The organism is Geodermatophilus sp. SYSU D01045 (assembly GCF_054050295.1).
The window spans coordinates 171,516-222,056 of sequence record NZ_JBJGZB010000004.1 but is presented as its reverse complement, the minus strand read 5'-3'; the positions used below and the strand labels follow the sequence as shown (position 1 = coordinate 222,056).

At 75.1% G+C, this 50,541-nt stretch carries 51 protein-coding genes and 1 tRNA gene (1 of these 52 cut by a window edge); 26 read left to right on the top strand and 26 right to left on the bottom strand.

The window, feature by feature from the left end; all coding sequences use genetic code 11:
* Window positions 1-95: 95 nt before the first annotated feature.
* A complete protein-coding gene (locus ACI798_RS05425) occupies window positions 96-344 on the bottom strand; it encodes a WhiB family transcriptional regulator (protein WP_387990201.1) in 249 nt (82 codons plus the stop codon).
* A 359-nt stretch (window positions 345-703) separates the two neighbouring features.
* Window positions 704-1,726: a diacylglycerol/lipid kinase family protein gene (locus tag ACI798_RS05420; protein WP_456940319.1), complete on the bottom strand. Its 1,023-nt coding sequence runs from the start codon at window positions 1,724-1,726 to the stop codon at window positions 704-706.
* An 81-nt stretch (window positions 1,727-1,807) separates the two neighbouring features.
* Here ACI798_RS05420 and ACI798_RS05415 point away from each other — a divergent pair, with 81 nt between their 5' ends.
* Window positions 1,808-2,281, top strand: a complete 474-nt coding sequence (locus tag ACI798_RS05415) for a hypothetical protein (protein ID WP_456940318.1) — start codon at window positions 1,808-1,810, stop codon at window positions 2,279-2,281.
* A 56-nt stretch (window positions 2,282-2,337) separates the two neighbouring features.
* Here the strand turns inward: ACI798_RS05415 and ACI798_RS05410 are convergent, their stop codons facing one another.
* From ACI798_RS05410 to sodN, 6 genes are all read right to left on the bottom strand, one after another.
* On the bottom strand, window positions 2,338-3,123 hold the full coding sequence (locus ACI798_RS05410; RefSeq protein ID WP_456929289.1) for an HAD-IIA family hydrolase: 786 nt from the start codon (window positions 3,121-3,123) through the stop codon (window positions 2,338-2,340).
* 4 nt (window positions 3,124-3,127) lie between these two features.
* Window positions 3,128-3,619, bottom strand: a complete 492-nt coding sequence (locus tag ACI798_RS05405; protein WP_456940317.1) for an N-acetyltransferase family protein — start codon at window positions 3,617-3,619, stop codon at window positions 3,128-3,130.
* The gene (gene pssA, locus ACI798_RS05400) at window positions 3,616-4,446 is read right to left on the bottom strand and encodes a CDP-diacylglycerol--serine O-phosphatidyltransferase (protein ID WP_456940316.1); all 831 of its coding nucleotides are present in this window, start codon (window positions 4,444-4,446) and stop codon (window positions 3,616-3,618) included. Before pssA ends, ACI798_RS05405 begins: the two co-directional genes overlap by 4 nt.
* Window positions 4,447-4,456: 10 nt before the next feature.
* Entirely contained in the window at window positions 4,457-5,134 is a 678-nt protein-coding gene (locus ACI798_RS05395) for a phosphatidylserine decarboxylase (RefSeq protein ID WP_456940315.1), read from the bottom strand.
* A gap of 74 nt (window positions 5,135-5,208) precedes the next feature.
* Entirely contained in the window at window positions 5,209-5,622 is a 414-nt protein-coding gene (locus ACI798_RS05390) for a VOC family protein (RefSeq protein ID WP_457047413.1), read from the bottom strand.
* A gap of 124 nt (window positions 5,623-5,746) precedes the next feature.
* Complete coding sequence (sodN, locus tag ACI798_RS05385; RefSeq protein WP_456940313.1) at window positions 5,747-6,151, bottom strand: superoxide dismutase, Ni; 405 nt, start codon at window positions 6,149-6,151, stop codon at window positions 5,747-5,749.
* 51 nt (window positions 6,152-6,202) lie between these two features.
* On the opposite strand from sodN, the gene ACI798_RS05380 reads away from it, so the two are divergent.
* Window positions 6,203-6,568 (top strand): S24/S26 family peptidase, encoded by a 366-nt coding sequence (locus ACI798_RS05380; protein WP_456940312.1) that lies wholly within the window; start codon window positions 6,203-6,205, stop codon window positions 6,566-6,568.
* Here ACI798_RS05380 and ACI798_RS05375 read toward each other — a convergent pair.
* Window positions 6,565-7,170: a dTDP-4-dehydrorhamnose 3,5-epimerase family protein gene (locus ACI798_RS05375; protein WP_456940311.1), complete on the bottom strand. Its 606-nt coding sequence runs from the start codon at window positions 7,168-7,170 to the stop codon at window positions 6,565-6,567. The two genes, ACI798_RS05380 and ACI798_RS05375, sit on opposite strands and share 4 nt — an antisense overlap.
* Before the next feature lie 83 nt (window positions 7,171-7,253).
* On the opposite strand from ACI798_RS05375, the gene ACI798_RS05370 reads away from it, so the two are divergent.
* Window positions 7,254-8,447, top strand: a complete 1,194-nt coding sequence (locus ACI798_RS05370; RefSeq protein ID WP_457047412.1) for an NAD(P)-dependent malic enzyme — start codon at window positions 7,254-7,256, stop codon at window positions 8,445-8,447.
* On the opposite strand, the gene ACI798_RS05365 is transcribed toward ACI798_RS05370, so the two are convergent.
* Together ACI798_RS05365 and ACI798_RS05360 are read right to left on the bottom strand one after the other, a co-directional pair.
* Window positions 8,437-9,891, bottom strand: a complete 1,455-nt coding sequence (locus ACI798_RS05365) for a pyridoxal phosphate-dependent decarboxylase family protein (protein ID WP_457047411.1) — start codon at window positions 9,889-9,891, stop codon at window positions 8,437-8,439. The genes ACI798_RS05370 and ACI798_RS05365 overlap by 11 nt on opposite strands.
* Window positions 9,888-11,228: an MFS transporter gene (locus ACI798_RS05360; protein ID WP_457047410.1), complete on the bottom strand. Its 1,341-nt coding sequence runs from the start codon at window positions 11,226-11,228 to the stop codon at window positions 9,888-9,890. Before ACI798_RS05360 ends, ACI798_RS05365 begins: the two co-directional genes overlap by 4 nt.
* Window positions 11,229-11,368: 140 nt before the next feature.
* Between ACI798_RS05360 and ACI798_RS05355 the strand changes: the two genes are divergently transcribed.
* The gene (locus tag ACI798_RS05355; RefSeq protein WP_456940307.1) at window positions 11,369-11,803 is read left to right on the top strand and encodes a hypothetical protein; all 435 of its coding nucleotides are present in this window, start codon (window positions 11,369-11,371) and stop codon (window positions 11,801-11,803) included.
* Window positions 11,804-11,805: 2 nt separating this feature from the next.
* Here the strand turns inward: ACI798_RS05355 and ACI798_RS05350 are convergent, their stop codons facing one another.
* From ACI798_RS05350 to ACI798_RS05320, 7 genes are all read right to left on the bottom strand, one after another.
* Entirely contained in the window at window positions 11,806-12,183 is a 378-nt protein-coding gene (locus tag ACI798_RS05350) for a hypothetical protein (protein ID WP_457047409.1), read from the bottom strand.
* Between the two features lie 36 nt (window positions 12,184-12,219).
* Window positions 12,220-12,936 (bottom strand): metal-dependent hydrolase, encoded by a 717-nt coding sequence (locus ACI798_RS05345; RefSeq protein ID WP_457047408.1) that lies wholly within the window; start codon window positions 12,934-12,936, stop codon window positions 12,220-12,222.
* A 130-nt stretch (window positions 12,937-13,066) separates the two neighbouring features.
* Window positions 13,067-13,255, bottom strand: coding sequence for a DUF6104 family protein (locus tag ACI798_RS05340; RefSeq protein WP_456937677.1), 189 nt, complete (start codon window positions 13,253-13,255; stop codon window positions 13,067-13,069).
* Window positions 13,256-13,257: 2 nt separating this feature from the next.
* A complete protein-coding gene (locus ACI798_RS05335; protein ID WP_457047407.1) occupies window positions 13,258-17,112 on the bottom strand; it encodes a multifunctional oxoglutarate decarboxylase/oxoglutarate dehydrogenase thiamine pyrophosphate-binding subunit/dihydrolipoyllysine-residue succinyltransferase subunit in 3,855 nt (1,284 codons plus the stop codon).
* A 127-nt stretch (window positions 17,113-17,239) separates the two neighbouring features.
* Window positions 17,240-18,046, bottom strand: coding sequence for an ankyrin repeat domain-containing protein (locus ACI798_RS05330; protein ID WP_456940303.1), 807 nt, complete (start codon window positions 18,044-18,046; stop codon window positions 17,240-17,242).
* Window positions 18,047-18,090: 44 nt separating this feature from the next.
* Window positions 18,091-18,855: an ABC transporter permease gene (locus tag ACI798_RS05325; protein WP_456940302.1), complete on the bottom strand. Its 765-nt coding sequence runs from the start codon at window positions 18,853-18,855 to the stop codon at window positions 18,091-18,093.
* Complete coding sequence (locus ACI798_RS05320; protein WP_456940301.1) at window positions 18,852-19,823, bottom strand: ABC transporter ATP-binding protein; 972 nt, start codon at window positions 19,821-19,823, stop codon at window positions 18,852-18,854. Before ACI798_RS05320 ends, ACI798_RS05325 begins: the two co-directional genes overlap by 4 nt.
* A gap of 201 nt (window positions 19,824-20,024) precedes the next feature.
* Between ACI798_RS05320 and ACI798_RS05315 the strand changes: the two genes are divergently transcribed.
* The 3 genes from ACI798_RS05315 (at window position 20,025) to ACI798_RS05305 (ending at window position 23,391) form a co-directional block, all read left to right on the top strand.
* Complete coding sequence (locus ACI798_RS05315) at window positions 20,025-20,483, top strand: universal stress protein (protein WP_456940300.1); 459 nt, start codon at window positions 20,025-20,027, stop codon at window positions 20,481-20,483.
* Window positions 20,484-20,496: 13 nt separating this feature from the next.
* Complete coding sequence (locus ACI798_RS05310; protein WP_456940299.1) at window positions 20,497-21,672, top strand: adenylate/guanylate cyclase domain-containing protein; 1,176 nt, start codon at window positions 20,497-20,499, stop codon at window positions 21,670-21,672.
* Between the two features lie 84 nt (window positions 21,673-21,756).
* Window positions 21,757-23,391, top strand: coding sequence for an ABC-F family ATP-binding cassette domain-containing protein (locus ACI798_RS05305; RefSeq protein WP_456940298.1), 1,635 nt, complete (start codon window positions 21,757-21,759; stop codon window positions 23,389-23,391).
* A gap of 87 nt (window positions 23,392-23,478) precedes the next feature.
* Here ACI798_RS05305 and ACI798_RS05300 read toward each other — a convergent pair whose 3' ends face one another.
* The 3 genes from ACI798_RS05300 to ACI798_RS05290 are packed head-to-tail and all read right to left on the bottom strand — an operon-like array spanning window position 23,479 to window position 25,458.
* The gene (locus ACI798_RS05300) at window positions 23,479-24,021 is read right to left on the bottom strand and encodes an N-acetyltransferase family protein (protein WP_456940297.1); all 543 of its coding nucleotides are present in this window, start codon (window positions 24,019-24,021) and stop codon (window positions 23,479-23,481) included.
* 2 nt (window positions 24,022-24,023) lie between these two features.
* Window positions 24,024-25,112 carry an alpha/beta fold hydrolase gene (locus tag ACI798_RS05295; protein ID WP_456940296.1) on the bottom strand — a complete coding sequence of 363 codons (1,089 nt, stop codon included), beginning with the start codon at window positions 25,110-25,112 and terminating at the stop codon, window positions 24,024-24,026.
* Complete coding sequence (locus ACI798_RS05290; protein ID WP_456940295.1) at window positions 25,033-25,458, bottom strand: hypothetical protein; 426 nt, start codon at window positions 25,456-25,458, stop codon at window positions 25,033-25,035. Before ACI798_RS05290 ends, ACI798_RS05295 begins: the two co-directional genes overlap by 80 nt.
* Window positions 25,459-25,576: 118 nt before the next feature.
* On the opposite strand from ACI798_RS05290, the gene ACI798_RS05285 reads away from it, so the two are divergent.
* Entirely contained in the window at window positions 25,577-26,347 is a 771-nt protein-coding gene (locus ACI798_RS05285; RefSeq protein ID WP_457047406.1) for an SDR family NAD(P)-dependent oxidoreductase, read from the top strand.
* A gap of 45 nt (window positions 26,348-26,392) precedes the next feature.
* Here the strand turns inward: ACI798_RS05285 and ACI798_RS05280 are convergent, their stop codons facing one another.
* Both ACI798_RS05280 and ACI798_RS05275 read right to left on the bottom strand, forming a co-directional pair.
* Window positions 26,393-27,286, bottom strand: coding sequence for an alpha/beta fold hydrolase (locus ACI798_RS05280; RefSeq protein ID WP_456940293.1), 894 nt, complete (start codon window positions 27,284-27,286; stop codon window positions 26,393-26,395).
* 80 nt (window positions 27,287-27,366) lie between these two features.
* Complete coding sequence (locus tag ACI798_RS05275) at window positions 27,367-28,518, bottom strand: endo-1,4-beta-xylanase (protein WP_457047405.1); 1,152 nt, start codon at window positions 28,516-28,518, stop codon at window positions 27,367-27,369.
* A gap of 168 nt (window positions 28,519-28,686) precedes the next feature.
* Between ACI798_RS05275 and ACI798_RS05270 the strand changes: the two genes are divergently transcribed.
* The 4 genes from ACI798_RS05270 to ACI798_RS05255 all read left to right on the top strand — a co-directional run bounded on the left by ACI798_RS05270 (window position 28,687) and on the right by ACI798_RS05255 (window position 33,519).
* Window positions 28,687-29,700 (top strand): LacI family DNA-binding transcriptional regulator, encoded by a 1,014-nt coding sequence (locus ACI798_RS05270; protein ID WP_456940291.1) that lies wholly within the window; start codon window positions 28,687-28,689, stop codon window positions 29,698-29,700.
* A 155-nt stretch (window positions 29,701-29,855) separates the two neighbouring features.
* A complete protein-coding gene (locus ACI798_RS05265) occupies window positions 29,856-30,551 on the top strand; it encodes a polysaccharide deacetylase family protein (protein WP_457047404.1) in 696 nt (231 codons plus the stop codon).
* 89 nt (window positions 30,552-30,640) lie between these two features.
* Window positions 30,641-32,113 (top strand): AAA family ATPase, encoded by a 1,473-nt coding sequence (locus ACI798_RS05260; RefSeq protein ID WP_457047403.1) that lies wholly within the window; start codon window positions 30,641-30,643, stop codon window positions 32,111-32,113.
* Between the two features lie 326 nt (window positions 32,114-32,439).
* Window positions 32,440-33,519 carry a hypothetical protein gene (locus ACI798_RS05255; protein ID WP_457047402.1) on the top strand — a complete coding sequence of 360 codons (1,080 nt, stop codon included), beginning with the start codon at window positions 32,440-32,442 and terminating at the stop codon, window positions 33,517-33,519.
* Window positions 33,520-33,606: 87 nt separating this feature from the next.
* On the opposite strand, the gene ACI798_RS05250 is transcribed toward ACI798_RS05255, so the two are convergent.
* From ACI798_RS05250 to ACI798_RS05240, 3 genes are all read right to left on the bottom strand, one after another.
* Window positions 33,607-33,678: transfer RNA gene (locus ACI798_RS05250), tRNA-Arg, on the bottom strand.
* Window positions 33,679-33,728: 50 nt separating this feature from the next.
* Window positions 33,729-34,430, bottom strand: coding sequence for a DUF305 domain-containing protein (locus ACI798_RS05245; protein WP_456940287.1), 702 nt, complete (start codon window positions 34,428-34,430; stop codon window positions 33,729-33,731).
* Window positions 34,431-34,437: 7 nt separating this feature from the next.
* Complete coding sequence (locus ACI798_RS05240) at window positions 34,438-35,130, bottom strand: DUF3105 domain-containing protein (RefSeq protein ID WP_457047401.1); 693 nt, start codon at window positions 35,128-35,130, stop codon at window positions 34,438-34,440.
* 347 nt (window positions 35,131-35,477) lie between these two features.
* On the opposite strand from ACI798_RS05240, the gene argS reads away from it, so the two are divergent.
* The 14 genes from argS to atpB all read left to right on the top strand — a co-directional run.
* Entirely contained in the window at window positions 35,478-37,139 is a 1,662-nt protein-coding gene (argS, locus tag ACI798_RS05235; protein ID WP_457047400.1) for an arginine--tRNA ligase, read from the top strand.
* Window positions 37,136-38,623: a diaminopimelate decarboxylase gene (gene lysA / locus ACI798_RS05230; protein ID WP_456940284.1), complete on the top strand. Its 1,488-nt coding sequence runs from the start codon at window positions 37,136-37,138 to the stop codon at window positions 38,621-38,623. The genes argS and lysA overlap by 4 nt, the downstream gene beginning before the upstream one ends.
* Complete coding sequence (locus tag ACI798_RS05225; protein WP_457047399.1) at window positions 38,620-39,918, top strand: homoserine dehydrogenase; 1,299 nt, start codon at window positions 38,620-38,622, stop codon at window positions 39,916-39,918. Before lysA ends, ACI798_RS05225 begins: the two co-directional genes overlap by 4 nt.
* The gene (thrC, locus tag ACI798_RS05220) at window positions 39,915-40,994 is read left to right on the top strand and encodes a threonine synthase (protein WP_456940282.1); all 1,080 of its coding nucleotides are present in this window, start codon (window positions 39,915-39,917) and stop codon (window positions 40,992-40,994) included. Before ACI798_RS05225 ends, thrC begins: the two co-directional genes overlap by 4 nt.
* A gap of 30 nt (window positions 40,995-41,024) precedes the next feature.
* A complete protein-coding gene (gene thrB / locus ACI798_RS05215; protein WP_456940281.1) occupies window positions 41,025-41,939 on the top strand; it encodes a homoserine kinase in 915 nt (304 codons plus the stop codon).
* 242 nt (window positions 41,940-42,181) lie between these two features.
* Window positions 42,182-44,425 (top strand): transcription termination factor Rho, encoded by a 2,244-nt coding sequence (rho, locus tag ACI798_RS05210; RefSeq protein ID WP_456940280.1) that lies wholly within the window; start codon window positions 42,182-42,184, stop codon window positions 44,423-44,425.
* 188 nt (window positions 44,426-44,613) lie between these two features.
* Window positions 44,614-44,838 carry a 50S ribosomal protein L31 gene (gene rpmE / locus ACI798_RS05205; protein ID WP_387992433.1) on the top strand — a complete coding sequence of 75 codons (225 nt, stop codon included), beginning with the start codon at window positions 44,614-44,616 and terminating at the stop codon, window positions 44,836-44,838.
* A 114-nt stretch (window positions 44,839-44,952) separates the two neighbouring features.
* A complete protein-coding gene (gene prfA / locus ACI798_RS05200; RefSeq protein ID WP_457047398.1) occupies window positions 44,953-46,032 on the top strand; it encodes a peptide chain release factor 1 in 1,080 nt (359 codons plus the stop codon).
* Window positions 46,029-46,892, top strand: a complete 864-nt coding sequence (prmC, locus tag ACI798_RS05195; protein ID WP_456940320.1) for a peptide chain release factor N(5)-glutamine methyltransferase — start codon at window positions 46,029-46,031, stop codon at window positions 46,890-46,892. The genes prfA and prmC overlap by 4 nt, the downstream gene beginning before the upstream one ends.
* 6 nt (window positions 46,893-46,898) lie before the next feature.
* On the top strand, window positions 46,899-47,540 hold the full coding sequence (locus ACI798_RS05190) for an L-threonylcarbamoyladenylate synthase (protein WP_457047397.1): 642 nt from the start codon (window positions 46,899-46,901) through the stop codon (window positions 47,538-47,540).
* A 176-nt stretch (window positions 47,541-47,716) separates the two neighbouring features.
* Complete coding sequence (locus tag ACI798_RS05185; RefSeq protein ID WP_456940277.1) at window positions 47,717-49,021, top strand: glycosyltransferase family 4 protein; 1,305 nt, start codon at window positions 47,717-47,719, stop codon at window positions 49,019-49,021.
* Window positions 49,018-49,494 carry a hypothetical protein gene (locus ACI798_RS05180; protein WP_456940276.1) on the top strand — a complete coding sequence of 159 codons (477 nt, stop codon included), beginning with the start codon at window positions 49,018-49,020 and terminating at the stop codon, window positions 49,492-49,494. The genes ACI798_RS05185 and ACI798_RS05180 overlap by 4 nt, the downstream gene beginning before the upstream one ends.
* Window positions 49,495-49,507: 13 nt before the next feature.
* Window positions 49,508-49,834, top strand: a complete 327-nt coding sequence (locus ACI798_RS05175) for an AtpZ/AtpI family protein (RefSeq protein ID WP_456940275.1) — start codon at window positions 49,508-49,510, stop codon at window positions 49,832-49,834.
* Window positions 49,831-50,541, top strand: the 5' portion of a protein-coding gene (gene atpB / locus ACI798_RS05170; RefSeq protein WP_456940274.1) for a F0F1 ATP synthase subunit A. The gene runs 120 nt beyond the window's last position; only the first 711 of its 831 coding nucleotides appear in the window; its start codon is at window positions 49,831-49,833; its stop codon lies off the right edge, out of view. Before ACI798_RS05175 ends, atpB begins: the two co-directional genes overlap by 4 nt.

Below are 50,541 nucleotides of genomic sequence, written 5' to 3'. Positions count from 1 at the left end.
GGCGCGGTGGCCTCCGGCCGCGGCGGGGGCGCTGGGGTGGGGGGCCACCCCCCCCCCCCCCGTTGCTCAGCCGGCGGGAGCCGGCAGCCGCTGCGTCAGGCGCGGACGCGGGTGCGGGACTGACGGCGCTTGAGAGCACGCCGCTCGTCCTCGGACAGCCCGCCCCACACGCCGGAGTCCTGACCCGAGCGCAGAGCCCAGTCGAGGCAGGACTCGACGACCGAGCAGCGGCGGCAGACCGCCTTCGCCTGCTCGATCTGCACGAGGGCGGGGCCGGTCGTCCCGATGGGGAAGAACAGCTCCGGGTCCTCGTCCCGGCAGAGCGCGCGGTGGCGCCAGTCCATGTCTGTGCACTCCTCGGTGTCGACTACATTGCTTGCGAATCGCTGACATCGGGCCGCTCGCGCGGGCGCGACACCGGTTGCCCAGCGCCTCGTTCCAGCGACCGCCCACCGCTTGTTACCGGCAGGTTGCGTTCCTCTCGCGATGTTTTCACCTGAGGAACTCGTGTCAAGCGCACCGGGGCCCTGGGTCGACCCCTCGTGAGCAAGCTCACCACGGGCGTGCTAGGGCCGCCACTCGGCGGCGTAGTGGTGCTTGACACGGGCCCCCGGGCGTGTCCTCGGGCCCGACGATCCGGCCTCGGCCCCGCTGCAGGGGCGCGCCCCGAGCGTGCGAGGGGTGGGGGCAGTGGGGTCCTGACCTAGGCGATGACGGACAGCGCCGACGGCACCGACCGCACGCGCAGCCCGGTCGCCGTCCCGAGGTGGTCGCCGTCGAGCTGCCAGCCCTGCGGGCGGGACGCCCGCAGCTCGAACCCGGCGAGGTCGTGCAGGCGGTGCACGCCGCGGCCGCGCGCGTCGGGGCGGCGGGCCAGCACCTGCCGGGTGGTGTGCAGCATCCGCAGCACGCCCATCCGGCCGAGCGCGAACACGTCGAGGCCGGCCTCGAAGGAGGCCTCCGGGCTCGGGTTGACCGGCCGGGAGCCCAGGTAGGTCCACGGGCTGACGTTGGAGACCAGGCAGAGGAAGAGCCCGTCGAGGTCCGGGGAGCCCGGGACGCACAGCGTCACGGCGGGCCGGCGGCGCTCGCGGCCGAGGACGAACGCCCGGGTGGCCTCCCGGACGTAGAGCGCGCCGGTGGAGCGACGGCCGCGCGCCCGCTGGGCCTCCACCCGCGCGATGACGTCGGCGTCGAAGCCCAGGCCGGCGGCGAAGACGAACCAGCGCGGGTCGGTCCAGCCTCGGTCGGCCGCGGCGTCGACCTCGGCGACGGTGGTCGCGGCGGCCGGGTCCACCCCCTCCGCGGGCGCGGTGCTGGTGCCGGTGGCGCTGGCGGTGCCGAGCGAGACGCGGCGGGTGCGCCCGGCGCGCAGCGCGTCGAGGATCTCGCCGGTGGCCTCGACCGGGTCGCGGGAGCGGCCCAGGGCCCGGGAGAACACGTTGGTCGAGCCGCCGGGGACGACCGCCAGCGTCGGCACGTGCTCGCCGGGCCCGTCGGCCAGCAGGCCGTTGACCACCTCGTTGACGGTGCCGTCCCCGCCGAGTGCGACGACGACGTCGAACCCGTCGGCCAGCGCGTGCCGGCCCAGCTCGCGGGCGTGGCCGCGGTGGGTGGTCTCGGCGAGGTCCACCTTGAGCTCGCTGGCCAGCGCGCCGACGAGCACGTCCCGGACCCGGCCGGTGGTCGTCGTCGCCGCGGGGTTGGCCACCACGAGCGCACGCATGCGGCCAGGCTAGCCAGCACCCGGGCGTCCGACGGGCACGGACGGGACCTGGCGTGACCGGTGACGCGTAGCCTCGCTCCTGTGACGGACGAGGACGCGACCCGCCGCCCCAGCCGGGCCGAGCGGCTCCTCGGCGGCGCCGCGCAGCCCTCCGCCCGCCCGCCGCGGCCAGCGCGGCCCGAGGCCCCGCCGGCGGTCGTCCGGGCGGCGCTGGTGGCCGCGATCGAGGCGGCCCTGCTGATCGGCGGGGCGCTGGTCCTCCTGTGGCTGACCCTCACCAGCGACCCCGACAGCGTGGCCCGCGCGCTGGCCGAGGTGGTCTACGTCGGCATCTTCGGCGCCGTCCTGGCCGCCGCCGCCGTCGGCCTGCGGCGGGTGTCGGGGTGGGCGCGGGGGCCGGTCGTCGTCCTGCAGATCCTGCTGGGGCTGTTCGGCTACAGCACCGCGTTCCCCGGCGGCCAGCCGCTGCTGGGCATCCCGCTGATCGTGCTGGCGGTCGCGGAGCTGTACCTGCTGTTCACGCCCGAGGCGCGGCTGGCCTTCCTGGACCGCTAGACGACCGGTCGCTGGACGACCAGCCGCTGGACGACCGGCCGCTAGACGACCGGCCGCTAGACGACGAGGTCGACGACGTCGGCGATCGAGTCCAGGACCCGGCTGGGCCGGAACGGGAAGCGGCCGACGTCGGCGGCGGTGGTCGAGCCGGTGAGCACGAGGATCGTCTCCAGGCCCGCCTCGATGCCGGCGACGACGTCGGTGTCCATCCGGTCGCCGATCATCACCGTGCTCTCCGAGTGCGCGTCGATCCGGTTCATCGCGCTGCGGAACATCATCGGGTTGGGCTTGCCGACGAAGTAGGGCTTGGCGCCGGTGGCCTCGGTGATCATCGCGGCGACCGACCCGGTGGCCGGCAGCGGTCCCTCCGGCGAGGGCCCGGTGACGTCGGGGTTGGTGGCGATGAACCGCGCGCCGGTGCCGATCAGCCGGATCGCCCGGGTGATCGCCTCGAACGAGTAGGTGCGGGTCTCGCCGAGGACGACGAAGTCCGGGTCGGTGTCGGTCAGGGTGTATCCGGCCTCGTACAGCGCCGTGGTCAGCCCCGCCTCGCCGATGACGTAGGCCGAGCCGCCGGGCAGCTGGGTGGACAGGAAGTCCGCCGTCGCCAGGGCCGAGGTCCAGATCGAGGTCTCGGGCACCTGCAGGCCCGAGCGGGACAGCCGGGCGGACAGGTCGCGCGGGGTGAAGATCGAGTTGTTGGTCAGGACGAGGAACCGGCGGTCCTTGTCGACCAGGCGCGCGAGGAACTCGGCGGCGCCCGGGAGGGCCTGCCCCTCGTGCACGAGGACGCCGTCCATGTCGGTCAGCCAGCACTCCGCGGTGCCCCGCTCGATGGTCACCGCGTCAGCCTGCCGCATCGCGCCGGCCGGCCGCGAAACCGGCCAGAGCCCGATCGGTGAGCCGGAACACCGTCCACTCGTCCATCGGGACCGCGCCGGCGGCCCGGTAGAACGCGATCGACGGCTCGTTCCAGTCGAGCACCGACCACTCCAGCCGGTCGTAGCCGCGCTCGACGCAGGTGGCGGCCAGCGTGCGCAGCAGCTCCCGGCCCAGGCCACCGCCGCGGTGCTGCGGCTGGACGTAGAGGTCCTCGAGGTAGATGCCGTGGGTGCCGCGCCAGGTGGAGAAGTTGAGGAACCACAGCGCCGTGCCGACGACGGCGCCGTCGCGCTCGGCGACGTGCCCGAACAGCGCGGGGGAGTCGCCGAACAGGGCGGTGTGCAGCTGCTCCTCGGTCAGCCGCACCTCGTGCGCGGCCTTCTCGTACTCGGCGAGCTCGCGGACCAGGCCGACCACGGCCGGGACGTCGTCGGGACGGATCGGGCGGACGCTCACGTCAGCACCTCACGGAGGCGGGCCGGCACCAGCCGGGCGAGGGGGGACAGCAGGGGGACCAGGACCGGCGCCAGCAGGTAGCCGTAGGCGAGCACGCAGCCGGTGACGACGGGGACGGTGGCGAAGCCGATCACCAGCGCGACCGCCGCGGCGACCAGGCCGTAGGGCCGGCCGCTCTTCGGGCTGACCAGCGAGCGGAACGAGCGGAACCGGATGGTGCTGACCATGAGCAGCGCCGGGACGGCCACGATGAGCAGCACCCACAGCCGGTCGCGGCCCTGCATCTGGTCACCGAACGCGAACACCGAGGCCAGCACGACGCCGGCCGCGCCGGGGCTGGGCATGCCGGTGAAGTACCGCTTGTCCGCCGTCGGGTCGATGGTGGTGTTGAAGCGGGCCAGCCGGATCGCGGCGCACGCCACCCAGAGGAAGCACACGACCCAGCCCAGCGGGTCCCACTCGTCGCGGCCCTCGGAGAACAGCGTGAACGCCAGCAGCGCGGGGGCCAGCCCGAAGGACACCAGGTCGGCGAGCGAGTCGAACTGCAGGCCGAAGGCGCTCACCGCGCCGACCAGCCGGGCGACGGCGCCGTCGGTGATGTCGAACAGCACCGACAGGCCGATGAGCACCGCGGCGAGCGTGTACTGGCCGCGGATCGACACGAGGATGGCGGCGAAGCCGCACATCATGTTGCCGAGGGTGAACAGGCTGGGCAGGGTCGCCAGCGCGCGCCGGCGGCTGCCGCGCACCGACCCGCGGACGAACTCGACCGTGGCCGTGCGCCGCGTGGGGGCCGGCCGCCCCTCTCCCGAGGCGGTACTGGGCACCGCGGGCCCCTCAGCCCGCGGCGGGCCAGCGGGCGATGACGGTCTCCCCGCCGCGCACCCGCTGCCCCTTCTGCACGGTGAGCGTGCACCCGGCCGGGACGAAGACGTCCATCCGCGAGCCGAACTTCATCAGACCGAAGCGCTCGCCGGTGGCCAGCCGCCGGCCGACGCCGGTGCGCGTGACGATGCGGCGGGCCAGCACCCCGACCAGCTGCCGGAAGACGACGGTGCGCTCGCCGTCGCGCAGCCACAGCTCGCTGCGCTCGTTCCGGTGCGCCGACTCCGCGCGGTAGGCCGCCAGGAAGCTGCCCTTGCGGTAGGAGCTCTGCACCACCTCGCCGCGGTAGGGCGATCGGTTGACGTGCACGTCGACCACGGAGAGGAAGACGCTGACCTGCTGCCAGCCGCCCTCGGGCGCGGGCTCGGGGGCGACCCCCTGCTGCGGCTCGCCGGCGACCATCACCATGCCGTCGGCGGGGGAGAGGACGACGTCGGCCGGCGGCTCCTCGCGGTCGCAGGCGCGCTCGGGGTCGCGGAAGAACAGGACCATGTAGGCCGACAGGGCGAGGAACGGCCACGCGGCGAGCCGCGCCCAGCGGCGCCCGCGGGCCACGCCGGCGGCGGCCAGCAGGGCGGCCGGGGCCAGGGGTCCGGTGATGAAGGGCCACCCGGCCCGGTCGATGCGCATCAGGGTCCGACGGTACCGGGGGCGGCCGCGCGCCCCGCCCACCCGCCGGGGAGGCCGGGGGGCGGGTCGCGGCGTCAGCTCGCGGGGGTCGCGACGTTCACCAGCCAGCGGATCCCGAACCGGTCGGTGACCTGGCCGAAGGTGTCGCCCCACACCTGCTTCTCGAGCGGGACGTCGACCTGGCCGCCCTCGGCGAGCTGCTCGAACCAGCGGGTCATGGTCTCCGCCTCGTCCCCGGACAGCGAGACCGACACCTTGTCCGGCCCGCCGGCGTCGGGGTCGTGGCCGTCGGAGGCCATGAGCTCCAGGCCGTGGTCGGTGCGCAGGAAGGCGTGCATGACGCCGTCGTCGGGGAACCGGTCACCGCCCCCGCCGACGTCGCCGAAGGTCATGACCTCGAGGTGCCCGCCGAAGACGGACCGGTAGAGCTCCATCGCCTCGCGGGCGTTGCCGGAGAAGTGCAGGTAGGGGTTGAGCCGGACGGCCATCGGGTCTCCTCGAGGCTGGGGGTGGCGGGGTGCAGACCGGCCGGGGCGGCGGGACTCATCGGTCCCGGGGACGCCGACGGCCGGTGGGCGAGGTGCCCACCGGCCGTCTGGACGTCGTCCGCGCTCAGGCCGCGGCCTTGGTCTCCCAGAAGATCTTGTCGATCTCGGCGATGTAGTCGAGGAGCTTCTGGCCCTCGGCCGGGTCCATGCTGCCCTTGCCGCCGGCGGCGCCGGCCTGCTTGGTGGCCTTGTTGAACAGCTCGTGCAGCTGCGGGTACTTCTCGAAGTGCGGCGGCTTGAAGTAGTCGGTCCACAGCACCCACAGGTGGTGCTTGACCAGGTCCGAGCGCTGCTCCTTGATGAGCACGCAGCGCTGCTTGAAGACCTCGTCGTCGCTGCCCTGGTACTTCTCCTGGATGGCCTTGACCGACTCCGCCTCGATGCGGGCCTGGGCCGGGTCGTACACGCCGCACGGGAGGTCGCAGTGCGCGGTGGCCTCGACGGCGGAGAACACGCGGCTGAACAGCATGCTTGCTCCTTCGTGTGTCGATCGATCGGGTCGTCTGCGACCCTACTCGCGGTGATCAGCCCCCGTCCCGCCGAGCGACCGTTCCCACCGCTGCCCTCGGGGTGGGTCCTGGCCCGGGTGACGGGCCCGTCGATGTCGCCCACGGTCCGCCACGGCGACCGGCTGCTGGTGCGGCGGGTGCGTCCGGGCGGGGTGGCGGTCGGCGACGTCGTCCTGGCCCGCTTCCCGGCCCGCCCGGACCTGCTGGTGGTCAAGCGGGTGCACCGGCTGCTCGGCGACGGCGCGGTCGACGTCCGCGGGGACAACCCGCTGGTCACCGACGACAGCCGGGCCTACGGGCCCGCGGTCGCCGTGGGCCGGGTGGTGCTCCGGCTGCAGCCGCGCCCCGGCCGGCTGCCCGCGGCCCCCGCCCTCTAGGCCCCGGCGCGCTGCTGCGCGTACCAGGCGCGGCACTCCGCCATCGTCGGCAGGACGCCCTGCTCGCGGGCCTGCGCCAGGGTGGGGGCGGCCCGGTCCTTGTCCGAGAGCCGGACCTCGACGTCGCCCGGCCACGGCAGGTCGAGCTCGGGGTCCAGCGGCGAGACGCCGAACTCGCGGCCGGGGGAGTAGCCCGTGGAGACCAGGTAGGTGACCGACGAGCCGTCCTCGAGGGAGAGGAAGGCGTGGCCGAGGCCCTCGGCCAGGAAGACCGCGCGCGGCCGCTCCGCCTCGAGCAGCACGGCGTCGGAGACGCCGAAGGTGGGCGAGCCGACCCGCACGTCGACGACGACGTCGAGCACCCGCCCCGCCGGGCAGTAGACGTACTTGGCCTGCCCGGGCGGCACGAGCGCGAAGTGCACGCCGCGCAGCACGCCGCGCGCCGAGACGCTGTGGTTGGCCTGGGCCAGCGGCAGCGCCCGCCCGGTGGCCCCGGCGAGCACGTCGGCGCGGTACCACTCGGTGAACCGGCCACGGTCGTCCCCGTGCGGCACCAGGTCGAGGACGTAGCTGTCCGGGACGGCGAGTTCTCGGATCTCCACGGCCGCACGGTAACGAGGCGGGTGCCACGGGTGCGGGGTCGGCGGCCCGGCGACGGAGGTCACAGCACTACCCTGTCGAGGCCATGAGCGCAGCGACGGGCTCCGCCGGGGACAGTGCCGACCGCTTCAGCGGGGACGCGGCGTTCGCCGTGCACGAGGGCGGCAAGCTGGTGGTCCGGCCGACCCGGCCGATCGAGTCCCGCGAGGACCTCGCGCTCACCTACACCCCGGGCGTGGCGCGCGTCTCCAGTGCGATCGCCGCGGAGCCCGCGCTCGCCCGCCGGTTCACCTGGGCCCCGCGGGTCGTCGCGGTCGTCTCCGACGGGACCGCCGTCCTGGGCCTGGGCGACATCGGCCCCGCCGCGGCGCTGCCGGTGATGGAGGGCAAGGCCTGCCTGTTCAGCGAGTTCGCCGGGCTGTCGTCGGTGCCGATCGTGCTGTCGACCACCGACGTCGACGAGATCGTCGAGGCGGTCGTCGCGATCGCGCCGTCCTTCGGCGGGATCAACCTCGAGGACATCAGCGCCCCGCGCTGCTTCGAGGTCGAGGAGCGGCTGCGCGCGCGGCTGGACGTCCCGGTCATGCACGACGACCAGCACGGGACGGCGATCGTCGTCCTCGCGGCGCTGCGCAACGCGGCGCGGGTGACCGGGCGCGCGCTCGGCGACCTGCGGGTGGTCGTCTCCGGCGCCGGGGCGGCGGGGGTCGCCTGCACGAAGATCCTGCTGGGGGCCGGCGTCGGGGACATCGCCGTCGCGGACTCCCGCGGGGTGCTGCACACCGGGCGCGAGGACCTGACGCCGGTCAAGCGGTGGGTCGCCGAGAACACGAACCGGGCCGGCCACGCGGGCACGATGACCGGCGCGCTCGAGGGCGCCGACGTGTACCTGGGCCTGTCCGGCGGCTCGGTGCCGGAGGCGGCGATCGCGTCGATGGCGGCGGACTGCATCGTGTTCTCGCTGGCCAACCCGACGCCCGAGGTGGACCCGGAGATGGCGGCGCGGTACGCGGCCGTCGTCGCCACCGGGCGCAGCGACCTGCCCAACCAGATCAACAACGTGCTGGCGTTCCCCGGGGTGTTCCGCGGCGCCATCGACGCCGGCGCCACGGCGATCACCGAGGAGATGAAGCTCGCGGCGGCCGAGGCGATCGCGGGCGTCGTCGGCGGGGACCTCGCGCCGGGGTACGTCGTGCCGAGCCCGCTGGACCGGCGGGTGGCCACCGCGGTCGCCGAGGCCGTGGCCGCCTGCGCCCGCGAGCAGGGCGTCACGAGGTAGCCGCCGCCTCCCGGCGCGGCCGGTAGACCAGGTCGAGGACGCCGGCGAGCAGCCGCTCGGCCACCGGGCGGGGGAGCGCGGCCACCAGGGCGTGCACCGGCGCCATCCGCTCGGGCAGCCGGCCGCCGCCGACGCCGGCGACCTCCAGCAGCGCGTCGACCTCGGCCACGGTGAGCGCCGCGGGGTCGATCGTCGCGGCCGCCGCGACCAGGTCCGGGTCGGCCACCGGCGGGGGCAGCGCGGCGGCCGCGCGGGCGGCGTCGGCGAGGTCGGCGAGCAGGACGTCCACCCGGCCGGCCGTGGCGCCGGTGACGGTGAGGTGCAGCGTGGCGGGCAGGTCGGCGCCGCCGGGCTGGGCGAACGGCGGCTGGGGCTGCAGCAGCCAGCCGCGGGCGGTGGCCTCGTCGGCGAGGTTGAGCACGTCGACGCCGGCCGGGCCGTCCTGCGCCAGCGCGACCAGGGTGGCGACCGGCGTCCCGACCACCCGCAGGCCGGGGATCGCCGCCGCGCCCTCGGCGAGGGCGACCGTGGCCGCCCGCGTGGCCCGCGCCAGCTCGGCGTAGCCGTCCCGGCCCAGCCACCGGTGCACGGCCCAGGCGGCGGCCATCGGCCCGGCCGGGCGGGTGCCGGCCAGCGTCGGGTTGACCACCGGGTAGCCAGGCCAGCCGGCGGTGCTGAACCAGTGCCCCTGCCGCAGCTCCGGCTCCGCGGTGAGCAGCACGGAGACGCCCTTGGGCGCGTAGCCGTACTTGTGCAGGTCCACCGACAGCGAGGTCACGCCGGGCACCGACAGGTCGAAGGGCTCGGGGACGTCGTCGAGGAAGGGCAGCACCCAGCCGCCGATGCAGGCGTCGACGTGGCAGGGGACGCCCGCGGCGGCGGCCAGCGCGGCCACCTCGCCGACCGGGTCGAGGACGCCGTGCGGGTAGGACGGCGCGCTGACCACCACCAGCGCGGCACGGGCGTCCAGCGTGGCCGCCACCGACGAGGGCAGCGCCCGGCAGGTGTCCGGGTCGACGGCGACGTCGGCGACCTCGAGGTCGAACAGGTGCGCGGCCTTGCGGAACGCGGCGTGCGCGGTGACCGGCAGCAGCAGCCGCGCCCGCCCGGTGCCGCCGCGTGCCCGCCAGCGCTCGCGGGCGGCCAGCACCGCCAGCAGGCAGCTCTCGGTGCCGCCGCTGGTCACCGTGCCGACCGTCGCCGGCCCGCCGCCGAGCAGGTCGGCCGCCGCGCCCACCAGGTCGTCCTCGATGCGGGCGACGCTGGGGAAGGCGGTCGGGTCCAGCGCGTTGGTCCACTGGAACGCGGCCTGCGCGGCGGCGGCGAGGTCCTCGACGCCGGCGAGCCCGGAGTCGTAGACGTAGGCCATCGTCGAGCCCCCGTGGGTGGGCACGTCGCCGGCCTGCAGCGCGGTGAGCTCGGCCAGCACCTCCTGCGGCGTCACGCGGGGACCTCCTGGGGCCGGGCGGGGACGGGGTGGAGCCGGTAGCGGGCCAGCACCGGCAGGCTGGCCAGCACGAGCAGCGCCGGGACGACGGTGAAGCCCAGCCGGACGGCGAGCACCGCGCCGCCGGACTGGACGGCGTCGCCGCCGGCGGAGGAGACGTAGCCGGCCGCGGCGAGCAGCAGCCCGAGCAGGCCCGGCCCCACGGCGAGGCCGAGCGTCTCGGCGGCCGTCCAGACGCCGGTGAAGACGCCGGCCCGCCGCCGCCCGGAGGCGGCCTCGTCGGCGGCGACGACGTCGGGCAGCATCGCCAGCGGGAACATCTGCATGCCCGCGTAACCGACGCCGACCAGCACCACGAGCGCGACGGCCGCCCCCGTGCCGCCGGTGCCGACCAGCGCCAGCGCCCCGGTGCCCACCGCGAACAGCGCCGAGGACGCCAGCAGCCCGGTCCGCTTGCCCAGCCGCCGGCTCACCCGCAGCCACAGCGGCATGACGAGGATCGCCGGGCCGACCAGCGCGGCGAACAGCAGCGAGCCGGCCGCGGCGTCGCCGAGCACGTGCTCGGAGAAGTAGGGCACGCCGGCGAGCATCACGCCGATCCCCAGCGCCTGGACGACGAACCCGGTGAGCAGCACCCGGAACGGCCGGGACCGCCAGGCGACGACGAGCGTCGCGCCCAGCCGGCCCTCGCTCGTCACCCGGGTGAGCGTGGGCGCCCGCCGCGTGCCGGCCACCGCGCCGAGCATCCCGGCGGCCAGCAGCACGGCCACGAACACCGCCATGGCCAGGTGCCCGGCGCGCCCGCCGCCGAACGCGTCGACCACCGCCGGCGCGCCGGCGCCGGCCAGCAGGATGCCCACCGCCAGCGCCGCCACCCGCCACGACACGAGCGTGGCCCGCTCGCCGGGGTCGTCGGTGATCTCGGCCGGCTGGGCGACGTAGGGCACCTGGAAGCAGCCGTAGGCGGTCGCCGCGAGCAGGAAGGCCACCGCCACCCACGCTGCGGCCGCCGCCGGCGGGGCGCCCGGCCCGGTGAACACGAGGACGAACAGCGGCGGCAGGGCGAGCCCGCCGGCCAGCATCCACGGCCGGCGCGGCCCCCAGCGGCCCGTCGTCCGGTCCGAGCGGCTGCCGATCCACGGGTTGAGCAGCACGTCCCAGGCCTTGGGAGCGAACACCACCAGCCCGGCCAGCCCGGCGGCGACGCCCAGCTCGTCGGTCAGGTAGTGGAGCAGCAGCAGGCCGGGCACCGTGCCGAACGCCGCCGTCCCGATCGAGCCGAGGGCGTAGCCGAGGTGGGTCCCCCGGGACAGGCGCGGTGCGACGGCGGTCACAGCGGGGGACCGTAGCCGCCGTCGGCGCGGCACGGTCCCGGAGACCTCCGCGGGGTCCACCGATGAGGGAGGCGCCGCCGGGCGGTCTCCCCGGTGTGGCCCCGCGACGGCGCCGGGCCCCGCCCGCCCAGGAGGCGACCATGGACCCCGACCCGAGCACCCCGGCCGCTCCCGAGGCCCGCGCGGCGGCGCTGCGCACCCTCGACCGGCTCGTCGGCACCTGGACCGTCTCGGGCCCCGGCGGCCCGCGCGGCCAGGTCCGCTACGAGTGGATGGACGGCGGCAACTGGCTGGTCCAGCACGTGGACCTGCGCGGCGACGACGCCACCCGCGGGGTGGAGTACATCGGCTGGGACGAGGCCGCCGGCGAGCTGCGGTCGCACTACTTCGGCGCCGGTGGGGAGCTGCTCGAGTACACCTACCGGGTCGAGGACGACGTCCTCCGGATCTGGTTCGGCGGCACCGACTCCCCGGCCCGCTACGAGGGGCGCTTCAGCCCCGACGGCACGGTCAACGAGGGCGCGTGGCGGTGGCCCGGCGGCGGCTACGAGTCCACGATGACCCGGGCCGGCTGACCTCAGCCCAGCACGGTCTCCGCGCAGTCCCCGAGGTCCTCGGGGGAGGTCGCCGCGGGGCAGTCCAGCCGCAGCCAGTCACCGGTGCCGAACCGGTCGCGGCTGCCGTCGACGAACACCTCCAGGCCGGGGAGGCCGGGCCGGGCGCGGTACCAGCTCGTCACGGGGTCGCCCTCGGTGGTCGGGCGGGTGACCTCCAGCTCGGCCTCGCCGGCGGCCAGGCACGCCAGGGCGTCCGCCGCGACCCGCTCGCCCTGGCCGAGGTCCTGGGCGGGGCAGGCGGGCAGCGCATCGCGGTCGGTGAACGCGGCCGGGGCGCCGGCCGACGGGGCGCACGCGGCACACGCCAGGGCGGTGAGCAGCACGACGGCACGGGTCACGCGGCGAGCATGGCGCGCCCGGGTCTCGGCGCGGTCTCAGCCGCCGAGGGTGACCAGGTCGGCCAGGTAGGGGTCCACGGCCTCGCGGACACCGGTGTTGGCGTAGACGAACCAGACCGCGACCCCGAGGAACAGGGGGGCCAGCACCGCCTTCTCCAGCGTCGTCCCGGTGCGCATCGGGGTGAGCGCGAGCCGCCGCCGCTTGGCCAGCCACAGCACCGGCAGGGGCACGCCCTGCTTGGTGATCAGGTCGCCCGCGATGTGCGTGAGGACGCCCAGCCCGACCGCGAGAGGCAGCCACGTCGGCTGCGGGATGTGCGCCAGCAGCAGCCAGGCGCCGCCGAAGGAGAGCACCAGGTTGCCGACGACGGTGTTCTCCGCGCGGCCGGGGATGACGAAGTGCAGCGCCCGCAGCGCCAGCCCGATCCCCAGCGCCATGACCACGAGGCTGGACCAGAACAGGTTGGCCGCGGCGAGCGCGAGCGCGCCGAAGGCCAGCGGCGCCAGGACGGCGTCGTGGGTGCCCCAGCGGTGCCCGCCGGCCAGCCGGCCGATCGCGCCGGAGGGCACGTCGGTGACCGGCCCCCACATGTCCGAGACCGTGGAGCCGGTGTGGTCGAGGTCGGGCAGCATGGCGAACCCGCCGACCGCGGCCACCCACGCGACCTGGGCGACGGGGCCCTCGACGGGCGCCCAGGGCAGGGTCGCCGCGCCGGCCGCGAGTCCGGACAGGGCGTGCGAGTGACCGAGCACGGACACAGCGTGCCGTCGTGCGCGGCCCGGCCGGTGCAGGCGCGCTCCACGGACGACGAGATCGGCGATCTCGCGCACTCCGGGTGGCCGGAGCCGGCGGGATCACCGATCTCGTCGTCGTGTGGTCGGGCTAGTCGAGGTCCTCGACGTCGTCGGTGCCGCCGCGCGCCAGCCACGTGGCCAGCCGCTCGATCGGCACCTCGAAGTCGGGGTGCTGGTCGACGAAGGCCTGCAGCTGGTCGGCCAGCCAGGCGAGGGTCACCTGCTCCTCGCCCCGCCGGTCGGCCAGCTCCTCCAGGCCCCGGTCGGTGAAGTACACGCTCAGTCGGCGAAGGCGCTCGCGACGAGCTCCTTCTGCTCCACCTCGTGGACCTTCGCCGAGCCGACCGCGGGGCTGGCCGAGGCCTTCCGGCTGACCCGCCGCAGCGTCCGGCCGCCGAGGTGCTCGGGGAGGTTGAGCGCCATGAACGACCAGGCGCCCATGTTCGCCGGCTCCTCCTGCACCCAGACGAGGTCCTGCGCGTTCGGGTAGCGGCCGACCGCCTCGGCGATCTGCTCGGCCGGCAGCGGGTAGAGCTGCTCGACCCGCAGGATCGCGGTGTCCGTGCGGCCCTCGTTCTCCCGCTGCGCGACCAGGTCGTAGGCGACCTTGCCGCTGCACAGCAGCACCCGGCGCACCGCGGCGTCGTCGAGCGGCTCGCCGCCGACACCGGGGTCGCCGAGCACCGGGCGGAAGCCCTCGTCGGTGAAGTCCGCGACCGGGCTGACCGCCGCCTTGGCCCGCAGCAGCGACTTCGGCGTGAACACGACCAGCGGCCGGTGCACGTCGGAGAGCGCCTGCCGGCGCAGCAGGTGGAAGTAGTTGCCCGGGGTCGAGCAGTTGGCGACGGTCATGTTGTTCTCGGCGCACAGCTGCAGGAACCGCTCGATGCGGCCGCTGGAGTGGTCCGGGCCCTGACCCTCGAGACCGTGCGGCAGCAGCATGGTCACGCCGGAACGCTGGCCCCACTTGGCCTCGCCCGAGGAGATGAACTCGTCGATGACCATCTGCGCGCCGTCGACGAAGTCGCCGAACTGGGCCTCCCAGAGGACCAGCGCCCTGGGGTTGGCCACCGAGTAGCCGTACTCGAACCCGAGGGCGGCGTACTCGGACAGCAGCGAGTCGTAGACGAAGAACTTCGCCTGGTCCTCGGCCAGGTGCGCCAGCGGCGTGTACTCGGCGGCGGTCTCCCGGTCGATGAGCACCGAGTGGCGCTGCACGAACGTGCCGCGGCGGGAGTCCTGACCGGCCAGCCGCACCGGGATGCCCTGCATGAGCAGCGACCCGAAGGCCAGCAGCTCGCCCATCGCCCAGTCGATGCCGCCCTCACTGATCATCGCCGCGCGCCGCTCGAGCAGCCGCTTGAGCTTCGGGTGCGGGGTGAAGTCCGGCGGCAGCGAGACGTGCGCGTCGCCGATCGCCTTCATCACCTCGGGGGTGATGGCGGTGGCGACGGGGGAGACCTGCTGGGCCGGCTGGTCCATGACCGGCTGCGGCTTGGGGGTCTCGGTGACGTCGTGGGTCTCGGCGAAGGCCCGCTCCAGCTGGTCGCGGTAGTCCTTCAGCGCCTCCTCGGCCTCGGCCAGCGTGATGTCGCCGCGGCCGACCAGCGCCTCGGTGTACAGCTTCCGGACCGAGCGCTTGCGGTCGATGATGTCGTACATCAGCGGCTGGGTCATCGACGGGTCGTCGCCCTCGTTGTGCCCGCGGCGGCGGTAGCAGACCAGGTCGATGACGACGTCCTTCTTGAACGCCTGCCGGTACTCGACGGCCAGCCGGGCCACGCGGACGCACGCCTCGGGGTCGTCGCCGTTGACGTGGAAGACCGGCGCGTTGACCATCCGCGCGACGTCGGTCGAGTAGAGGCTCGAGCGCGCCGCGGCCGGGCTGGTGGTGAAGCCGACCTGGTTGTTGATGACCACGTGCACGGTGCCGCCGGTGCGGTAGCCGCGCAGCTGGGACAGGTTCAGCGTCTCCTGGACGACGCCCTGGCCGGCGAACGCGGAGTCGCCGTGCAGCAGGACCGGCAGGACGGTGAAGCCCTGCTCGCCCTTGTCGATCATGTCCTGCTTGGCGCGGGTGATGCCCTCGAGGACGGGGTTGACCGTCTCCAGGTGCGAGGGGTTGCTCGCCAGCGAGACGGCGATCTCGGCACCCGGCTTGAACGGGTTCTCGAAGGTGCCCTCGGCGCCGAGGTGGTACTTCACGTCGCCCGAACCCTGGACCGTGCCGGGGTCGATGTTGCCCTCGAACTCGCCGAAGATCTTCGAGTAGCTCTTGCCGAGGACGTTGGCCAGCACGTTGAGCCGGCCACGGTGGGCCATGCCGATCGCGACCTCGTCCAGGCCGTGGTCGGTGCCCGCGATGAGGACCTCGTCGAGGATCGGGATGACCGACTCGCCGCCCTCGAGGCTGAACCGCTTCTGGCCGACGTACTTGGTCTGCAGGAAGGTCTCGAACGCCTCAGCGGCGTTGAGCCGGCCGAGGATGTGCTTCTGCTTCTCCCGGTCGGGCTGCTCGGCCTTGAGCTCGATGCGCTTCTGCAGCCACTCGCGCTCCTCGGGGTCGGTGATGTGCATGTACTCCACGCCGACGGTGCGGCAGTAGGAGTTGCGCAGCACGCCGAGGATGTCGCGCAGCGGCATGACCTTCTCGCCGACGAACCCGCCGACGGGGAAGGGCCGGTCGAGGTCCCACAGCGTGAGGCCGTGCTGGAGGATGTCCAGGTCGGGGTGGCTGCGGACCTTGAACTCGAGCGGGTCGGTGTCGGCCATGAGGTGGCCGTTGCGCCGGTAGGACTCGATGACCTCGATGACCCGGGCTTCCTTGTCGATCTGCCCCTCGCGGCTGACCCGCACGTCCGGCATCCAGCGCACCGGCTCGTAGGGGAGGCGCAGCGACCGGAAGACCTCGTCGTAGAAGCCGTCCTCGCCGAGCAGCAGCTGGTGCAGCCGGCGCAGGAAGTCGCCGGACTCGGCGCCCTGGATGATCCGGTGGTCGTAGGTCGAGGTCAGCGTGATGATCTTCGAGACGCCGAGCTCGGTCAGCGCCTCGGGGCTCATCCCCTGGAACTCGGCCGGGTACTCCATCGCGCCGACGCCGATGATCGCGCCCTGGCCGGCGGTCAGCCGCGGCACCGAGTGGACGGTGCCGATCGTGCCCGGGTTGGTCAGGCTGATCGTCGTCCCGGAGAAGTCCTCGAGGGTCAGCTTGCCGGCGCGGGCGCGGCGGATGACGTCCTCGTAGGCGCCCCAGAACTGGGCGAAGTCCATCTGCTCGGCGGCCTTGATCGAGGCGACGACGAGCGAGCGGGAGCCGTCGGCCTTGGGCAGGTCGATGGCCAGGCCGAAGTTGACGTGCTCGGGCTGCACCAGGGTCGGCTTGCCGTCGACCTCGGCGAAGGCCGCGTTCATGTTCGGGAAGTCGTCCAGCGCCCGGACCAGCGCGTAGCCGATCAGGTGCGTGAAGGAGACCTTCCCGCCGCGCGAGCGCTTCAGGTGGTTGTTGATGACGATGCGGTTGTCGGCCAGCAGCTTGGCCGGCACCGCGCGCACGCTCGTCGCCGTCGGCACGGTGAGCGAGGCGTTCATGTTCTTGACGACGCTGGCGGCGGCGCCTCGCAGCGGCGTCCGCTTCGGGCCGTCGGCGGCGGGGGCGGGCTTCGCGGCGGCCGGGGCGGGCTTGGCCGGCGCGGTCTTCGCCGGCGCGGCCTTCTCCGTCCGGTCGGCGCGGTCGGCGGCCTGGTCGACCACGGTGGCCTCCGTGCGCTCGGGGACCGGGGTGGAGCGCGCCGGGGCCGGGGACGGCGCCACGGGGGCGGCGGCCGCGGGAGCCGAGGCGGCGGCGTCGGCGGCGGCCGGGCGCTCGGGGGAGGGCGCGGCGGCCGCGGGCGCCGGCTGGGCGGCGGCACCGTTGCCGGCCGCGGGGGCCGGCGCCTGCTCGCGGTCGTCGCTGGCGGCGACCGGGCTGCCCGGCCGGTAGTCGGCGAAGAACTCGTGCCAGGCCTGGTCCACGCTGGACGGGTCGGCGAGGTACTGCTGGTACATCTCCTCGACCAGCCACTCGTTGGTGCCGAAGCCCGCCACCGCGGAGGAGGACGAGGTGGCGGACGGCCGGGATGAGTTGTCGCGTGACACGGGGCGAGTGCCTTCTTCGTCGTCGGTGGACGTCGCTGGACCGGGGTTGGAGTCTACGCCCGTCCGGTTCTCCGGAACCGCCCGGAGCAGGCCGTCCGCGTCGCGGGAGCCGCTGGTCGGGGGCCGGTCAGTCGGCGGCGCCGGAGGCGACGAGCAGGTCGACGAGCGCGTCCCGGGCGCCCGCCTGACCTGCGTCGCGCCGGTGGCGGGCCGCCGCGATGCGGCTGATGTCGAGCGCGCTGGCGCCGTCGCTGGTGGTGGCGTTGACGTCCGCCCCGGCGGCCAGCAGCAGCCGCACGACCTCGGGCGCGTCGTCGCCCCGGCCGGCCTCGACGGCCTCGTGCAGCGCGGTGCGGCCGGTGTCGGGGTCCCGGCGGCCGACGGTGGCGCCGGCGTCGAGCAGGACGCGGACCAGGTCCGCCCGGCCGACGGCGGCCGCGGCGGCCAGCGCGCCGCCGTCGGGGTCGGCACCGCGGTCGAGCAGCAGGCGCAGCGTGCCCGGGGCGCCGCCGGCGGCGGCGAGCGTGAGCAGGTCCCAGCCGCCGGCGACGTCGGTCAGGGGCGCGCCGGCGTCGAGCTCGGCGGCGAGCCGGCCGGAGTCGTCGAGGTAGGCCGCGGCCGCGGCGTCGACGGCGGCGCCGAGCCCGGTGAGCACGGGGACCAGCTGCGGGGCGTGCTCGACGGCGACGTGCAGCGGCGTGCGGCCGGACTCGGTGCGCGCCCCCAGGTCGGCGCCGGCGTCGACCAGCACGCGCACGACGTCCTCCCGGCCCTGCGCGACGGCCAGGTGCAGCGGCGTCCAGCCGCCGTCGCCGGCGCGCTCGACCGTGCCGGTGAGCAGCCGCGGCGCCTCGGTGACGGCGCTGCGGACGGCCTCGGCGTCGCCGTCGGCCACGAGCCGGCCCAGGCGCTGCAGGGTCATGCGGGTGGTCATGCGAGGGGGACCTCTCGGTGCGGGTGCGGGGAGGCCGGCGCGGGCTAGCCGACGTCGCGGCGGACGGCCAGGAAGGTGCCGAGCAGGGCCGCCAGCAGACCGTATCCGAGCAGCAGCAGGCCGCCCTGCCACGGCTCCAGGAGGTCCGGGGCCTGGAAGTCGGAGGTGACCGCCTGCACCGCGCCGCCGGGCAGCCACTTGTACGCGCCCTGGATCGCGCCGATCGAGGAGATGATCGGCTCGGCCACGTACAGGTAGACCAGCGCGCCGACGATCGCGCCGACCTGGTTGCGCAGCAGCGCGCCGACGCCGACGCCGATGACCGCGAAGACGACGAGCACCAGCCCGGCCGCGCCCAGCGTCCGCAGGTTGTCCGCGTCCAGCGCCGGCGCCGCTCCGCGGGCACCGGCGTAGACCAGGACGACGACGGTGACGACGGCCAGCACGAGCAGCGCGAACGGGACCGCCGCGGCGGCGAAGGCGAGCAGCTTGCCGGCGACCACCCGCCCGCGGCGCGGGGTGGTGAGGAAGGTCGGCGTCGCGGTGCGGTGCCGGTACTCGGCGGTCATCCCGATGATGCCGAGGATCAGGAAGAACACGCTGGCGTTGGCCGCGACGGAGAAGACGACCTCCTCGTACTCCGGCGTCCCCACCGCGGGCAGCCCCGGCTGGCCGTCCTGCTCGACGCCGGCCAGGCCGGTGAACAGCGCGGCGAAGCCGCCGGCCATGAGGCAGGCGCCGGCCAGCAGGCCGATCCACACGCGCGTGGTGAACAACTTGGTCCACTCGGCGCGCACCAACGCGGTCATCGGGCGGCTCCCTCGGCGGTCACGGCGGCCGGGTCGGCGGCGAACTGCTCCTGGCCGGCGGTGAGCCGGAAGTACAGGTCCTCGAGGCCGGTGGTCTCGGCGCGCAGCTCGTGCAGCTCCACCCCGGCGGCGAAGGCGCGGGCGCCGACGTCGGCCGGCGTCGTCCCGCGCACGGTGACCAGGCCGTCCTCGCCGCGGGTGGCGACGACGCCCGCCTCGGTGAGGACGGCGGCCAGCCGGTCGGCCTCGGGGCTGCGGGCCAGCACGCCGCCCCCGGACGCCCCGGCGCGCAGCTCGGCGATCGAGCCCTGCCGCACCAGCCGGCCGGCGCCGACGATGACCACGCGGTCGGCGGTCTGCTCGACCTCGGCGAGCAGGTGGCTGGAGACGAGGATCGTGCGCCCCTCGTCGTGGGCGAGGTGCCGCAGGAACCCGCGCAGCCAGAGGATGCCCTCGGGGTCCAGGCCGTTGGCCGGCTCGTCGAGCACGAGCACCGGCGGGTCGCCGAGCAGGGCGGTGGCCAGTGCCAGCCGCTGCCGCATGCCGAGGGAGTAGCCGCCGGCGCGGCGGCGCCCGGCGGCGGTCAGCCCGACCCGCTCGAGCACCTCGTCGGCGCGGGAGACGGGCAGACCGGCGGCGCGGCAGTACACGCGCAGGTGGTCGCGGCCGGAGCGGGCGGGGTGGAACGCGGTCTCCAGGACGGCACCGACGGTGCGCACCGGCTCCCGCAGGGCCGCGTAGGGCACGCCGTCGAAGGTCGCGGTGCCGGCGTCGGGCGTGACCAGCCCGAGCACCATCCGCAGCGTCGTCGTCTTGCCCGCGCCGTTGGGGCCGAGGAAGCCGGTCACCGAGCCCGGCTCCACGGTGAAGCCCAGGTCGGAGACGGCCCGCACCGTGCCGAAGGTCTTGCTCAGACCGGACACCTCGACCCGCACCGGTCCCGCGCGTCCGGGAGTCGCGCTGGTCATGGTCCTCCTCAGCCGTCGGTCCCCGTGCGGTCGCCATCCTGGCCCACGCCGGGGACGCTGCCGAGGTCGCGAGGGGACGGCGCGCCGTCCCGTCGTGCTCCGGCAACCCGCCGTCCACCAGCCGTTTCCCGCCGGCCCGATCGGGTGCCCGGCCCGTGACCGGCGGCACAGCGGCGCGGCGCGATCACTACAGTGCGCGCCGTGAGCGCCTATCGGACGGTCGTGGTCGGGACCGACGGCTCGGAGTCCTCGCTGCGCGCGGTCGCGCGGGCCGGTGCCCTCGCCGGCGCCTGCGGGGCGACCCTCGTCGTGGCCTGCGCCTACCTGCCCACCGAGGAGGACGACCGGGAGCTGTCCCGGGCCCGGGACGTGCTGGGGGAGGAGGCCTACCAGGTGGTGGGCTCGAACCCCGCCGAGGAGACCGTCCGGCAGGCCGGCGAGGTGGCGTCGGAGGCGGGCGCCGGCGACGTCCGCACGGTCGCCGTCCTCGGGTCCCCGGTGGAGGCGCTGCTCGACGTCGTCCGGCGCGAGGACGCCGACCTGCTGGTGGTCGGCAACCGCGGGCTCAACGGCATCCGGGGCCGGCTGCTGGGCTCGGTCCCGGCCGACGCCACGCGCCGCTCGGCCTGCGACGTGCTCGTCGTCCACACGACGGGCTGACCCGGGGGCGGACGTGGACCCCGGACCCGGCCCGGACCGCGACGCCGTCCGGGAGGCGCTGGAGCGGCTGCTGCTCGGCGGCCCGCGCCGGCTGACCCGGCTGCAGGTGGCCGCGGCGGCGGGCATGCCGCCCGAGCGCACCCAGCGGCTGTGGCGCGCGCTGGGCTTCCCGGACGTCGCCGACGACGACCCGGCCTTCACCCTCGCCGACGTGGGTGCGCTGGCCACCCTGTCGGCGCTCATCGACTCCGGCTTCGTCGACCCCGACACCGAGGCCTCCATCGCCCGGGCCACCGGCCAGGCGCTGTCGCGGCTGGCGGACTGGCAGACCGACCTGCTCGCCGACGTCCTCACCCGGCAGGCCCGCGAGCTCGGTCCCGAGGCCGTCGACCCGGTCGCCGCGGCCGAGGTGCTGCTGCCCCTGCTCGCCCGCACGCAGGACTACGTGTGGCGCCGGCACCTCGCGGCCAACATCGACCGGGTGCTGGCCACCGGCGAGCCCGGCGACCGCCGCGAGCTCGCCGTCGGCTTCGCCGACCTGGTCGGCTACACCACCCGCTCCCGCGGCATGGCCGGCCGCGAGCTCGGCGCGATGGTCGAGGCGTTCGAGGCGACCGCGACCGAGGTCATCGCCCGCTCGCACGGCCGGGTGGTCAAGACCGTCGGCGACGGCGTCCTCTACACCGCGGTCTCCGCCGTGGACGCGGTCGAGATCGGGCTGACCCTGCCCGAGGCCTGGGACGCCCCCGACCGGCCGCCGCTGCGGGTCGGCGCCGCCTACGGCACGGTGCTCACCCGGCTCGGCGACGTCTACTCGCCGGTGGTCAACCTGGCCAGCCGGCTGACCTCGGTGGCACACGCCGGGACGATGCTGGTCGACCGCGAGCTCGCCCGCCGCCTGCGCGGGCAGCCGCGGTACCGGGTGCGGCCGCTGCGCCGGGTGTCGGTGCGCGGCTACGACCACCTCCAGCCGTGGCTGGTCCGCCGCCGGCCGGAGGGGGAGGAGGACAACGCGCTCGAGGACATGCTCGACGACATGGCCGACGACGTCCTCGGCGAGGACCCCGACGAGGACGCCGGCGAGGACCCCGATGAGGACCTCGACGAGGACCACGACGAGGACCACGACGAGGACCACGGCGAGGACCACGGCGACGGGCCGGGCGACGGGAACGCGCGCGACGCCTGACCGGCCCGCGCGCTACCGTGGGTGCGTGCTGTGACCCCCGGAACGACGTCGACCCGACCGATCCGTCCTCCCGGGAGCACCTCCATGAGCGCCACCCTCCTCGCGCGCGGCCTGGCCGCCGGCCACGGCGCCCGCGTCCTCTTCTCCGGCCTCGACCTCGTCGTCGCGCCCGGTGACGTCGTGGGCCTGGTCGGCGTCAACGGCGCCGGCAAGTCCACGCTGCTGCGCACGCTGGCCGGTGAGCTGCCGGCCGGCTCCGGCTCGGTCACGCTGAGCCCGCCGACGGCCACCGTCGGGCACCTGCCGCAGGAGCGCGACCGCCGCGAGGGCGAGACCGTCGCCGCCGCGCTGGCCCGCCGCACCGGCGTCGCCGCCGCGCAGGCCGCGCTCGACGCCGCCACCGCCGACCTCGCCGAGGGCCGCCCCGGCGCCGACGACGCCTACGCCGAGGCGCTGGAGCGCTGGCTGGCCCTGGGCGGCGCCGACCTCGACGAGCGGCTCGAGCAGGTCCTCGCCGAGGTCGCCCCCGGTGTCGACCCGGACGCCGCGATGCCGGCGCTGTCCGGGGGCCAGGCGGCGCGGGTCGGGCTGGCCGCGCTGCTGCTGTCCCGCTACGACGTGCTGCTGCTCGACGAGCCGACCAACGACCTCGACCTGGCCGGGCTCGACCAGCTGGAGGCCTTCGTCGCCGGCACCCGCAGCGGCATCGTCGTCGTCAGCCACGACCGCGAGTTCCTCGCCCGCACCGTCACCCGCGTCGTCGAGCTCGACCTCGCCCAGCAGCTGGTGCGGGTGCACGACGGCGGCTACGACAGCTACCTGGTCGAGCGCGAGGTGGCCCGCCGGCACGCGCGCGAGGAGTACGAGGAGTACGCCGAGACGAAGGCCGAGCTGGAGGCCCGGGCGCGGATGCAGCGCAACTGGCTGGCCAAGGGGGTGCGCGACGCGGTCAAGAAGCAGAAGGACCCCGACAAGTTCATCAAGGCGCACAACCGGTCGACGGCGGAGAAGCAGGGCGCCAAGGCGAAGCAGACCGAGCGGCGGATCGAGCGGCTGGAGGTGGTCGAGGAGCCCCGCAAGGAGTGGGAGCTGCGGATGACCATCGCCGCCGCCCCGCGCGCCGGGGCCGTCGTCGCCACGCTGCGCGACGCCGTGGTGCGCCGCGGGGGCTTCACCCTCGGCCCGGTGAGCCTGCAGGTCGACTGGGGCGACCGGGTGGCGATCACCGGGCCCAACGGCGCCGGCAAGACGACGCTGCTCGGCGCGCTGCTGGGCCGGGTGCCGCTGGACTCCGGCGCGGCCTCGATGGGCCCGGCGGTGCGGCTCGGCGAGGTCGACCAGGCCCGCGGGCTGTTCACCGGCGACCGGCGGCTGCTCGACGCCTTCGCCGCCGAGGTGCCCGACTGGCCGACCGCCGAGGTGCGCACCCTGCTGGCCAAGTTCGGCCTCACCGCCGAGCACGTCCTGCGCCCGGCGGCCACCCTCTCGCCGGGGGAGCGGACCCGCGCGGCGCTGGCGCTGCTGCAGGCCCGCGGGGTGAACGTGCTCGTGCTCGACGAGCCGACCAACCACCTCGACCTGCCGGCGATCGAGCAGCTGGAGTCGGCGCTGGCCGCCTACCCGGGCACGCTGCTGCTGGTCACCCACGACCGCCGGATGCTCGAGGCGGTGGCCACCACCCGGCGGCTCACCGTCGACGGCGGCCGGGTCACGGGATGAAGGACCTCCCTGCCCCCCACTGCTCGCACGCTCGCAGCGGGGCCCTGCAGGGAGGCCGGAACAGCGGCAGGTGCTGCGTGCCGACCGTCAGCTGAGGTCCTGGCCCAGCGCCTCGTCCAGGCCGACGGTGGCCATGCCCGACCAGGTGTCGTCGACGTGGTGGGCCAGCACCATGAGGTCGCGCAGGTTCCCCTCGCGGTCCCGGACGTGGTCGCGCAGCAGCGCCTCCCCGGTGAAGCCCAGGTCGGTGAACAGCGCCAGCGCCGCGCCCTGCTCGGCGACGACCTCCACGACCAGCTTCGCCAGCCCGTCCCCGACCGCCGTCACCAGCGCCTGCCGGGCGAGCTGCCGGCCCAGGCCCTCGCCGCGCCGGGTGGGGGAGACGACCAGCCGCACCTCCCCGACGTGCGAGGACCAGCCGGGCAGCGGGCGCACCGCGACGTACCCGGCGACCTCGTCCCCGTCCAGCGCCACGAACCGCCGCCCGCCCGCGCTGCCCGACGCCCAGGACCGGACGACGTCGGGGTCGGTGACCTCCTCCTCGATGAAGGTCAGGTCGCCCTCGGGCAGGCTCCCGAAGAAGCGCAGCAGCGCGTCGCAGTGCGCCGACCCGAGCTCGACGACGTCCACGCTCAGTCCTCCCCGACCTCGTCGCTGCGCTTCCTCAGGAAGCCGATGATCTCCGGCACCGTGGTCTTCGCCGCCGTCCGGCCGACGACCAGGCCCATGTGTCCCGCGTTGAGCCGCAGCTCGTGCTTGTCCTCCGAGCCGACCAGGTCGATCAGCGGCGCGGTCGCGTCCGGCGGGACGATGTGGTCGCGGTCGGCGCGCACGGTGAGGAACGGCAGCCGGATGTCGGACAGGTGCACCGGGTCCCCGGCGACGGTCAGCCGGTCGGTGACCATCCCGTTGTCACGCACCAGCATCTGCACCGTCTCGCGGGCGGCCGCGCCGGGGAACGGGATGTGGTCGTCGGACCAGCCGGTCATCGCCTGGTAGGCCGCCACGTACTCGTCGTTCCAGAGGCGCTCCCACAGCGTCACGTACCGGGTGACCTCGGAGGTGGGGGTGAGGGTGCGGAACCCCTGGACGACGACCCGCGGCGGCACGTTGCCGTCCTCGTCGACCACGTCGTCGACGTCGAGGCCGCCGCGGAAGACGTCCGCCATCGGCCCCATCTGCGTGAAGTCGACCGGGGTGGCCAGCACGGTGAGGCTGCGGACCGGGGCGTCCGGGTGGTGGGCGGCGTAGAGCAGGGTCAGGTTGCCGCCGAAGCAGTAGCCGAACAGGTTGACCTCGTCGGCGCCGGACAGCTCGCGCACCCGTTCGACGGCGGCGGGGATGTAGTCGTCGACGTAGTCCTCGAGCCGGTTCTGCGCGTCCCGCGCGTCGGGCTCGCCCCAGTCGACCATGTAGACGTCGAACCCCGCGTCGAGCAGCTGCTCGACGAAGGAGTTCCCCGGCGTGAGGTCGAGGATGTAGCTGCGGCTGATCAGGCTGAACACGATCAGCAGCGGCGGCGAGTACCGGACCTTGTCGCTGCGGTAGTGCCACAGCTGGGTGCGGCCGCGCTCCCAGACGACGTCCTTGGGCGTCAGCCCCACGCCGGGCCGGTCGACGCCGGCGACGAGCTTGATGCCGTTACGCGCGCGGAGGGCGTTGCGCTCCACGTCGCGGCGGACGCGGTCGAGGACCGCCTGGGGACTGGGCACCGTCGGCATCGGCTTCCTCCGAGGTCGAGGGGGGCGGGACGTCCGCCGTCCGGGGACGGCGGCGCTCGTTGTCCAGCTGCACGGTCAGTCGCCGGACCTCGCGGTCGAGCGCGCCGACCTGGGCGCGCAGCCGGGCGAGATCGGTGCCGGCGGGCAGGTTGACCAGGTGCCAGGCGCGCGCGGAGACGCCGCGGGCGGTGTCCTTCGCCAGCGTCTGCGCGCGGCGCAGCAGGCCCACCCCGACGGCGAAGTACGGCGTGCGCACCAGGTTCTCCGCGTGCGGGGTCACCCGCTTCTCGGCGGCGTCGTACGCCTGCCGCCACAGCGGGGGCCCCGGCGGTGTCGGTGACGACATCGAGTTCCTCCTCAGCGGGACCGGCTACCCGCCGGGCCTCCTACCCGCCCGCGCGGTGATCTACCGCACAGCGCCGTTACGGTCCTGGGGACGGTGCGGCGCGGGAGAGGAGACCACGGTGGCGGACAGGACGATCCTGGACATGTTCCGGCTCGACGGGAAGGTGGCGATCATCACGGGGGCGTCGTCGGGGCTGGGCGTGGTGTTCGCCCGGGCGCTGGCCCAGGCCGGGGCGGACGTGGCGCTGGGCGCCCGCCGCGAGGACCGGATGTCCGCCACGAAGGAGGCCGTCGAGGCCGAGGGCCGGCGGGCGATCACCGTGCGCACCGACGTCGCCGAGGTGGAGGACTGCCAGGCGCTGGTCGACGCCACGATGGCCGAGTTCGGCCGGGTCGACGTCCTGGTCAACAACGCCGGCATCGGCACCGCGGTCCCGGCCACCCGGGAGAAGCCCGAGGAGTTCCGGTCGGTCATCGACGTCAACCTCAACGGCTGCTACTGGATGGCCCAGGCCTGCGGGCGGGTGATGAAGCCGGGCAGCTCCATCGTGAACATCTCCAGCATCCTGGGCCTGACCACCGCCGGGCTGCCGCAGGCCGCCTACGCGGCGAGCAAGGCCGGCCTCATCGGGCTGACCCGCGACCTCGCCCAGCAGTGGACCGGCCGCAAGGGCATCCGGGTCAACGCGCTGGCACCGGGCTTCTTCGCCTCGGAGATGACCGACCAGTACCCCGAGGGCTACCTCGACCAGCAGATGGGCCGGGTGCTGGCCGGCCGCGCCGGCGACCCGATGGAGCTCGCGGCCGCCCTGGTCTTCCTGGTCAGCGACGCCGGCGGCTACGTCACCGGGACGACGATCCCGGTGGAAGGCGGCATGCTCACCAGCTGACCGGGTCCCGGGGCCCCGCCTCGTGCGGCGGGGCCCCGGTCGCACTCAGCGGCCGTCCGCGCGCGCGGCGAGCTCGGTGATCCGGTCGACCAGCTGCGGCCACACCTCGCGCGGCAGGTCGTGGCCCATCCCGTCGACGACGAGCAGCTCGGCGCCGGGGATCGCGGCCGCCGTCGCCCGGCCGCCGGACACGTTGACCAGCGCGTCGTGCTCGCCGTGGACGACGAGGGTGGGGACGGCGACCCGTGCGAGGTCGGCGGTGCGGTCGGGGCTGGCCAGGATCGCGGCGAGCTGGCGGGCGACGCCGGCCGGGTTGTGGGCGCGGTCGAACGACAGCCCGGCCCGCTCCCGCAGCCCGTGCTCGTCGAACTCGAAGCCGGGGGAGCCGATGACCCGGTAGGTGTCGACCGCACGCTGCACGGCGCTCTCCCGGTCGGTGGCCGGCGGGGCGAGCAGGACGCCGATGGCGGCCTCGGCGGGCGCGCCGACGGCGGGGTCGCCCGTCGTCGACATGATCGAGGTGAGGCTGCGGACCCTCTCCGGGTGCCGGACGGCCAGCGACTGGGCGATCATCCCGCCCATCGAGGCGCCGACGACGTGGGCGCTGTCGATGCCCAGCGCGTCGAGGAGGGCGGCGGTGTCGTCGGCCATGTCGGCGAGGCGGTAGGGCACCTTCGAGTGGTCGCCGCCCATGACGGCGAGGACGTCGGGCGCCCCGGCGTCGTCGAGGTGGGTGGACAGGCCGATGTCCCGGTTGTCGAACCGGACGACGTACAGGCCGCGCTCGGCCAGCATCCGGCAGAACTCGTCGGGCCAGCCGATCATCTGCGTGGCCAGTCCCATGACCAGCAGCAGCGGCGGGTCCCCGGCCGAGCCGAAGGTCTCGTAGGCCAGCTCGACGTCGCCGGCGCGGGTGGTCTGCACCCCGGTGTGCTCCATGCTCCGCACGCTAGCCCCGGACGCGCGACCGCCCGGCACCGGACGGGACCGGTGCCGGGCGGCGCGAGGGGGCGGGACGGTCAGCGCTCGGTGACCTGCCGGCCGGGCCGGGCCTCGGCCAGCAGCTCCTGCAGGCGCTCGTAGGCCGGCTTGGGCGCGTACTCCTCGTCCATCACGGTCGCCTCGCCCTCGGCGGGGAAGAACACCGGCACCCAGGAGTACTTGTCGGTGAAGCCCCAGAGGGTGAAGGAGTTGCAGTCCTCGACGGCGAGGCACGCCTCCAGGGTCCGGCCGTAGTAGTCGGCCTGCTGCTCCAGCTGCCCGGCGGTGGGCTCGCCGCCGGGCGGCAGCACCATGCGGACGTCGAGCTCGGTGATGGCGGTCTCCAGGCCCAGGTCGTCGAAGCGCTGCAGGTTCCGCTGCAGGTCGCCCGGGAACCCGTACTGGATGCTCAGGTGCGCCTGTGCGGAGAAGCCGTCCACGGGCACGCCCTGGGCCTGCAGCTGCTGGATCAGCGCGTGGTAGGCGTTGCTCTTGGCGTTGACGCTCTCCACGCCGTAGTCGTTGAAGAACAGCTTGGCGTGCGGGTCGGCCTCGTGTGCCCAGCGGAAGGCGTCGGCGATGATCCCCGGGCCGAGCTCGCGGATCCAGATGTTCTCCTCGGTCCGGAGGTTCCCGGCCCCGTCGAAGATCTCGTTCGCGACGTCCCACTGCTGGATCTGGCCCTTGTAGCGGCCGACCACCGTCTGGATGTGCTCGCGCAGGATCTCGCGCAACTCCTCGGCCGAGAAGTCGCCCTGCTCCAGCCAGGCCGGGTTCTGGCTGTGCCACAGCAGCGTGTGGCCGCGCACGACCTGGTTGTTCTGGCGGGCGAAGGCGACGATCTCGTCGGCCGGCCCGAAGTTCCAGCGGTCGCGCTCGGGGTGGATGAACTCCCACTTCATCTGGTTCTCGGGCGACAGCGAGCTGAACTCCTCGCCCAGGATCTCGGTGTACTCCGCGTCGTCCGGGAACGGCGGGGGGTAGTCCATCGTCTCGTGGTGGCCGCCACCGGCGACGGCGCTGCCGATCACGAGGTCCTGCGGCGCGAGGCGGCGCAGGCTGTCCTGCTTGTCGTAACCGGGCGCGGTCGCGGTGCCCCCGCCCGCCGGCGCGGCCCAGGCCTGGGCGCCGGTGGACAGCAGGGCAGAGGCGGCGCACGTGGCGGCGGCCAGTCGGAGAACTCGCTTCACGGTGTCCCTCCAAGGACGTCCGGTGCGCGGGCACGGCCCTGTGGCCCGCGTCACTTCCGGAAGTTACCGGAACGCAACCGGTCATCCGCAAGGGGGGTGGGCGGAACGGGAGCGCCCGTGTTGGCCGCTCCACGGCCGTAGGCTGATCGTCGGCCCGGAGGAGGGGACGTGACGGACACCCAGCGCCATGCCGTGACGATCTCCGAGATCGCCGCGAAGGCCGGCGTGTCCGTGCCCACCGTCTCCCGGGTGCTCAACCACCGGTCCGACGTCGCGCCGCACACCCGGGAGCGGGTGGAGCGGCTGCTGCGCGAGCACGGCTACCAGCGCCGCGGCCCGCACCGGGAGGAGCGGGCGGGGCTGGTCGACCTGGTCTTCGACGACCTCGACAGCCCGTGGGCGCTGGAGGTCATCCGCGGCGTCGAGCAGGTCGCGCACGCCGCCGGGGTGGGCACCGTCGTCTCCGCCGTGCACCGGCGGCGCAGCTCGGCCCGGCAGTGGCTGGACAACGTCCGGGCGCGGGCCAGCGACGGCGTCATCCTGGTCACCACCGCGCTCGACCCGGACCTGCACACCGAGCTGCGCGGGCTGCACCTGCCGGCGGTCGTCGTCGACCCGGCCGGGCTGCCCGACCTCGACGTCCCCACGATCGGTGCGACCAACTGGGCCGGCGGGGTCGCCGCCACCGAGCACCTCACCGCCCTCGGCCACCGGCGGATCGCCCACGTCGCGGGCCGCCCGGGGCTGTGGTGCACCCGCGCGCGGCTGGACGGGTACCGGGCCGCGCTGGACGACGCGGGTCTGGCCGCGGACCCGCAGCTGGTCGTCCCCGGCGAGTTCGACTACGCCTCGGGCGCCCGGGCCGCCGCGCAGCTGCTCGAGCTGGCCGACCCGCCCACCGCGGTCTTCGCCGCCAGCGACCAGATGGCGCTCGGCGTCTACGAGGCGGTGCGCCGGCGGGGGCTGCGGGTCCCCGACGACGTGAGCGTCGTCGGCTTCGACGACCTGCCGCAGGCCGCGTGGTCCTCACCGCCGCTGACCACCGTGCACCAGCCCCTCGGGCAGATGGGGGAGCTGGCCGCCCGCACGGTGCTGCGGCTGGTCAACGGCGAGCGGCTCGAGGGACCGAAGGTCGAGCTGGCCACCCGGCTCGTCGTGCGCGACAGCACCGCGCTCCGCTGACCCGCCCCGCCGCGACTCGCCGTCCCGACCTCGCCGGACGCCTCCCACCGTCCGGCCGCGCTTGCTGATGGCTGTGACGGGTGCCACGCTCGGCCGGGCTCGCTTCCGGAAGTTCCCGGAAACGAGCCGCCCCCCGACCGTCGACAGGAGTTCCCGTGCGCCGTCCCGCCCGCCTGGTCCGCCTCGCCGTCCCCGTTCTCACCGCCGGTCTCCTCCTGGCCGCCGCGCCGCCGGCGCAGGCCGGGCAGCCCACGACCGACGTCGTGACGACGACCCGGCACGACGACCGGTCGGTCGCCCTGACCTTCGACGACGGGCCCAACCCGCCGGACACCTACCGCCTGCTCGAGGTCCTGCGCGAGCACCACGTGAAGGCGACGTTCTGCCTGTGGGGCGACCACGTCCGCGAGTACCCCGAGGTCGCCCGGGCGATCGCCCGCGACGGGCACACGCTGTGCAACCACACGATGCACCACGACGACATGGCCTCCTGGACGCCCGAGCAGGTCCGCGCCGACCTCGAGGCCACCTCGGCGGTCATCCGCGATGCGGTGCCCGGCGCCTCCATCCCGTTCTTCCGCGCGCCCTACGGCAGCTGGGGGCAGACGCCGGAGGTCGCCGCGGAGCTGGGCATGCAGCCGCTCGGCTGGGCGCTGGCCGTCGGCGACTGGGAGCCGCCGGGCACCGACGAGCTGGTCCGCCGCGTCGTGGACGGGGTCACCCCGGGCGCCGTCGTCCTGGTGCACGACGGCGGCGGCGACCGCAGCCAGACCGTCGACGCCGTCGACCGGCTGGTCCCGCTGCTGCGCGAGCAGGGCTGGCGCTTCGACCGCCCGGCCAGGACCGCCTGAGCGCGAGCCGGCCCGGGTTTCCCGGCGACACGCCGGGCCGGCCGTCGCTACGCTCCGCCGCCACGTGGGTCGAGGAGAGCGGGGTCGCGGTGGCGGGAGCGTCGGAGGACGAGGTCAGGGAGTTCGCCGCGGGGCTTCGGTCCCTGCTCGACTGGCTGCAGCTGTCCGCGCACGGGACGGGCAACGAGGTCGTCGCGCTGGTGCAGCGGACGCTCGGCCCGGCCGGCCTCGGCCAGTCGGTCGTCGCCCGGGAGCTGCCGCCCTTCGAGCACGTCAACCTGCAGACCGCGCTCGACGCGTGGAGCGCCGCACCCGGGCGCTCCGTGGAGGTGCGCGGCGTCGTGCTCCCGCCGCACTACGTCGGCATCGACCTGCAGCAGCTGATGACCGGTGAGGCGCTGCCGCCGGTCCGGCTGAGCGCGCCCGCGGTGGTCGACCTGCCGAACGGGCCGGGGTCGACGCTGGCCTGCCTGCGCCTGGCGCTGCTGCTCGTCACCGACGACGACGGCCGCTACGTCCTGCTGGTGCAGGAGGCGGGGGAGCACCGGCCGACGATGAGCGTCGAGGTGGCCGGCCTGCCGGTGCAGCGGGCGCAGGCCGTCCTGGCCGAGCTCGACCGGCTGCGCCGCGAGCTCAACGTCTACCGGGGCCGGCTGGTGGAGGTCACCCCGACGCCGACGGGCCAGGTCGCGCTCACCTTCCTGGACCCGCCGGACCTCACCCGCGACGACGTCGTGCTGCCCGCGGCCGTCCTCGACCGCGTCGAGCGGCACGCCGTCGGGGTGGCCGGGCACCGCGCCGGCCTGCGGGCCGCCGGCCAGCACCTCAAGCGCGGGCTGCTGCTCTACGGCCCGCCGGGCACCGGCAAGACGCACACCGTCCGCTACCTGCTCGGCCGCATGGGCGACTACACCCGGCTGCTGCTCACCGGTCGCTCGCTCGGCGTCGTCGGCTCGGTCACCGAGCTCGCCCGCGAACTGCAGCCGGCCGTGGTGGTGCTCGAGGACGTCGACCTCGTCGCCGCCGACCGCTCCTTCGGCCCCGGCGGCAGCCCGGTCCTGTTCGACCTGCTCGACGCGATGGACGGCGCCGCGCCGGACGCCGACCTGCTGTTCGTGCTCACCACCAACCGGGCCGACCTGCTGGAGCCGGCGCTGGCGGCGCGCCCGGGCCGCATCGACGTCGCCGTCGAGGTCGACCTCCCCGACGCCGCGGCCCGCCGGCAGCTGCTGCTCCTCTACGGCCGGGCGGTGCCGTTGCGGCTGACCGACGACGACGTGACGCGCGCCGTCGACCGCAGCGAGGGCGTGACGGCGTCGTTCCTCAAGGAGCTGCTGCGCCGCGCCGTGCTCGAGGCGCTGCACGAGCAGGACCCGCTCGTCGCGGTCACCGCGCAGCACCTCGACCGCGCCCTCGACGACCTGCTCGACTCCACCCAGCAGGTCACCCGCACCCTGCTCGGCGTGGGCGCCGAGGGTGCGGTGGCGGACGGCGGCGGCGCGCAGCCCGGCCTCGCGCCCGTGCACCTCGGAGGCGGCTACCGCCCCTTCCGCCCGCGGTGACCCGGGCTCCGGCGCGTCCCCGCCCCGGGGCGCACGGAACGGTTCCGGATCTGCCTCGTCACCGCTACCGTGCGTCGGGCCACCGCGACATCGCGTGGCGCAGGCACGGGGGCCGGCGTGATGGGGGACCTCGTGGGCATCACCGGTGACGGCTCGTGCGGGAACTGAGCCGACGGGCACTGTTCGGCTGGGCGGGGGCGTCCGTGCTCGCCGCCACCGGCTGCGGTGCGGGAGTGCGTTCCTTCACGGCGGCCACGGAGAGGGCGTCCGCGCCCGCCACGTCGGCTCCTCCGCGTCCCGGACCCCCGCCGGCCAGGGCACCCGCGGTGCGGCTGATCGGCGACGGGTCGACGGCCGACACCGGACCGCAGCCCCACCAGCCGGTCCCGTGGCGGCTGTCGCCCGGCGAGCGCCCGCCCCAGTTCGTCGTCTTCTCCTGGGACGGCGCGGCCAACCTGTCCACCGGTCAGTTCCCCCGGTTCCGGCGGCTGGCGCAGGAGCTCGGCGCGTCGATGACCTTCTTCCTCACGGGGCTGTACGCGCTGCCGGCCGACCAGCGGATGCAGTACGCCCCGCCGCGGCACCCGGTCGGCTCCTCCGACATCGGCTTCCTCTCGACCCAGGAGGTGCTCGACACCGTGGCCGAGGTCCGCCTCGCCTGGCTGGACGGGCACGAGATCGGCACCCACTTCAACGGCCACTTCTGCGGTGAGACCGGCGTCCGGCTGTGGTCCCCGGAGGACTGGACCAGCGAGATCACCCAGGCCAAGCGGTTCGTGCAGACCTGGAAGACCACCACCGGCCGCAGCGACCTGCCGCCGCTCCCCTTCGACTACGACGTCGAGCTGATCGGGGGCCGCACCCCGTGCCTGGAGGGCCAGGACGGGCTGCTGCCCGCCGCCGGGGCGCTGGGGTGGCGGTACGACGCCAGCTCACCCGGCGGGCAGCAGGTCTGGCCCGGGAAGAAGCTCGGCCTCTGGGACTTCCCGCTGCCGTCGGTGCCCTTCCCGGGCACCGATCCGGGCTCGGGCGGCAGCGTGCTCGCCATGGACTACAACGTCATGTACCGGCAGACCCAGGGCGACGTGTCCGGCGACCCGGCGATGTACGGCACCTGGCGGCTGCAGGCCCGGGACGCCTACCTGGCCGGGTTCGAGCGGGCCTACACGACCAACCGCGCGCCGTTCTTCGTCGGCAACCACTTCGAGCAGTGGAACGGCGGGATCTACATGGACGCCGTGGAGGACGCCCTGCGGGCCGTCGCCGGCCGGCCCGAGGTGCGGCTGGTGTCCTTCCGCCAGTTGGTCGACTGGCTGGACGCCCAGGACCCCGCCGTCCTCGACCGGCTGCGGACCCTGCCCGTGGGCACGGCTCCGGCCGGCGGCTGGGAGACCTTCCTGGCCTGAGCCCGTCCCCGGCGTCCACCGGAGTGGACCGGGCCCGGACACGACGGAGGCCCCGCAGCGACTCGCTGCGGGGCCTCCGACCCGGTGTGCCCCCGGCAGGATTCGAACCTGCGCACCCGCCTCCGGAGGGCGGTGCTCTATCCCCTGAGCTACGGGGGCTCGGGGCAGGAGAGAAGTTACCAGCCCTCCCCGCCCGTCCCGGCGGCGGGTCAGGGCGCCGGCAGCGGCGTCCCGCCCCGCGCGGTCAGCATGCCGACCATCGTCGTCACCTCGGCGGTCTGCGTCTCGGCGATCGAGCGGGCCAGCCTCCGCACGGCCGGCTCGGCGGCGTTCTCCGCGGCGTACTGCGCCATGTCGAAGCCGCCCTGGTGGTGGCGGATCATCAGCCGCAGGAACTCGACGTCGAACGCCGGCCCCGACAGCGACCGCAGGGCGGCGAGCTCGTCCTCGGTGGCCATGCCGGGCATCAGCGCGCCGCCGGAACCGGACGTCGAGGACGTGTCGTGGCCGGCGTGCCCGCCGCCCATCCACGCCATGTGCTCACCGCCGGAGCGGGGGAGACCCCACAGCGCGAGCCAGCCCTCCATCTGCCCGGCCTGGTTGGTCTGGGTGCTGGAGATGTCGAAGGCGATCTGCCGGATCTCGGGGTCGGTGCTGCGCTCGAGGGCCAGGTTGGCCATCTCCACGCCCTGCCGGTGGTGCACCGCCATGTCCCGCGAGAAGCCGGCGTCGACGGAGTCCGCCGTCGGCGTCGCCTCCTGCCCGATGCCGAGCCCCACCGCCAGCCCGCCGCCGAGCGCGACCAGCGCGACGGCGATGACGGCCAGGAGCGCGGCCCGCAGGCCGCGGCCGCGCGGGCGGGGGGCCGGCGCGGGGGTCTCCTGCCCGGGGCGGACGGCGGTGGCGGTCACGGCGCTGTCACTCCGTCGGGGACTCGGTGGAGCCGTCGGCACCCATGGTCGGCGTGGTCGGCGCGTCGGTGGTCGCGCCCGCGCCGCGGCTCGCGTCGCCGACGACGAGCGGGTCGCTGATGAAGGTCGGGTTCTCGCAGCTGGCGCCGACCTCGGGGTAGGCGCCCTCGACCTCGGAGTTGAAGGTGAGGAAGTCGGCGAACTGCTCGATCCGCGGGTCGTCGACGGAGTCGACCTTCAGCTGGTGGTTCCAGGACTGCAGGCTGACCGCGGAGTCCAGGCCGGCGTAGGGCGACAGCAGCCGGCCGGAGACGCCGTCGACCAGCTCGGCGAGCTTCTCGACGTCGTCGCCGGTGACCGCGTCCGGGTCGTACGTGATCCACACGGCGCCGTGCTCCATCGAGTGGACGGCGTTCTCGTGCCGGATGTCGACGTCGTAGACGGTGCCGGTGCAGTCGGCCCACTCGCCGTCGTGAGGCCCGCCGACCGGCGGCGTCTGCTCGTACTCCACCGGGGTGGTGACGTGCTCCTGGCCGGCGGCGTAGTCGAAGCTCTGGATGCCGGAGATCTCGTCGAGGGCATCGATCTCCGCGGCGTCGGACTGCCGCACCTGGACGACGGCGTAGGTGATGGCCGCGGCGGCGAACACCACGACGGCGACGGCGGCGGCGATCAGGCCCCACGGCCGCTGCTGCGTCACCACCTGCGTCGGCGGGCGGGTGCGACCGCGGCCCCCCGGGCGGCCGGCGGGCGGGCGGGCCGACGACCCGCTGCCCGACTTCGCCGTCGACACCGGACGTGCGCCGGACCCGGACCGGCTCGACCCGCCTCCGGCGCGGCCGGCCTCGGGCTTGCGGTCCTTCGCCACGTGCTCTCCTCAGTGATCGTCGAGTGGTGCGTCCGCCGGTCGTGGCGCACGATGGGCGCTCCGGCGCGGCAGGCCTCGCGCCTGCCCCGGCACGCGAGTCTAGGTCGCCCGGCTGTGCGCTCCCTGGCAACGCGGGTGCGGCGGGGAACCGGGTCGCGGCCGCTGCCTACGATGACGCGGTGACACCCGAGCAGCTGCGCGACCTCGTCCGGACCGCGGTCGCGGCGGTCGTCGAGCGCGGCACGCTCGCCGTCGCCGTCCCCGACGACGTCCTCGTCGAGCGTCCCAAGAACCCCGAGCACGGCGACTACGCGACCAACGTCGCCCTGCGCCTGGCCAAGCCCGCCGGCATGCCGCCGCGCGCCGTGGCCGACCTGCTGGCCGAGGAGCTGCGCGCGCAGCCGGGCGTCGGGCGGGTCGACGTCGCCGGTCCCGGCTTCCTCAACGTCACCCTCGCGCAGGGCGCGCTGGGGCGGATCGCCGTGCAGGCGGTCACCGCGGGGGAGGCCTACGGCCGGACCGCCACGCTGGCCGGTCAGCGGCTGGACCTCGAGTTCGTCTCCGCCAACCCGACCGGCCCGGTGCACATCGGTGGCAGCCGGTGGGCCGCCGTCGGCGACGCGATCGGCCGGCTGCTGCAGGCCGGCGGCGCCGACGTGACCCGCGAGTACTACATCAACGACGCCGGCGCGCAGATCGACCGCTTCGCCCGCAGCCTGCAGGCCGCCGCGAAGGGCGAGCCGGTGCCCGAGGACGGCTACGGCGGCGCCTACATCGCCGACATCGCCGCCGCCGTCGTCGCCGAGGTCCCCGACGTGCTCGACCGGGACGACGAGGCGCAGCGGCAGGCCTTCCGCGACCGCGGCGTCGCGCTGATGCTCGACGAGATCCGCCGGTCGATGGAGGGCTTCGGCGTCGACTTCGACGTCTGGTTCTCCGAGAAGTCGCTGTACGACACCGGCGCGGTGGACAAGGCGCTGGCCCGGCTGCGGGAGCAGGGGCACGTCTACGAGTCCGACGGCGCGGTGTGGCTGCGCACCACCGACTTCGGCGACGACAAGGACCGGGTGCTGGTCAAGGCCGACGGCGAGACGACGTACTTCGCCTCCGACTGCGCCTACTACCTGGACAAGCGGGCCCGCGGCTTCGACCGGGTCGTGATCATGCTCGGCGCCGACCACTCCGGCTACGTCGGCCGGTACAAGGCGCTGGTGGCCGCGACCGGCGACGACCCGGACACCCACCTCGAGATCCTCATCGGCCAGCTGGTGAACCTGCTGCGCGACGGCGAGCCGGTCCGGATGAGCAAGCGGGCGGGCACGATCGTGCTGCTGTCCGACCTCACCGACGCGATCGGCGTCGACGCCGCCCGGTACGCCCTGGCCCGCGCCTCGGTGGACCAGACCATCGACATCGACGTCGAGCTGTGGAGCCGGCGCACCAACGACAACCCGGTCTTCTACGTCCAGTACGCGCACGCCCGGATCTCCTCGGTGCTGCGCAACGCCGCCGACCTCGGCCTCGGGCTGGGGGACGCGGACGGCGTCGACCCCGGGCTGCTCACCCACGAACGGGAGAACGACCTGCTCCGGGCGATCGGCGAGTTCCCGCGGGTGGTGTCCTCGGCCGCCGAACTGCGCGCGCCGCACCGGGTGGCCCGCTACCTCGAGGAACTGGCCGGCACCTACCACCGCTTCTACGACGTCTGCCGGGTCCTGCCCCGCGGCGACGAGGAGGCGACGCCACTGACCACCGCGCGGCTGTGGCTGTGCGCGGCCACCGCGGTGGTGCTGCGCAACGGCCTGGGCGTGCTCGGCGTCTCCGCGCCGGAGCGGATGTGAGGGCCCACCCGGCGGGGCCGCTCCACGGCGCCTTCGCCCCGGAGCCCTCGGCCGGGATGCCCCCGGCCGACCTCGGCGCACTCGACCCGCAGGTCTGGCCGCGCACGGCCCGCCGGGTCGACGGCGTGCTGCACCTGGGCGGGAAGCCGGTCACCGAGCTCGCCCGCACCCACGGCACCCCGCTGTTCGTCCTCGACGAGGAGGACTTCCGCGGCCGCGCCGCCGACTTCGCCGCCGCCTTCGACGGCGCCGACGTGCACTACGCCTCCAAGGCGTTCCTCTGCGGCCAGGTGGCCCGCTGGATCGCCGACGACGGCCTGCACCTGGACGCCTGCAGCGGCAACGAGCTCGCCGTCGCGCTGGCCGCCGGCTTCCCCGCCGAGCGGATCGCGCTGCACGGCAACAACAAGTCGCTGGTCGAGCTGCAGCTGGCCGTCGACTCCGGCATCGGCCACGTCGTGCTCGACTCCTTCGACGAGATCGACCGGCTGGTGCCCATGGCCGCGGCGCGGGTGGCCGCCGGCGGCGACCCGGTGCCGGTGCTGGTGCGCACCACGGTCGGCATCGAGGCGCACACCCACGAGTTCATCGCCACCGCCCACGAGGACCAGAAGTTCGGCTTCTCGCTGGCCACCGGCGACGCGCTGACCGCCGCCGTGCGGGTCATCCGCGAGCCCGCGCTGCACCTGGCCGGGCTGCACAGCCACATCGGCTCGCAGATCTTCGACACCGCGGGCTTCGAGGCCGCCGCGCACCGCGTCGTCGGGCTGATGGGGCAGGTCCACCAGGCCACCGGCGAGGTGCTGGAGGAGTTGAACCTCGGCGGCGGGTTCGGCATCGCCTACCTGTCCGACGACGACCCGGTCACCCCCGCCGACGTCGCCCGCCGGCTGCGCACCGTCGTCGCCGCCGAGTGCGCCGCGCTGGACCTGCCGGTGCCGCGGCTGGCCGTCGAGCCCGGCCGCGCGATCGCCGGGCCCGGCACGGTGACGCTGTACGAGATCGGCACGATCAAGCCGGTCCGGCTGGGCGGCGGCCACGGCGGCCCGCAGGTCCGCAACTACGTCTCCGTCGACGGCGGGATGAGCGACAACATCCGCACCGCGCTCTACGACGCGAGCTACACCTGCGTGCTGGCCAACCGCACCTCCGACGCCGCGCCGGCGCTGTGCCGCGTCGTCGGCAAGCACTGCGAGAGCGGCGACGTGCTGGTCCGCGACCTGTGGCTGCCCTCGGACGTGCAGCCCGGCGACCTGCTCGCCGTCGCCGCCACCGGCGCCTACTGCTGGTCGATGGCCAGCAACTACAACTACCTGCTCAAGCCGCCGGTGGTGGCCGTCCGGGACGGCGCCGCCACCGAGATCGTGCGGCGTCAGACACTGTCCGACGTGTTCGCCCTGGACGCCGTGCTGGCCGCGACGCCGGCCCCGTCCCCGGCGATCGACCAGCCCGCGCCCGAGCACCCCGTGGGAGCCCGCTCGTGAAACCGCTCAAGGTCGCCCTGCTCGGCTGCGGCACCGTCGGCAGCGCGGTGCTGCGGCTGGTCGACGAGCAGGCCGCCGACCTCACCGCCCGGGTCGGCCGCCCGGTGCAGATCGCCGGGGTCGCCGTCCGCCGGCCCGACCGGCACCCCGACGTGCCCGCGGACCTGCTCACCACCGACGCGCTCGGCCTGGTCACCCGCGACGACGTCGACCTGGTCGTCGAGGTCATCGGCGGGATCGAGCCGGCCCGCACGCTGGTCCAGGCGGCCATCGAGGCCGGCAAGTCGGTGGTCAGCGCGAACAAGGCGCTGCTGGCCGAGGACGGCGTCGCGCTGCACGCCGCGGCCGCGAAGGCCGGCGTCGACCTGTACTACGAGGCCGCGGTGGCCGGGGCGATCCCGCTGCTGCGCCCGCTGCGCGAGTCGCTGGCCGGCGACCAGATCCGCCGGGTGGTCGGCATCGTCAACGGCACGACCAACTACATCCTGTCCCGGATGGCCGAGACCGGGCACGGCTTCGCCGAGGCACTGGCCGAGGCCACCGAGCTCGGCTACGCCGAGGCCGACCCGACCGCCGACGTCGACGGCTTCGACGCCGCCGCGAAGGCCGCGATCCTCGCGTCGCTGGGGTTCCACACCGCGGTCACCGCCGCCGACGTGCACCGCGAGGGCATCTCGTCGGTCACCGCCACCGACGTCGCCCGCGCCGCCGAGATCGGCTGCACGGTGAAGCTGCTGGCCATCTGCGAGCGGGTGCCGGGCAACGGGGACGGGGAGGGCGAGTCGGTCGCCGTCCGCGTGCACCCGGCGATGATCCCGACGTCGCACCCGCTGGCCGCCGTCGGCGGGGCGTTCAACGCCGTGTTCGTCGAGGCCGAGGCCGCCGGGCAGCTGATGTTCTACGGGCAGGGCGCCGGTGGCGAGCCCACCGCGAGCGCCGTGCTCGGCGACCTGGTCGCCGTCGCCCGCAACCTGGTGGCCGGCGCCGCCGGGGCCGGGCCCACCGCCTACGCCGACCTGCCGGCGCGGCCGATCGCCGAGACGCCCACCCGGTACCACGTCAGCCTCGACGTGGCCGACGTCCCCGGTGTGCTGGCGACCGTCGCGACCGCCTTCGCCGAGCACGGGGTGAGCATCGCCACCGTCCGCCAGGACGGGCACGGCGACGCCGCCACGCTGGTCATCGTCACGCACAGCGCCCCCGACGCGGCGCTGTCGGCGACGATCGCCGCGCTCCGGGAGGTCCCCGCGGTCCGCGGGGTCACCAGCGTGCTGAGGGTGGAGGGTCTGTCATGACGGGGACGCTGCGCGGTGCCGTCTCGCCGTTCTGGCCCGGGCTGATCGAGGCCTACCGGTCGCGGCTGCCGGTCAGCGACACCACGCCGGTGGTCACCCTCCACGAGGGCGCGACCCCGCTGGTGCCCGCCGTCGAGCTGTCCCGGCGCACCGGCTGCGAGGTGTTCCTCAAGGTCGAGGGCGCGAACCCGACCGGGTCGTTCAAGGACCGCGGCATGACCATGGCCATCACCAAGGCGCGCGAGGAGGGCTCGCAGGCGGTCATCTGCGCGTCCACCGGCAACACCAGCGCCAGCGCCGCGGCCTACGCCGCGCGTGCCGGGATGGTCTGCGCCGTCCTCGTGCCGCAGGGCAAGATCGCGCTCGGCAAGCTCGCCCAGGCGCTGGTGCACGGCGCCAAGCTGCTGCAGGTCGAGGGCAACTTCGACGACTGCCTCGCGCTGGCCAGCAAGCTGGCGATCGACTACCCGGTCAGCCTGGTCAACAGCGTCAACCAGTACCGCATCGAGGGGCAGAAGACCGCCTCGTTCGAGGTCGTCGACGTCCTCGGCGACGCCCCCGACGTGCACTGCCTCCCGGTGGGCAACGCCGGCAACATCACCGCCTACTGGCAGGGCTACCGCGAGTACGCCGACGACGGCACCGCGACCAGGCGCCCGCGGATGTTCGGCTTCCAGGCCGCCGGCGCCGCGCCCATCGTCACCGGCCAGGTGGTCGAGAACCCGAGCACCATCGCGACGGCGATCCGCATCGGCAACCCGGCGTCGTGGACGAAGGCGCTGGCCGCCCGCGACGAGTCCGGCGGCCGCATCGACGCCGTCACCGACCGCGAGATCCTCGCCGCCTACCGGCTGCTCGCCCGCGGCGAGGCGGTCTTCGTCGAGCCCGCCTCGGCCGCGTCGGTCGCCGGGCTGCTCAAGGTGGCCGCGGCCGGGGAGCTGGAGCCGGGGCAGCGCGTCGTGTGCACCGTCACCGGCAACGGGCTCAAGGACCCGGAGTGGGCCATCTCCGGCGCGCCCGCCCCGGTCACCGTGCCGGTCGACGCCGCCGCGGCCGCCGCGCAGCTGGGCCTCTGAGTGGCCGCTCGGTCCTCCGTGCGGGTCCGCGTGCCCGCGACCAGCGCCAACCTCGGTCCCGCGTTCGACTGCGCCGGCCTCGCGCTGACCCTGCACGACGTCGTCGAGTTCGCCGTCGCCGACTCGGGGCTCACCGTCGAGGTGTCCGGCGTCGGCGCGGGGGAGCTGCCCACCGACGAGCGGCACCTGGTCGTGCGGGCCTTCCGCGCCGCGTGCGAGCGGCTCGGCTGGACGCCGCCGGGCCTGTGCGTGCGCGCGGAGAACGCGATCCCTCAGGGGCGGGGGATGGGCTCGTCGGCCGCGGCCGTCGTCGCGGGCGTGGTCGGCGCGTTCGAGCTCTGCCCCGACGTCGACGTCCGGGACGACGACGCCGTGCTGCGGCTGGCCGACGAGCTCGAGGGGCACCCGGACAACGTCGCCGCCTGCCTGCTCGGCGGCGCGACGCTCTCCTGGACGACACCCGAGGGCGCGCGGGCCGACCGGCTGCCGGTGAGCGAGGACGTCGTGCCGGTGGTGCTGGTGCCCGGTGCGACGCTGTCGACGCACACCGCGCGCACACTGCTGCCGGCGTCGGTGCCGCACGCCGACGCCGCGTTCACCGCCGCCCGCGCCGCGCTGCTGGTGCACGCGCTCACCGCGGAGCCCGGGCTGCTGCTCGAGGCCACCGACGACCGGCTGCACCAGCGGCAGCGCGCGGCCGCGATGCCGGACACGATCGCGCTGGTCGACCGGCTGCGCACCGCCGGCCACGCCGCCGTCGTCTCCGGGGCGGGGCCCAGCGTCCTCGTGCTCGCGCGGCGGCGCCCCGGCGACGTCCCCGGCGACCCGGCGGCCGTGCGCGAGGTGACCGGGATCACCCCGGACGGGTGGCGCGTGTACCCCCTCGAGGTGGACCACGACGGCGCCTGCGTGGTGGGAGTGGCGCCTGGGGTATCGTCTTCGTAACGAGGAACACTCCGCTGGTCAGCGGTGTTGTCCCGTCCGTGGGGCGAGTCCTAGGCTTGCTGCGTAGCCGCCCCTCGGGCGAGCCTCGCGCGGAACGTGCAGACGACCTTCCTGTCGACGCTGATCCCCGCTCCGCACCCACTGGATCCGCCGTCCCCCCTGTCCCGAAACAGACGGACGGGGCGGCGCCGGGTCACCTCCTGCGCTGGTAGGCGCAGGTCACCGCAGGGAAGGACCTGTACGTGAGCGAAACCACCGACCTCGCCACCACCGGCGTCCCCGAGGGCGCTGCGGGCGAGGCACCTGCGGCCTCCGGCACGGCGGGCCGCTCCCGCCGCCGCGGCAGCGGGCTCGCCGGCATGCTGCTCCCCGAGCTGCAGCGGCTCGCGGCCGAGCTGGGCATCCCCGGCACCGGCCGCATGCGCAAGGGCGACCTCGTCGCCGCCATCTCCGCCCGCCAGGTCGGCGGCGCGGCGCCGGGCAGCGTCCCGGCGCCCGGCGCTCCGGCCGACGCGGCCCCGAACGTCCCGGCCTCGCGGGGCGCCGACACCGTCGCCGCCACCGCCACGCCGGTCGAGGCCCCCGTCTCCGGGGGCGCCAACGGCGGTCCGGTGACCGCACCGGCCACCGACGCCCCGGCCGAGGGCGCCCCGCGCCGCCGGCGCGCCTCCAGCCGCCCGGCCGGTGCCCCCACCGCGGAGGCCCCCACCGCGGAGGCGCCCGCCGCCGAGGCTCCGGCCGCCGAGGCCCCGGCCGCCGAGGCTCCTGCTGTCGCCGCGCCGGTCGCCCCGCCCGCGGAGCGGACCGAGGGCGAGCGTCCCGCCGGTGACCGCACCGATGGTGACCGCGGCGACGGCGACCGCACCGACGGCGACCGCCCGGCCCGCAACCGGGACCGCAACCGCACCCGGGACGGCCGCGACACCCGCGACGGCGACCGCGCCGAGCGCGGCACCCGCGACGGCAACCGGGACGGGCAGCGCGACGGCACCCGGGACGGCGACCGCGCCGAGCGCGGCAACCGGGACGGGCAGCGCGACGGCACCCGTGACGGCGACCGCGCCGAGCGCGGCAACCGGGACGGGCAGCGCGACGGTGCCCGCGACGGCCAGCGCGACGGCCAGCGGGACGGGCAGCGCGACGGGCGCGGCCCCGACCGCGGCGAGCGCACCGACCGCAACGCCCGGCCGGACCGCGACCGGAACGACCGCGCCGACAACCGCAACGACGAGGACGACGACGACTTCGAGGGCGGCCGCGGCCGCCGCGGGCGCCGCTACCGGGACCGCAACCGCCGCAACGGCCGGGACCGCTTCGACCAGCCGAGCGAGCCGACGGTCAGCGAGGACGACGTCCTGCTGCCGGTCGCCGGCATCCTCGACGTCCTCGACAACTACGCGTTCGTCCGGACCTCCGGCTACCTGACCGGCCCCAACGACGTGTACGTCTCGCTGTCCCAGGTGCGCCGGCACGGCCTGCGCCGCGGTGACGCCATCACCGGCGCCGTCCGCCAGCCGCGCGAGGGCGAGCGCAAGGACAAGTACAACGCGCTGGTCCGCCTCGACTCGGTCAACGGGCTGGACCCCGAGCAGGCCCGCAACCGGCCGGAGTTCACCAAGCTGACCCCGCTCTACCCGCAGGAGCGCCTGCGGCTGGAGACCGACCCGCACCAGCTGACCACCCGGGTCATCGACCTGGTCATGCCGATCGGCAAGGGGCAGCGCGCGCTCATCGTGTCGCCGCCCAAGGCCGGCAAGACGATGGTGCTGCAGGCGATCGCCAACGCGATCACCACGAACAACCCCGAGTGCCACCTCATGGTCGTCCTCGTCGACGAGCGGCCCGAGGAGGTCACCGACATGCAGCGCTCGGTGAAGGGCGAGGTCATCGCCTCGACCTTCGACCGGCCGCCGTCGGACCACACCACCGTCGCGGAGCTGTCGATCGAGCGCGCCAAGCGCCTGGTCGAGATGGGCCACGACGTCGTCGTCCTGCTGGACTCGATCACCCGCCTGGGCCGCGCCTACAACCTGGCCGCCCCCGCCAGCGGGCGCATCCTGTCCGGCGGTGTCGACTCGACGGCGCTCTATCCGCCCAAGCGCTTCCTCGGGGCCGCCCGCAACATCGAGAACGGCGGCTCGCTGACCATCCTCGCGTCGGCGCTGGTCGAGACCGGCTCGACGATGGACACGGTCATCTTCGAGGAGTTCAAGGGCACCGGTAACGCGGAGATCAAGCTCGACCGTCGGCTGGCGGACAAGCGGGTCTTCCCGGCCGTCGACGTCAACGCGTCGGGTACCCGCAAGGAGGAGATCCTCCTCTCGCCCGACGAGCTGGCCATCGTCATCAAGCTGCGCCGGGTGCTCGCCGCGCTCGAGCCGCAGCAGGCGCTGGAGCTGCTGCTCGACAAGCTGCGCAAGACGCGCACCAACGTCGAGTTCCTCATGCAGATCCAGAAGACGACGCTCGGTCCCGAGCGCGACTAGTTGAAGGACCCGCTGCCCCCCACCGCTCGCACGCTCGCGGCGGGACCCTGCAGCGGGGCCACCGTGGCAGCGGCGGCCGGCCGTCTGGGACACTGGACGGCCGAGCCCTGCTGCGCGCCCGGAATGACCGGCCGGCCGCCGGCGTTCACGACAACAGCACCGAGACGTCCCCGGAAGAGGCCCGCATCATGAAGTCCGGTATCCACCCCGACTACCACACCACCACGGTGACCTGTGGGTGTGGGAACACCTTCACCACCCGCAGCACCGCCCCCGGCGGCACGCTGACCGTCGAGACCTGCTCCGCCTGCCACCCCTTCTACACGGGCAAGCAGCGGATCCTCGACACCGGTGGCCGCGTGGCCCGCTTCGAGAAGCGGTTCGGCAAGCGCGGCGCCACCGCCGGCAAGTAGCACCCCCGACGGCGCCCGTCCCACCTCGCGTGGGGCGGGCGCCGTCGTCGTGTCCGCCCCACCCCTCCGGCAGAGATGGCCATTTCTGCCGCTCCCGCCAGGAGGCACCTCCCCGTGAGCAGCCCGACCGACGCCGCGCCCGACCGGCTGCGCGGGCTGCTCGAGGAGCACGCCGCGCTGGAGACCGAGCTGGCCGACCCCGCGGTGCACGCCGACGCCGGCCGCGCCCGGCGCCTGGGCCGCCGCTACGCCCAGCTCGCGCCCGTCGTGGAGACCGCCCGTGCGCTCGACACCGCCCGGGACGACCTCGACGCCGCCCGCGAGCTGGCCGCCGAGGACCCCTCGTTCGCCGAGGAGGCCCGCGGCCTCGAGACCCGCATCGACGAGCTCACCGACCGGCTGCGCGAACTGCTGCTGCCGAAGGACCCCGACGACGACAAGGACGTCATCCTCGAGATCAAGGCGGGGGAGGGCGGCGCGGAGTCCGCGCTGTTCGCCGGCGACCTGCTGCGCATGTACCTGCGCTACGCCGAGCGCCGCGGCTGGGCCACCGAGGTCCTCGACGCCGTCCCCGCCGAGCTCGGCGGCTACAAGGACGTCTCGATCGCGGTGAAGTCCCGCACCGACGAGGGCATCTGGTCCCGGCTGAAGTTCGAGGGCGGCGTCCACCGGGTGCAGCGGGTGCCGGTCACCGAGTCGCAGGGCCGCATCCACACCTCCGCCGTCGGTGTCCTCGTGCTGCCCGAGGCCGAGGAGGTCGACGTCACCGTGGACCCGAACGACCTGCGCATCGACGTCTTCCGCTCCTCCGGCCCCGGCGGGCAGAGCGTGAACACCACCGACTCCGCCGTGCGCGTCACCCACCTGCCCACCGGCATCGTGGTCAGCTCGCAGAACGAGAAGAGCCAGCTGCAGAACCGCGAGTCGGCGCTGCGCGTGCTGCGCTCCCGGCTGCTGGCCGCCGCCCGCGAGGAGGCCGCGGCCACCGCCAGCGACCAGCGCCGCAGCCAGGTCCGCACCGTCGACCGCAGCGAGCGGGTCCGCACCTACAACTTCCCGGAGAGCCGCATCTCCGACCACCGGGTCGGCTTCAAGGCGCACAACCTCGACCAGGTCCTCGACGGCGAGCTCGACCCGGTCATCGACGCACTCACCCGCGCGCACACCGCCGAGCTGCTGGCGGCCGGGTCCTGAACACGCGCACGCTGCTCGCCGACGCCGCCCGCCGCCTGGCCGACGCCGGCGTCGAGTCGCCACGCGTGGACGCCGAGCTGCTGCTCGCCTCCGTCCTCGGGGCGTCCCGGACGGCCCTGCTCACCCGCGACGACGTCGACGACGCCGCCGCCGCCCGGTTCGCCGCGCTGCTCGACCAGCGTGCCGAGCGCGTCCCGCTGCAGCACCTCACCGGCCGGGCGCCGTTCCGCCACCTCGAGCTGGCCGTCGGCCCGGGCGTGTTCGTGCCCCGGCCGGAGACCGAGCAGCTCGTCGAGTGGGCGCTCACCCGGCTGGCGGGCGTCGACGAGCCGGTCGTCGTCGACCTGGGCGCCGGCTCGGGCGCGATCGCGCTGTCCCTCGCGCACGAGCACCCCGGGGCGCGGGTCACCGCCGTCGAGCGCGACCCGCAGGCGATCGAGTGGACCCGCCACAACGCGGGCCTGCGCGCCGCGGCGGGGGACCGGCCGGTTCCCGTGCTCGCCGGGGACATGACCGACCCGGGCCTGCTGCGCGACCTCGACGGCACCGTCGACCTCGTCGTCTCCAACCCGCCCTACGTCCCCGACGGCGCCCGGGTGCCGCGCGAGGTCGCCGACCACGACCCGCCGCTCGCGCTGTGGGGCGGCCCGGACGGTCTCGACGTCGTCCGCGGGCTGCTGCGCACCGCCGCCCGGCTGCTGCGCCCCGGCGGCGGGCTGGGCATCGAGCACGCCGACCAGCAGGGGAGTGCGCTGCCCGCGCTGGTGCGCGGCACCGGAGACTTCACCGACGTTGCGGACCACCCCGACCTCGCCGGGAGGCCGCGGTTCACGACCGCAGTCCGGGCTGGGGGAGACTGACCGCTCGTGGCCGACCTCTACGACTGCACCGACCCCGAGCAGCGCGCCGCGGGCCTCGACGCCGCCGCTGCCGCGATCGCCCGCGGCGAGCTGGTGCTGCTGCCCACCGACACCGTCTACGGCGTCGGTGCGGACGCCTTCTCGCCCGCGGCAGTCGCCGGCCTGCTGGCGGCGAAGAACCGCGGCCGGGCCATGCCGGTCCCCGTGCTGATCGGCGAGGCGTCGACGATGGCCGGGCTGACGATGAGCGTGCCGCGGGTGGCGCAGCGGCTGGCCGAGGCCTTCTGGCCGGGCGGGCTGACCCTCGTCGTCGAGCACGCGCCGTCGCTGGCCTGGGACCTCGGCGACGCCGAGGGGACGGTCGCCGTCCGCCTCCCCGACGACGACGTCGCCCGCGACCTGCTGCGCCGCACCGGCCCGCTCGCCGTCTCCAGCGCCAACCGCTCCGGCCGGCCCGCCGCCACGACCGCGCAGGAGGCGGGCGCGCAGCTCGGCGAGCACGCCGCGGTCGTCCTCGACGGCGGCCCGCGCGCGGGCTCGGCGGCGAGCACGATCGTCGACTGCACCGGCCCGGTGCCGCGCGTGCTGCGGGTGGGCGCGGTGCCGGTCGAGCGGCTGCGCGAGGTCGTGCCCGAGCTCACCGACTAGGCGAGTGACCCCCGCGACGGCCGCCGTGGATCCGGCTCCGTCCGGTGACGGGGGGATACCGTGGGGGTACCGCCCGTCCGTCCGCCCGCCGTCTCGCCCCCGGGAGCACCGTCGCGATGAGCACGCCCGCCGCGCGCCCGGCCGGGACCGCGCGCGGTCCGCACGGGGGCTGAGCCGTGCGCGAGTACGCCGTCGTCCTGCTGACCGCGGGCCTGGTCACCTTCCTGGCCACGCCCGTGGTGCGGATCGCGGCGGTGCGGCTGCGGATGATGGCCGCCCCCCGCGAGCGCGACGTGCACGTCATCCCCACCCCGCGCGGCGGGGGCGTGGCCATGTACCTCGGGGTCGCGGCGGCGGTGATGGTGGCCACCCGGCTGCCCGCGCTGCAGCGCACCTTCGACGACTCGCAGACCGCCGCCGTCCTCGTCGCCGGCGGGCTGATCTGCCTGCTCGGCGTCCTGGACGACAAGTTCGGCCTCGACGCGCTCACCAAGCTCACCGGCCAGATCGCCGCCGCCGGCGTCATGGTGCTGCTCGGCGTCCAGCTGGCGTTCCTGTTCCTGCCGGTCGCCGACATCGGGACCATCTCCTTCGGCCCGGACGTCGGCGTGCCGCTGACCATCCTGCTGACCGTCCTCACGGTCAACGCGCTCAACTTCATCGACGGCCTCGACGGGCTGGCCGCGGGAGTCTCGGCCATCGCCGCGCTGGCCTTCTTCGCCTACAGCTACAACCTCAGCCGGGTGGGCTACGACGAGGTGGCCAGCGCCCCGGCCCTGGTGACGGCGGTGCTCGCGGGTGCCTGCCTGGGCTTCCTGCCGCACAACTTCAGCCCGGCGCGCATCTTCATGGGCGACTCGGGGTCGATGCTCGTGGGCCTGGTGCTCTCGGCCGCCGCGGTGAGCGCCACCGGCCGGGTCGACGCCCAGTCCTTCGACTCCGCCGCCAGCCTCCTGCCGCTGGCCCTGCCGCTGCTGGTGCCGGTCGCGGTGCTCTTCATCCCGTTCGTGGACCTGCTCCTCGCGGTGGTCCGCCGGACCCGGCGCGGGCAGTCGCCGTTCTCGCCGGACAAGATGCACCTGCATCACCGGCTCCTGTCCATCGGACACTCGCACCGCCGGGCGGTGCTAACCATGTACTTCTGGGCGGCTCTCCTGTCCTTCGGCGCCGTGGCCCTGTCGGTCACCGGCGGGACGGTCGAGCTGCTCGTCGTGATCGGGGTGCTGCTCGTCGTGGGTGTCGTCGTCGTCCTCGCCCCGCACGCCCGGCGTGCCGCCCGCGAGGCCCGGGCCGCCGAGATCGCCGAGCAGCGCCGCCGCAGCCGCGCCGCCCACCCGACCGCGCGGGTCCGCCGTGGCGGGCGCCGGTCCCCGGAGCCCGCGGCGTCGGCGGGTCCCGCGGTGCCGGCCGCCGGACCGGCCGCGGCGAGCACCAGCCCGACCGCACCCCGTGCGGCCGGAGCCGGTCAGGGGCTGCGGTGAGCGCGCCCCGCCCGGCCCCGCAGGTCCCGTGGGACCTGTCGTTCCTCAAGGTCGGGACGCTGGTCACCGGCACGGTCGCCGTCGTGGCGGCCCTGGTCGTCGGCCTGGTGCTCGGCTGGCCCGACGCCGTCGGGGTCCTGGTCGGCGCCTTGGTGGTGACGGCGTTCTTCGTCGTCTCGGGCGTGGTCATCGCCTGGGCCGGCCGGATCAACGACACCTTCACGCTGCCGGCGGCGCTGGGCACCTTCTTCGTCAAGGCCGTCGTGCTGTTCGGGATCCTCAGCGCCCTGCCGGAGGACGGCTGGCTCGACCGCCGGACGCTGGCGTGGACGGTGGTCGTGGGGGCCCTGCTGTGGAGCGGGGTGCAGCTGCGGTGGGTGTGGACCCGCCCGCTGTACTACGTGACGCCGCCCGCGCCACCCGGTCAGGCGACGGTCCCCCCGGCACCGGGAGGCGCCCCGACACGCGGCTGATAGTGTCCGGGCGATGGCCGAGGACGACCCCACCCGTGGGGACCCCCGGCCCCGACCTGCGCGACCAGCCCCTCGGGGCAGCGGTGCCGAGACCGGCTGGGCCGTCATCGGGACCATGATCTCCGGGATGGCCGTGTGGGGCGGAGCCGGGTGGTTGCTCGACCGGTGGTTGGACACGCGGGTGTTCCTGCCGGTCGGGATCCTCCTCGGCATCTCGGCGGCCATCTACCTGGTCGTGAAACGGTTCGGCGGGCTGCCACCAACCCCTGGTGCACCCGAGGGAAGCAACACCCCGGGCGGACGACGGAGCCGGCCCAGGACGCAGAAGGGACAACGGTGACCTCCAGCGCCCTCGCGCTCGTGGACGTGCTCGCCGCCGAGGGCGGCGGGTCCGGCGACGGCTTCCAGGCCCCCGGCCTGGGGGAGTTCTACCCGGAGCCCATCGCCGAGTTCACGCTGCTCGGCATCGACTTCGCGATCACGCGCATCACGCTCGGCCTGTGGTTCGCCACCCTGGCGATGCTCGTCTTCATGGTCCTCACGGTCCGCAAGCCGCAGATCGTGCCGGGCAAGCTGCAGTTCGTCGGGGAGAGCGGCTACTCGCTGGTCCGGGACGGCATCGCCCGCGACGTCGTCGGCCCCAAGGGGATCCCCTTCGCGCCGTTCCTCGCGTCGCTGTTCTTCTTCATCCTCGCGAACAACTTCATGTCGATCCTGCCGCTCGCGCAGATCTCCCCGATGTCGAAGTTCGCGTTCCCGTTGGTGCTCGCCGCCATCTGCTGGGTCCTCTACATCTACATCGGCATCCGCGAGCAGGGCGCCGGCCGCTACTTCAAGGACATCCTGTTCCTGCCCGGCGTGCCCAAGCCGATGTACATCCTGGTCACGCCGATCGAGATCCTGCAGAACTTCATCGTCCGGCCCTTCACCCTGGCCGTCCGGCTCTTCGCGAACATGTTCGCCGGTCACATGCTGCTGGTGGTCTTCTCCCTCGGCGCGGTCTACCTGTTCAGCCGGGACAACTTCTCGATCGTCTTCGGTCCGATC

Coding starts and splice junctions, on each gene's coding strand:
- ACI798_RS05425 (WP_387990201.1), bottom strand. CDS start 344: ATGGACTGGCGCCACCGCGCGCTCTGCCGGGACGAGGACCCGGAGCTG.
- ACI798_RS05420 (WP_456940319.1), bottom strand. CDS start 1,726: ATGCGTGCGCTCGTGGTGGCCAACCCCGCGGCGACGACGACCACCGGC.
- ACI798_RS05395 (WP_456940315.1), bottom strand. CDS start 5,134: ATGCGCATCGACCGGGCCGGGTGGCCCTTCATCACCGGACCCCTGGCC.
- ACI798_RS05390 (WP_457047413.1), bottom strand. CDS start 5,622: ATGGCCGTCCGGCTCAACCCCTACCTGCACTTCTCCGGCAACGCCCGC.
- sodN (WP_456940313.1), bottom strand. CDS start 6,151: ATGCTGTTCAGCCGCGTGTTCTCCGCCGTCGAGGCCACCGCGCACTGC.
- ACI798_RS05370 (WP_457047412.1), top strand. CDS start 7,254: ATGAGCGCAGCGACGGGCTCCGCCGGGGACAGTGCCGACCGCTTCAGC.
- ACI798_RS05355 (WP_456940307.1), top strand. CDS start 11,369: ATGGACCCCGACCCGAGCACCCCGGCCGCTCCCGAGGCCCGCGCGGCG.
- ACI798_RS05330 (WP_456940303.1), bottom strand. CDS start 18,046: ATGACCACCCGCATGACCCTGCAGCGCCTGGGCCGGCTCGTGGCCGAC.
- ACI798_RS05325 (WP_456940302.1), bottom strand. CDS start 18,855: ATGACCGCGTTGGTGCGCGCCGAGTGGACCAAGTTGTTCACCACGCGC.
- ACI798_RS05320 (WP_456940301.1), bottom strand. CDS start 19,823: ATGACCAGCGCGACTCCCGGACGCGCGGGACCGGTGCGGGTCGAGGTG.
- ACI798_RS05305 (WP_456940298.1), top strand. CDS start 21,757: ATGAGCGCCACCCTCCTCGCGCGCGGCCTGGCCGCCGGCCACGGCGCC.
- ACI798_RS05295 (WP_456940296.1), bottom strand. CDS start 25,112: ATGCCGACGGTGCCCAGTCCCCAGGCGGTCCTCGACCGCGTCCGCCGC.
- ACI798_RS05290 (WP_456940295.1), bottom strand. CDS start 25,458: ATGTCGTCACCGACACCGCCGGGGCCCCCGCTGTGGCGGCAGGCGTAC.
- ACI798_RS05280 (WP_456940293.1), bottom strand. CDS start 27,286: ATGGAGCACACCGGGGTGCAGACCACCCGCGCCGGCGACGTCGAGCTG.
- thrC (WP_456940282.1), top strand. CDS start 39,915: ATGACGGGGACGCTGCGCGGTGCCGTCTCGCCGTTCTGGCCCGGGCTG.
- rpmE (WP_387992433.1), top strand. CDS start 44,614: ATGAAGTCCGGTATCCACCCCGACTACCACACCACCACGGTGACCTGT.
- ACI798_RS05175 (WP_456940275.1), top strand. CDS start 49,508: ATGGCCGAGGACGACCCCACCCGTGGGGACCCCCGGCCCCGACCTGCG.